Below are 57671 nucleotides of genomic sequence, written 5' to 3' on the forward strand. Positions count from 1 at the left end.
CGGATTCGAGACGGGCGGCGAGATCGGACATGACGGACACGAAAGCAGGCACGAAAGCGGGCATGGAGCGGATGCGCTGCGGCACGCGACGCATCGATTCGCCCATTATACGGACGCCGCGCGCGAGGCCCAGCGCCGATCCGTCATTCGCATGAACCGGCCCTAGCCGTACAGCAGATGCTCGACGAGCTGGATCCAGTGGGCGACCGGAATCTGCGTGCCGCTCTGCAGGTGCGCGATGCAGCCGACGTTGCCGGAGACGATCATCTGCGGTTCGAGCGCCTGCAGCTTCAGCAGCTTCTGCTTGCGCAACCGGTACGACAGCGACGGCTGCGTCAGCGAATAGGTGCCGGCCGAGCCGCAACAGAGATGGCTGTCGGCCGGCAGCCGCACGTCGATGCCGAGCGTCTCGAGCAGGCGTTCGACCTTGCCGCGCGACTGCTGGCCGTGCTGCAGCGTGCACGGCGGGTGGTACGCGACCGTATGGATCGCGCGGCGCCGCGCAAGCGTCGCGAGCTCGGCCTCGAACGCGAGCAGCACGTCGGAGATGTCGCGCGTGAGCGACACGATGCGCTGTGCCTTCTCCGCGTAGGCCGGGTCGTCGCGCAGCAGGTGCGCGTATTCGAGCACCGTCGCGCCGCAGCCCGACGCGTTCATCACGATCGCCTCGACGCCCTGTTCGACATGGGGCCACCATGCGTCGATGTTGCGGCGTGCGTCGTCGAGCGCTTCGTCGTGATAGTTCAGGTGCAGGCGGATCGCGCCGCAGCAGCCCGCATCGGGCGCGACGACCGTTTCGATGCCGAGCGCGTCGAGCACACGCGCGGTCGCGATGTTGATGTTCGGCAGCATCGACGGCTGCACGCAGCCGCCCAGCATCAGCATCTTGCGCGTATGCGTGAGGTGCGGCCATTCGAGCAGCCGCGTGCGCGGCGGCACCTTGTCGCGCAGCCGCTTCGGCAGCAGCGGCCGCACGTGCTGGCCGAGCCGCATCACTGGCGAGAACAACGCCTCGTTCGGCACGAGGCTCGCGAGCAGGCGGCGCACGAGACGCTGCTGCACCGGGCGTTTCACCTGCGCCTCGACGTGCTTGCGGCCGATCTCCACGAGCCGGCCGTACTGGACGCCGGACGGGCAGGTCGTCTCGCAGCTGCGGCACGTGAGGCAGCGGTCGAGGTGCTGCTGCGTGCTGCGCGTGACGGGCGCGCCTTCGACCATCTGCTTGATCAGGTAGATCCGGCCGCGCGGGCCGTCGAGTTCGTCGCCGAGCAACTGGTAGGTCGGGCAGGTCGCGGTACAGAACCCGCAATGCACGCACTTGCGCAATATCGCGTCGGCCTCGTCGCCGTCGGGCGTATTGCGGATGAAATCGGCGAGGTTCGTTTGCATCGATCCCTCAGAGATCAGGGTAGAGCCGGCCGCGGTTGAAGATGCGCGCGGGATCGAACGCGGCCTTCAGCCCGCGGTGGATTTTCATCATCGGGGCGGGGAGCGGCGTGAACACGCCCGCGCTGCGGTCGTACGCGTCGCCCGCGCGGAACAGCGTCGCGTGGCCACCGGCCTGCTTGGCGCTCATCCGCACGGTCTGTGCATCGGCGTCGGTGATCCACCAGCGCTGCGCGCCACCCCATTCCATCAACTGGGTGCCCGGCAGGTGCATCGGTTCGGTGATCGACGGCAGTGCGAGGCGCCACAGCGCATAGCCGGGCGGGATGCCGTTGAAGAACGGGTCGGTATGCTCGCGCAGGCCGGCCCAGAAGCGCTCGGCCTCGACCGCGTCGACGACTTCGCCGCCGAGCTGCGTCTTCGCGGATTTCACGGCCGCCTCGGCGCCCGACAGGCGCAGCACGAGCGTGCCGTTGCGCCACCCGCTCGCGCTGACGGGCAGCGGATGGCCGCCCCATTCGTTGAGCTTGCGTACCGCGTCGGTCGCGGTCATCTCGAACTTCAGCGTGACTTCGGCGACGGGCATCGGCAGCACCTTGATCGACAGGTCGAGCATCAGCCCGAGCGTGCCGAGCGCGCCGGCCATCAACCGCGACACGTCGTAGCCGGCGACGTTCTTCACGACCTGCCCGCCGAAGCGCAGCATTTCGCCGCGGCCGTTCATCAGCGTGACGCCGAGCACGAAATCGCGCGGCGCGCCGCAGGTGGCACGCCGCGGGCCCGCGAGACCGGCCGCGACGCAGCCGCCGACGGTGGCCGCGCGGCCGAAGTGCGGCGGCTCGAACGGCAGCATCTGGCCGCACTCGGCGAGGACGGTTTCAAGCTGCGCGAGCGGCGTGCCCGCGCGGACCGTGACGACGAGTTCGGCCGGGTCGTACGATACGACGCCCTGAAACGCGCGCGTGTCGAGTATTTCGCCCTCGAGCGCCTGGCCGTACCAGTCCTTGGTGCCGCCGCCGCGAATCCGCAGCGGCCGGCCGTCGGCGCTGGCGGCGCGGACGCGCTCGGCCCATCCGGCGACGATGTCGTCCTCTTCCATGTTCTGTTGCTGCCTCGACTTGTTGTTCGGTCGATTGTACCGGGGTGGCGCGAATCCACATCGCGACTATCCCTAAGCCCCGTATCGCAGACCGCATGCCGGCGCCGCCGCGCGAACGTGGCCGTCCGCCGCGACCCGGCCGCCGGCCCGGGCCGGCGCACCGCGCGCGATGCTCAGAAACGCGGCAGGTCGGGGTGCGGCAGCAGCCCGCCGCGCACGTGCTGGCGACCGTACTCGGCGCAGCGCGCACGGGTCGGGATGCCCTTGTCCGGGTTCAGCAGCCCGGCCGGATCGAACGCGCGCTTGACCGCGAAGAACGCATCGCGCTCCTGCGGCGAGAACTGTACGCACATCGAATTGAGCTTCTCGATGCCGACGCCGTGCTCGCCCGTCACGCTGCCACCGAATTCCACGCAGCATTCGAGGATTTCCGCGCCGAACTGCTCGGCGCGGTGCAACTCGTCCGGATCGTTCGCGTTGTAGAGGATCAGCGGATGCATGTTGCCGTCGCCCGCGTGGAACACGTTGATGCAGCGCAGCCCGTAGCGCGTTTCGAGCTGCTCGATGCGCGCGAGCAGCGGGCCGATCGCACGGCGCGGCACGGTGCCGTCCATGCAGTAATAGTCGGCGGAAATCCGGCCGGCGGCCGGGAACGCGTTCTTCCGGCCCGACCAGAAGCGCAGCCGCTCGTGTTCGTTGCGCGATACCTGGATGCGCGTCGCGCCATGCTCGCGCAGCACGGCCGTCATCCGCACGATCTCTTCGGCGACTTCTTCCGGCGTGCCGTCCGATTCGCACAGCAGGATCGCTTTCGCGTCGAGGTCGTAGCCCGCGTGCGTGAACGCCTCGACGGCCTGCGTGGCCGGCTTGTCCATCATTTCGAGCCCGGCCGGGATGATTCCGGACGCGATGATCGCCGCGACGGCCTCGCCGCCCTTGACGACGTCGTCGAAGCTCGCCATCACGAGCTGGGCCGTTTGCGGCTTCGGGATCAGCCTCACCGTGACCTCGGTGACGATCGCGAACATCCCTTCGCTGCCGATCATCACGGCGAGCAGGTCGAGGCCCGGCATGTCGAGTGCGAGCGAGCCGAACTCGACGATCTCGCCGTCGATCGTCACCGCGCGCACGCGCATCACGTTGTGTACGGTCAGCCCGTATTTCAGGCAGTGCACGCCGCCGGAATTTTCCGCGACGTTGCCGCCGATCGTGCACGCGATCTGCGACGACGGATCGGGCGCGTAATACAGGCCGTACGGCGCGGCGGCTTCCGAGATCGCGAGGTTGCGCACGCCGGGTTGCACGGTCGCCGTGCGCGCGTAAGGATCGACTTCGACGATGCGCGTGAAGCGCGCAAGCGACAGCACGACGCCGAGCGCGATCGGCAGCGCGCCGCCCGACAGGCTCGTGCCCGCGCCACGCGGCACGATCGGCACTTCCATGCGGCGGCAGATCTGCACGATCCGCTGCACCTGCGACTCCGTTTCGGGCAGCGCGACCGCGAGCGGCAGGCGGCGGTACGCGGACAGGCCGTCGCATTCGTACGGTGCCGTGTCTTCGTCGCGGTACAGCAGGCAGTGCGTCGGCAACACGGCCATCAGCGCCTGCACGACTTCGCGCTGGCGCTGCGCGCGTGCCGCGCTCGACAGTTCGACGGGAGCGTTCATGGGGTCTCCTGCAGCAGGCGGCGCGGTGTCGCGACGCCGTCTCAGCACGTGAAAATCTTGCCCGGATTCATCAGGTTGCGCGGATCGAGCGCGAGCTTGATCGCACGCATCGTGTCGATCGCGTTGTCGCCGTGCTCCTTCGGCAGGAAGCGCATCTTGTGCAGCCCGACGCCGTGCTCGCCCGTACAGGTGCCGCCGAGGCGCAGCGCGCGCTCGACGATCCGGTCGTTGATGTGCTCGGCTTCGGCGATTTCCTCCGGCTTGTCGGGATCGATCAGGATCGCGACGTGGAAATTGCCGTCGCCGACGTGGCCGACGATCGGGCAGGGCAGCGACGACGCGCGCAGGTCGACTTCGGTTTCCTCGACGCACGCGGCGAGCTGCGAGATCGGCACGCAGACATCGGTCGTCACCGCGCGGCAACCGGGTTTCAACTGCAGCATCGCGAAATACGCGTTGTGGCGGGCGGCCCAGAGGCGGCTGCGGTCTTCGGGGCGGGTTGCCCATTCGAAGCCCTGGCCGTTGTTCTGGCCGGCGAGCGCCTGCACGAGCTCGGCCTGTTCCTTCACGCCGGCCTCGGTGCCGTGGAATTCGAAGAACAGCGTCGGCGCTTCGGTGAGCGTCAGGTTCGAATGGCGGTTGATCGAGCGCACGGCGAGCGCATCGACGAATTCGACGCGCGCGATCGGCACGCCGATCTGGATCGTCTCGATCACGGTGCGCACGGCGTCGCCCATCGACGGGAACGTGCAGGTCGCGGCCGACACGGCCTCGGGCAGCGGATGCAGGCGCAGCGTGATCTCGGTGATCACGCCGAGCGTGCCTTCGGAGCCGACGAACAGGCGCGTGAGGTCGTAGCCGGCCGACGACTTGCGGGCGCGCGAGCCGGTTTTCACCACGCGGCCGTCGGCGAGCACGGCGGTCAGGCCGAGCACGTTTTCGCGCATCGTGCCGTAGCGCACGGCGTTGGTGCCCGACGCGCGCGTTGCGGTCATCCCGCCGATGCTGGCGTCGGCGCCCGGGTCGATCGGGAAGAACAGGCCGGTGTCGCGCAGCGCTTCGTTGAGCGCCTTGCGCGTGATGCCCGGCTCGACCGTCACGGTCAGGTCTTCGGCGTTGATCGACAGCACGCGGTTCATTTCCGACAGGTCGAGCGATACGCCGCCGCGCACCGCGAGCAGGTGGCCTTCGAGCGACGAGCCGGCACCGTACGGGATCAGCGGTACGCTGTACAGCGCGCACAGCGACACGACTTCGCGCACGTCGTCCGTGCTGTGCGCGAACACGACGGCGTCGGGCAGTTGCGGGTCGAACGGCGATTCGTCGCGGCCGTGGTGGGCGCGGACGGCGTCGGCGGTCGACACGCGCTCGCCGAAGGCGGCGCGCAGCGCATCGAGCATGGCAGGGGGAAGGGGACGGCGCGTGGCGGCCGGCGGGGCGGGGTGATTCACGAATGTCTCCTGACGACTGCTTGTCAAACTTTCGGCCCATTCTACGCTGGAACGCCTGCTGCGGCCCCCGCCGCGGGCTGCGATAATCGCGTTCCACGGCAACCCGTGGCCGCACGGCGGCCGCGCACCAGAGGACATTCGCATGGGCAACCGCTTGAGCAAGATCGCCACGCGCACCGGCGACGATGGCACCACCGGCCTCGGCGACGGACGGCGCATCGGCAAGGACGATGTGCGGATCGCCGCGATCGGCGACGTCGACGAACTGAATTCGAACCTCGGCGTGCTGCTCGCCGAGCCGCTGCCCGACGACGTGCGCACGGCGCTCGTCACGATCCAGCACGACCTGTTCGACCTCGGCGGCGAGCTGTGCATCCCCGGCCACACGGTGATCGACGACACGCACCTCGCGCGCCTCGACCGCTGGCTCGCCGAGTACAACGGGACGCTGCCGCCGCTGAAGGAGTTCATCCTGCCGGCCGGCTCCCGCGCGGCGTCGCTCGCGCACGTGTGCCGGACGGTGTGCCGCCGCGCGGAGCGCTCGATCGTCGCGCTCGGGCGCAACGACGCGCTCAATGATGCACCGCGGCGTTACGTGAACCGGCTGTCGGACCTGCTGTTCGTGCTGGCGCGCGTGCTGAACCGCACCGACGGCGGGGCGGACGTGCTGTGGGAGCGTGGCCGCGTCCGCTGACGCCACGCAAGGATTTCCGCACTGCGACAATTTGCCCGAGGGACGGGCCATTTTAAAGATGTATCGTATCTACATGTTTAACGGAGAACGAACATGACCCCCATTACCGCTGACCAGATGGCTCGCGTGAAGGCCACTGCCCCTGTCCTCGCCGTGCACGGTGCGACGATCACGAAGCATTTCTACCAGCGCATGTTCGCGCGCCATCCGGAACTGAAGAACCTGTTCAACCAGACGCACCAGAAGACCGGCAGCCAGCCGGAGACGCTCGCGAAGGCCGTCTATGCGTATGCGGCGAACATCGACAACCTCGGCGCGCTGGGCGGCGCCGTGTCGCACATCGCGCACAAGCACGCGAGCCTGAACATCCGCCCCGAGCATTACCCGATCGTCGGCGAGAACCTGCTCGCGTCGATCGTCGAGGTGCTCGGCGATGCAGTCGACGCCGACACGCTCGAAGCATGGCGCGTCGCGTACGGCCAGCTCGCGCAGATCCTGATCGGCGCCGAGGCCGACCTGTATGCAGGCGCCGCATGGAGCGGGTTCCGCCCGTTCAAGGTCGAGCGCAAGGTGCGCGAGAGCGACGAGATCACGTCGTTCTACCTGACGCCGGCGGACGGCGGCGCGGCACCGACGTTCGAACCGGGCCAGTACATCACGGTGAAGCGCTTCGTCGGCGACCTCGGCGTCGACCAGCCGCGCCAGTACAGCCTGTCCGACGCGCCGAACGGCAAGTGGCTGCGCATCTCGGTGAAGCGCGAAGCCGGCAAACCGGAAGTCATTCCGGCCGGCAAGGTGTCGACGCTGATGCACGACGGCGTCGAGGAGGGTGCGATCGTCGAGGTGACCGCGCCGATGGGCGAATTCTCGCTGAAGCGTGGCGTCGAGACGCCGGTCGTGCTGATCTCGGGCGGCGTCGGCATCACGCCGATGATGTCGATGGTGTCGACGCTGGTCGCGGAAGGCAGCAAGCGCGACGTGCGGTTCGTCCATGCATGCCGTTCGGGCGCGGTGCACGCGTTCCGCGACTGGCTGAACGATACGGTGCGGGCGAATGCGAACGTGAAGCGCACGGTGCTGTACGAACAGGTCGGCCCGAACGATCGCGTCGGCGTCGATTACGACCTCGAAGGCCGTCTCACGCCGGAGCGTGTGAAGGAATTCGCGCTGGTGCCGGATGCCGACTACTACATCTGCGGCCCGATCGCGTTCATGAAGGCGCAGCGTGACGCGCTGATCGCACTCGGTGTGGCGTCGGAGCGCGTGAACACCGAGATCTTCGGTTCGGGCGCGCTCGAGTGATGCTCGCACGCAGGATCGGCGGTTCATGAAAAAAGCCCGGCGCGAGCCGGGCTTTGATTTTGTGGCAGGCAGCGCGTCAGGCTCGCAGCATCAGCGTGGCGTGATAGCGCCACACCTTGGGATCGGCGCTGACGAGCGGCATGCCTTCATGGAGAGCCTGCGCGACCATCACGCGGTCGAACGGATCGGCATGATCCGGAAAATCGGGCAGTGCGGCGACCCCATCGACGTGATCGCTGCTGATCGGCAATTCCGCAAAACCCGCGAGCCGGAACGCCGAACGCGCATCGCGCGGATGGACGGGCAGATTGCCTTTGCGATACTTGATCGCGATTTCCCAGATGGACGCGGCGCTGACGTACAGCGTGTTTTCGGGATGTTCGATCAATGCGGCCGCGGTCGCCGAAAGGTGAGGCGCACCTTCGGCTGCCCAGAGCGCGATGTGCGTATCGAGCAGCAGCTTCACGGTGCGAGCCCGTGTTCCGAGCTGGCATCGAAGTCGGCGGCGATCGATTCATCGCCGGCATTGAATGCCTCGACGGTTGTCGGGATGTTCAGCCCGGCAAGCAACTGACGGGCTGCGCCGATCCGCTTTGGCGCAGCATAAGGAACGATCCGGGCAACCGGATGACCATTTCGGGCGATCACGACTTCGGATTCGCGCCCCAGTTCAAGCGCTTCAACGAGGCTTGAGAGCCGCGACTTGGCGTCGTGCATGTTGACGGTCGGCATGGTCACCCTTCCTGGTTAGCTAAATGATGTTAGCTAGTCTAGCAGAGCGAAACGACGACCGCAGGCTGGCCGCATGGCCAGCCCGCCGTCAGGCGGGGCCATGCGGCCAGCCTGTCTCAGTGCGCGATCAGTTCCCGCTGCCGCGCGTGACGCGGCGTGCCTTGACCGACTCCGCGAGGCCTTCGAGCACCTTCACGCTGTCGTCCCACGCGATGCACGCGTCGGTGATGCTCTGGCCGTAGGTCAGTTCGCAGCCTTCCTTCAGGTCCTGGCGGCCCTCGACGAGGTGCGACTCGATCATCACGCCGACGATGCGGGCGTCGCCGGCCGCGACCTGGCGGCCGATGTCCGCGCACACGGGGATCTGGTTCTCGTGCTTCTTCGAGCTGTTCGCGTGGCTCGCGTCGATCATCAGGCGCGCGGCGAGGCCGGCCTTGCCGATGTCCGCGCAGGCGGCGTTCACGCTGTCCGCGTCGTAGTTCGGCGTCTTGCCGCCGCGCAGGATCACGTGGCAGTCCTCGTTGCCGGCCGTCGACACGATCGCCGAATGGCCGCCCTTCGTCACCGACAGGAAATGGTGCGGCTGCGACGCGGCCTTGATCGCGTCGACCGCGATCTTCACGTTGCCGTCGGTGCCGTTCTTGAAGCCGACCGGGCACGACAGCCCCGACGCGAGTTCGCGGTGCACCTGCGACTCGGTGGTGCGTGCGCCGATCGCGCCCCACGAGATCAGGTCGGCGATGTACTGCGGGCTGATCATGTCGAGGTATTCGGTCGCGGCCGGCAGCCCCATCTCGTTGATCTGAAGCAGCAGCTCGCGCGCGGTGCGCAGGCCTTCGTTGATCTTGAAGCTGTTGTCGAGGTGCGGATCGTTGATGAGGCCCTTCCAGCCGACCGTCGTGCGCGGCTTTTCGAAGTACACGCGCATCACGATTTCCAGTTCGCCCTTGAAGCGCTCGCGCTCCTTCGCCAGCCGCCCCGCGTACTCGATCGCCGCCTTCGTGTCGTGGATCGAGCACGGCCCGATCACGACGATCAGCCGGTCGTCCATCCCGTGCAGGATGCGGTGCATCGACTGGCGCGAGTTGTAGATCAGCTCGGACGCGGCTTCGGAGCACGCGAATTCGCGGATCAGGTGGGCGGGCGGCGTGAGTTCCTTGAGTTCACGAATGCGGACGTCGTCGGTGTTGTGCGGGGGCATGCTGTTTCTCCTTGGTTCCGGGCGCCGTTCGGTCAGTGCGAGTGCGCGTGCGGCAGATTCATCAATTCAAGCGATTCAGTGGTTTCGGTCGGGGCCGCGGGACCGCTGCGGCGGCGACCGGGTGGCGAAGGGCGAAAAAAAACCGCCGGGTTCGCCGGCGGTTTTTTCGGGAATTTCGGTTGCGCTTTACGCGCCATCAACCCTCTCGATCCGCCAGCGGTCTGAGATACCAAAAAAAGTAAAAGTAAAACTTGGCGGACATGACGGAGATTCGGTTCGTCAAAAAAGTTGATTCGGAATTTATACCCCGTCGCCGGGCGGCTGGCAACCGGGAAACGTCGAAAATGCGGACATTCCGCGCGTTTTCTTCAAAATGCGCGGAATGTCTGCGCCGCGATGCGGTTATGCCGTACCGCCGACCGTCATCCTGTCGATCCGCAGGGTCGGCTGGCCGACGCCGACCGGCACGCTCTGGCCTTCCTTGCCGCACACGCCGACACCCGAATCGAGCGACATGTCGTTGCCGATCATGCTCACATCCTTCAGCGATTCGGGGCCGCTGCCGATCAGCGTCGCGCCCTTCACCGGGTAGGTAATCTTGCCGTTCTCGATCATGTACGCCTCGGACGCCGAGAACACGAACTTGCCGTTCGTGATGTCGACCTGGCCGCCGCCGAAGTTCACCGCGTACAGGCCGTGCTTCACCGACGCGATGATTTCCTGCGGATCCTTGTCGCCGTTCAGCATGTACGTGTTGGTCATGCGCGGCATCGGCAGCGCTGCGTACGACTCGCGCCGCGCGTTGCCCGTGACCGGCATCTTCATCAGGCGCGCGTTCAGCGTGTCCTGGATGTAGCCCTTCAGGATGCCGTCCTCGATCAGCGTCGTGCACTGCGTCGGGTTGCCTTCGTCGTCGATGTTCAGCGAGCCGCGGCGGTTCGGCAGCGTGCCGTCGTCGACGACGGTCACGCCCTTCGCGGCGACCCGCTCGCCGATCCGGCCCGCGAATGCCGACGAACCCTTGCGGTTGAAGTCGCCCTCGAGACCGTGGCCGATCGCCTCGTGCAGCAGCACGCCCGGCCAGCCCGGCCCGAGCACCACCGTCATCGCGCCGGCCGGCGCAGGGCGGGCGTCGAGGTTGACGAGCGCCGCATGCACGGCGTCGTCGACGTAGCGCGACAGCACTTCGTCGGTGAAGTAGCCGTAGTCGAAGCGGCCGCCGCCGCCGCCGGAGCCGATCTCGCGGCGGCCGTTCTGCTCGGCGATCACCGTGACCGACACGCGCACGAGCGGGCGGATGTCGGCCGCGAGCGCGCCGTCGCTGCGTGCGACCAGCACGACGTCGTATTCGCCGGCGAGGCCTGCCATCACCTGCGTGATGCGCGGGTCGCGGCCGCGCGCCATCTGTTCGATGCGCTCGAGCAGCTTGACCTTGGCCGTCGCGTCGAGCGACGCGAGCGGATCGGACGGCAGGTACAGGTCGCGGCCCGAGATGCCCTTCAGCGACGTGGCCGCCTTGATCTTCTGGCGGCCGCCGCCGGCCGCCGCGATCGCCTTGGTGGCCGCTGCTGCTTGTGCGATCGCTTCCGGCGACAGGTCGTCCGAGTACGCGAACGCGGTGCGGTCGCCCGCGACCGCGCGCACGCCGACGCCCTGGTCGATGCTGAAGCTGCCCGATTTGACGATGCCTTCCTCGAGGCTCCACGCTTCGCTGCGGGTCGCCTGGAAGTACAGGTCCGCGTAGTCGACGCGATGCGTGAAGATGTCGGCGATCGTGCGCGTGAGCAGGCTTTCGTCGAGGCCATACGGCGTGAGCAGGATGTCCTTCGCCAGCGCGAGGTTGCGGATGCCGGGTTCGATGATGTTCATGCGGATATCGGGGTTTCTCAAAAAGTTGTCGGGTGCTTCTGGGCAGATGGGTTGGCCGTGCGGCGTTTCAAGCGGCGCGGTGGATTCAGGTCAGCACGCGGTGCCGCCACGCGGGCAGGCTCTGGCGCACGTCGGCGATGCGCTGCGGATCGATCGCGCCGAGCACGACGCTGGCGCCCACGTCGCGAACCGCGACGATCTCGCCCCACGGGTCGATCAGCATGCTGTGGCCCCAGGTGCGCCGGCCGTTCTCGTGCTTGCCGCCTTGCGCGGCCGCGAGCACGTAGCATTGATTCTCGACGGCCCGCGCGCGCAGCAGCATTTCCCAGTGCGCGCGGCCGGTCGTATACGTAAACGCCGACGGTACGACGATCAGCGCGCAGTCGCCCATCCTGCGATACAGCTCCGGAAAGCGGAGATCGTAACAGACCGACAGGCCGACCCGCCCGAACGGTGCATCGAACGCGACGACCGTATCGCCCGCGCGGATCGTGCGGGCCTCGTCGAACGACTCGTCGCCTTTTTCGAAGTTGAACAGGTGGATCTTGTCGTAGCGCGCGGCTTCGTTGCCGGACGGATCGAACACGAGCGTCGTGTTCAGCACGCGATCGGGCTCCGGCGCCTTCAGCGGCAGCGTGCCGCCGATCACCCAGATGCCGTGGCGACGCGCGGCGTCCGCGAGGAAGTGCTGGATCGGGCCGTCCCGGTAGGGCTCGGCGAGCGCGAGCTTGTCGGTGTCGCGGTGCCCCATGAAGCAGAAATACTCGGGCAGCAGCACGAGCTGCGCGCCTTCGCCGGCGGCTTCCGCGATCAGGCGGCGCGCTTCGGCGAGATTGCGCGTGACGTCCGGCGTGCTCACCATCTGCAGCGCGGCGACCTGGAAGGACGTGGCGGAACGGGTAGGGTCGGTCATCGCTGGATCGGTTGCATCATAAATGGGGTGCGGCCCGGCACCGTGCGCGATTCGGCGCGCGGCTCAATGGTTCGCCGCATCGGCCGGACCGTGATTCATCTTACCCTGATCGCCTTGCACCCGCTCGATGTGCGGGTGCGCCCACGAGCCGGTGATCGCGTAGTCGAGCGCGAACGCGCGCGACAGCGTCTCCGACAGCGCATAGTTCGCGGCCAGCACGCCGACGCCGAGCAGCGGGTTGATGATGGCCGCCCCGATCGCGGCCGCGCCCGCGCTGATTTTCGGCGCGACGTGCGCATGCAGGTCCTGCGTCTCGGTGCCGAGATCGACCGCGCCGCGCACGGTGACGTTCGCGGGCCCCGTCATCATCGAAAAGTCGTCGGTGCGGGCAATCCCGTTCGAGATCTGGCCGGTACCGGTGATCTTGTCGAACGGCAGCCCCTTGCCGATCACGTCGCGGAAATTCAGCGTCAGGAAGCGCGCGAGGCTCTGCAGGCTCAGCACGCCGAGGAGTTTCGCCGCACCCGGATCGACCTTCAGGATCTGGCCGTGTTCGAGATCGAGCGCAATCTGGCCGCCGAGCGACGGGAAGTCGAGTGCGGTCGGGCCGCCGCGCCAGCCGACCTTGCCCGTGACCGTGCCATGGCCGTCCGCCAGCGTGCGGGGCAGGCCGACGCGGTCGAGCAGCGCGCCCGCGTTGTCGATGTCGAGCTTGAAGTCGAATACGGTGCGGCGCGGCGCGTCGTTTTCGTCGGCGCCGCGGGCAAGCGCGCGGCGCGACGTGCGCCAGTTGCCGGTCGCCGTCAGCTTCGCGGCCGGGTTCGACAGCTCCAGCTTGTCGAGCTGCCAGACCGGCGTGCCGGCTTCGTCGATATTGCGCGCGTTGACGACGAGGCGGCCGATGTCGTGGTTGCGCGCGACGACCTGGTCGACGATCAGGTCGATCGACGGCATCGGGCGGTCGGTCGGCGTCGGCAGGTTCATCGCGCGGCCGACGAGATCGTGCTGCGCGCTGTCCGGAACCACGAGCTTCGCGAGCCGCGCGTTCAGCACGCCCGCGCCGTTGTGGCCGCCGCCCGGCGCCCACGACAGGTAGCCCGACACCTGGTTCGACGCGATGTTCGCCTGCCAGAGCTCGTCGATGTGCGACGCGCCGACGATCACGTTTTCCCAGTTGCGCTTGAGCAGCTTCAGTGTGCCGAAGTGGAACGCGAAGCGCTTCGGCACGAAGCTCGCGAAATCGACGCGCGGCGCGGCCTGCGGCTCCGGCGCGCGCGGCGTGTCGGGCTTCAGCGTATGGGCCAGCGCGAGCCACGCATCGGCGTCCAGTTCGTTGACGTCGACGGCCGCGCTCACGCCGTCCTGCGGCATGTCGGGCATCCGGTGGATGCCCATCGCACCGCGCACCGCGCGCAGCGGCTGGCCGCGCGTCGCGTCGAGCAGGTAGGTCGCGGACACGGGGCCGAGCGTCAGGTCGGCGTGTTCGAGGCGCTTGCCGTCCGCCTGCGGCGCCGGCTGCAGCGTGAAGCTGAACGGCATCGGCGTGCCGGCTGCCTTCGCGAACGGCGCCGGGAACTGCAGTGCGACGCCGGTGAGGTCGGAGTGCGCGCTGATGTCGGGCAGGCGGCCCGGCGCACCGCGCACGGCGACCGTGTAGGGCGCGTCGCCGACCACGTGCTCGAGCAGCGCGGCGGCCGGGCCGTGCAGGTTCAGGCCGCGCGCGGCGTCGAGTGCGAGCCGGCCATCCACGTCCACCGTGTACGGGCCGTGCGACTGGAAATTGCCGTTCGCGCGCACCGGGCCGCCGAGGAAGCGTCCCGACAGGTCGTGCAGCGACGCGCCGGCCTCGGTGAACCGGACGCTGCCGCGCAGCGCCGACAGCGGCGGCACGCCGCTGGCCGTCAGCGTATTGCCGCCGAACGCGAGCGCGCCTTCGACGTGCGTGTGCGGATGCGCGACGTGCTGCGGAATCGTGATCTTGAGCGCGAGCGACGCGGGCCCCTGCGCATCGATCCGCTGGCCGATATGGTTGCTCATCGTGCCGAGCGAGCTGTTGTCCGCGTAGTCGATCAGGTCGGCGAGCGGGCCCTGCGCATGGCCGTCGATGATCAGCGGCGAGTGGGTCGGATTGCCGAGATCGTCGATGCGGCCCGCGACCTTCGTCAGCGCGACGCGCTTGTAGTGCGCGCGGTGGATGTCGAAGCGCAGCTTGTTCTGCGCCAGCTCGAACACGCCGTCGATCCCGTCGAGCGCCGGCCAGACGCTCGGCGTGCCGTTCGCGAGCTTGCGCGGCGGGTATGGCGTCGGCTCGAAACGGCCGCCGGTGAACGGCGCGACGATGTGGAACACGCCGGCATCCGGCTCGTGTTCGAACGGGAATTTTTCGAGCGGGCCGCGCGCGACGATCGACGCGCCTTTGGTCACCTGGCCGTCCTGCAGCGCGTGGCCGAGATAGTCGCGCAGGTGTTCGGACATCCCGGTCGGCAGGTAGCGCGGAATGCGCGCCACCGACGCGCGGGCGAAATCGGCGCGCAGGTCGAGCGAGCCGCGGCCGTGGCCGGGGTTCGTGTACGAGCCGGACACCGCGATTTCGGCATCGGGGTTCGAGACGAGCAGGTCGGGCAGCGTCACGTCGACGCGCGCGTGCTTGTCGCCCGCCGCCGGCGTGATCACCCATCGGGCGTTGCCGCGCAACCGGTCGAACGTCAGGCGCGGCTCGTCGAATTCGCCGGGTACCGTGACGGCCGCGTTGACCGTATCGAAATGCGCGCTGCCGCCTGTCTCGTTCGCATCGACGCGGCCCCACAGATTCTCGATGCCTGGCCAGCCGGCCCGCGGGTGGCCGCGCGGCGACAGGCCGGGCGGCGGTTCCTGCGCGGCGAAGCTGATGCCCTGGAGATCGCCGAGGAAACGGTAGCGGACGATCGGTGCGGCGCCCGTACGCCGCTCCTCGTCGGCGAGGTCGGCCCGCGCGGGCTTCGCGCGTTCGACCTCGATGTGATAGTTCGACACCATCCCGCGCGGGTCGATCTTGATCAGCTCGTTGCGCAGGCGTGCCGGCAGCGGCAGACCGCGGATGAACTCGCTGAGGATGCCGAGATCGACGCGATCGCCGACGACGCTCAGCAACTGTCCCTGGCTGGCGGTCGGCACGCGGTAGCGGGCCGTCAGCGTCGACAGCGCGAGCGAGCGGGCGAGCGGCGTGCCGTCCGGCAGCGGCGGCTGCCCGAGCTCCGCGTTGAAGCGCGTCAGGTGCAGCGTGTAGTCGTGGCCGGCATCGAGCTGCATGTCCCAGCCGAAGCCGACCGTCGGCACGTCGAGCCGCGGCTGCGTCGGGCGCACGCGCAGCGCGACGTCCGCGCCTTGCAGGTCGCCGCCCGCCGAATGCAGGTGGCCGTCGCTGAAGGTCGCCCAGATCGCGTTGTCGATCCGGCCCGCGTGGATCGTGAGCGGCATGTCGAGGTAGCGCGCCAGCGTCTGCAGGTCGACGGGGCCCGTCGACAGGTACGCGTCGCCCGTCCAGTTCGACGGCTTGCCGACCGGCGCGAGCGGCTTGTGCCTGAAGCGCGCGCGGAAATCGAGCGGGCCGAGCAGCAGCGTGCCGTTCGCGGGCGCCTGCAGCGCGGCCTTGTGCACGCGGCCGTCGTTGAGCACCGCGAGCCGGATGCCCGACAGCACGAGCTCCGGCGCGTCATGCTGCGCGTCGCGCCAGCGCAGCGTGCCGCCGCGCAGCACGATCGCCTCCTGCTTCAGCAGCCACGTGCCGAACGTGTCGTTGCCGCCGTGGGTGGTCGCCACGCCGACGCCCGCGATGCTCAGCGAGCCGTCGGCCGCACGCGCGACGACGAGGTCGGGCTGGTCGACGATCAGGCTCGACAGCGCGGGCGACAGCCGCAGCAGCGACATCCACGACAGCGCGGCCGTCGCATGCGGCACCGACAGCGCGACCTTGCCGTCGTGGCCGCGGATCGTCAGGTTCGTGAGTTCGACGCCCGGCTGCATGCCGGACCAGTTCGGGGAAAGCTTGCCGATCGAAAGCTGCGCGTGGAGCTTGTCGGACACCGCGCGCTCGATGCGCGGGCGGAATTCGTCGATGCGGGGCAGCAGGACGTAGCGCAGCCCGAGGAACGCGCCGGACGCGACGAAGTAGGTGCCGATCCCGACTGCCAGCGTCACCCTGAACACGCGACGCAAGACCGGATGATCGTGCTTCGGAGGTCCCGCTTCGGGCGCAGCTACGGCGGATTCCTGACGGTCGGACATGCGGCGGACGGGCGGCGATATGGTAGTTTTGCAGACTGACGTTGAAATGTATCACACGGGTTCGTGCCGGCGGCCGTTGCGGCAGCGCGGCACGGGCTTTCCGGCGCGCGGTTTCGCGACGGGCGCACGCGCGTCCCGCGATGCCGCGCCGAGTTCATGGGCCGGTCGGGGGCGGGGGCGCGCATGCGCTTCCCGTGCCGGCCGGCCGTTCCGCCAGGCCCGCTTCTCGATGACCGACGCTTCCGCCCTGATCTGCACGTCCTATTCCCGTTACCTGGCCCGCGCGGCGGCCGCGCGCCCCGCGCTGGCCGACCAGGTCGCCGCGTGGGCCGCCGCGCCGCTCGGCCGCGCGCAGCTCGACGCGCGCCTCACCGAACTGTTGGCAACGCCGGCCGGCACCGCCGCGCCGACCGAGGAGCAACTGAAGCGCGCGCTGCGGCAGTTGCGTGCGGAGGCATTCGGCGCGGTCGCGGAGCGCGACCTGCGCGGGCTGGCGGACGTCGCCGAGGTGACGGGCGCGATGACCGATCTCGCCGAAGTGGCCGTGCAGCGCTCGCTCGCGCTGCTGTCGGCCGAGCTCGAGGCGCTGTACGGCGAGCCGCGCGGCGCCGACGGCCAGCGCGTCGTGCTCGGTGTGGTCGGGATGGGCAAGCTCGGCGGCCGCGAACTGAACGTGTCGTCGGACATCGACCTGATCTTCGTCTACGAGGACGACGGCGAGACGACCGGCGGCGCGCGCGCGCCGCTGTCCACGCAGGAATACTTCACGCGGCTCGGCCGGCGCCTGATCGGCGTGCTGTCCGAGGTCACGGCCGACGGCTACGTGTTTCGCGTCGACATGCGGCTGCGCCCGAACGGCGATTCGGGGCCGCTCGTCTGCAGCCTCGGCATGCTCGAGGAATATTTCTACGTGCAGGGGCGCGAGTGGGAGCGCTATGCCTGGATCAAGGGGCGGCTCGTGTCGGAAGGCGACAGCGACGCGGCGCGGCGGCTGGAGTCGCAGCTCGAGTCGATCGTCAAGCCGTTCGTGTACCGCCGCTATCTCGATTTCGGCGTGATCGGCGCGATCCGCTCGCTGCACCAGCAGATCCGGCAGGAAGCTGCGCGCCGCGCGTCGATGCGGCCCGACAAGGCTGACGACATCAAGCTCGGGCGCGGCGGGATCCGCGAGATCGAATTCAGCGCGCAGGTGTTCCAGCTGATCCGTGGCGGTCAGGATGCGGAATTCCGCGTGCGGCCGACGCTCGCGGTGCTGCGCCATGCGCAGGCGCGCGGGCTGATCGGCGAGGACGTGCGCGCAGGCCTGACCGACGCCTACAACTTCCTGCGCACGCTCGAGCACCGGCTGCAGTACCGCAACGACGCGCAGACGCACGCGATGCCGGTCGAGCCGGACGAACGCGCGGCGCTGGCCGCGTCGCTGGGCTTTGCCGACTATGCGGCGCTGATGGCGGTACTGGATGGCCACCGCACGTTCGTCGAAGCGCAGTTCGACCAGATTTTTGCCGACAAGGCGAGCGGCGCGCCCAGCGCGAGCGGCGACGACTCGGCGGCCGCGTGGATCTGGAGCGGCGCGCTGGCCGACGACGGCGAGGACGACGCGCTGGTCGCCCGTCTCGACGGCCTCGGCTTTACCGATCCGGCCGCCGTGCTCACCCGGCTGCGCGCGATCTGGCAGTCGTCGCGTTACACGGGCCTGGCGGAGAAGAGCCGGCAGCGCTTCGACAGCGTCGCGCAGCGGGCGCTCGAGGCCGCACCGAACATCGACGCCGCGCGCCGCGACGACACGATCGTGCGCCTGTTCGACCTGCTCGAGACGGTCAGCCGGCGCGGCGTCTACCTCGCGCTGCTGACCGAATATCCGGCCGCGCTCGACCGCGTGCTGTCGGTGCTCGGTGCGACGCGCTGGGGCGGCGGCTACCTGATCCGCCACCCGCAACTGCTCGACGAGCTGCTCGACGACGAGGCGATCGCGAGCCCGTTCGACTGGCCCGCGTTCAAGGACGCACTGCGCGCGCGCCTTGCCGCGGCCGACGGCCCCGAGCAGCAGATGGACCTGCTGCGGCACGCGCAGCACGCGGAAGTGTTCCGGATCCTGCTGATCGATCTGGCCGGGCAACTGTCGGTCGAGCACGTGAGCGACCGGCTGTCCGAACTGGCCGATGCGGTGCTCGACGTGACGATCGAAGTCGTCTGGTCGCAGCTCGCGAAGCGCCATCGCGACGTGCCGAAGTTCGCGGTGATCGCGTACGGCAAGCTGGGCGGCAAGGAGCTCGGCTACGCATCGGATCTCGACCTGATCTTCCTGTATGACGATGCGGACGATCGTTCGGCAGATGTCTATACGACCTTCACGCGGCGGCTCATCACGTGGCTCACCACGGCGACCGGCGCGGGCGCGCTGTTCGACATCGACTTGCGGCTGCGGCCGAACGGCGAGGCCGGGCTGCTCGTTACCGATCTCGACGCGTTCCGCCGCTACCAGCTGCGCGAGGGCGATGCCGCGAATACCGCGTGGGTCTGGGAGCATCAGGCGCTGACGCGCGCCCGCTACAGCGCGGGCGACGCGCAGATCGGCGCGGACTTCGAGGCGATCCGCCAGCAGGTGCTGACGACGCCGCGCGACGGCGGCGTACTCGCGAAGGAAATCGTCGACATGCGCGGCAAGGTGTTTGCCGGCCACCCGAACCAGACCGAGCTGTTCGACCTGAAGCACGATCGCGGCGGGATGGTCGACATCGAGTTCATCGTCCAGTACTGGGTGCTGCTGCACGCGTCGAGCGACGCCGAGCTGATCCGCAACACCGGCAATATCGCGCTGCTGCGCGAGGTCGCGCGCTTCGGGCTGATGGGCGAGGACGAGGCCGAGCGCGTCGGGGCGGCGTACCGCAAGTACCGGAAGCTGCAGCACAAGCTGCGGCTCGACGGGATGGAGAAGGCGCGGGTCGATCCGGCCGTGGTGGCCGACGAGCGGGCGGCCGTGACGGCGCTGTGGAACCGCGTGTTCGGGGCGGTTGAAACGGATAGTTGAAACGACCGTTCGATGCGGTGCGGCAGGGCGGACACGGTTGTGCCGCCGTGCCAAAAAAAGACCGGCGCGAGCGCCGGTCTTTTTGCATTCGATGAACGGATAACGGATGGCCGGCGTCAGGCCGCGAGCATTTCCTTCGCGTGCTTGCGCGTCGTGGCCGTGATCTCGAGCCCGCCGAGCATGCGCGCGACTTCCTCGATCCGGTTGGCGCGGTCGAGTGCAATGACCGTCGATACCGTGCCGCCGCGCTCGTCGGCGCCCTTCGCGACCTGGAAGTGGTGATCGCCGCGCGCGGCGACCTGAGGCAGGTGCGTCACGCACAGCACCTGGCGATCGCGCCCGAGCTGGTGCAGCAGGCGGCCGACCACTTCGGCGACGCCGCCGCCGATCCCCGTATCGACTTCGTCGAAGATCAGGGTCGGCGTCGGGCTGGCTGCGCTGGCGATCACCGCGAGCGCGAGGCTGATCCGCGCAAGTTCGCCGCCCGATGCAACCTTCGCGAGCGGCCGCAGCGGCACGCCGGGGTGCCCGGCGACCCGGAATTCGACCTGCTCGAGCCCGTGCGGGCCGCCATCGGCGAGCGGGATGAGCGCGACTTCGAAGCTTCCGCCCGCCATCGACAGTTCCTGCATGCCGGCCGTGACGGCCGTGCCGAGCGTCTTGGCGGCCTGTGCGCGCGCCTTGGACAGATGTCTGGCGTCGGCGAGATAGCCTTCCCGCGCCTTGGCCTGCACCGCTTCGAGTGCGCCGAGATCGGCCGCCGCATCCAGTGCGGCGAGCTGCGCGCGGCGTGCCGCGTGTTCTTCGTGCAGCGTGTCGGGCGGCAAGCGGAATTTGCGGGCGGTCGAGTGCAGTGCATCGAGGCGGGCTTCGACCTGCGCGAGCCGTTCGGGGTCGAGATCGACGCGCTGCGCATAGTGCGACAGCGAATAGACGGCTTCCTGCAACTGGATCTCGGCCGGTTCGAGCGACGCGAGCGCATCGCCGAGCGTGGTGTCGTAGTCGGCGAGGCTGCGCAGCTTCGACACGATCGCGCCGAGTTGCGCGAGCATCGCGTCGTCGGACTCGGACAGCGCGTTGAGCGCGCCGCGCACGCCTTCGATCAGGTTCGCCGAATGCGACAGACGCTTGTGCTCGTTGCTGACTTCGTCCCATTCGCCGGGCTGCGGCGCGAGCTTGTCGAGCTCGGCGAGCTGCCAGGCGAGCTTTTCGCGTTCGAGCTGCAGCTCGCGCTCGTGCGCTTTTGCTGCGTCGATCGCCTGCGTCGCGTCGCGCCACACGCGCCATGCGCGCGCGACGTTCGCCGCATCCGCGACGAGCCCCGCGTGGGTATCGAACAGCTCGCGCTGCGCGTCGGGCCGCATCAGCAGCTGGTGTGCATGCTGGCCGTGGATGTCGACGAGCATTTCGCCGAGTTCGCGCAGTTGCGCGAGCGTCGCGCTGGTGCCGTTGATGAACGCGCGCGACCGGCCGTTCGCATCGATCACGCGGCGCAGCATCACGGTGTCCTCGGTGTCGAACGCGTGTTCGTCGAGCCAGCGCGCGACGCGGTCGTGCGGCGTGAATTCGGCGGTGATGTCGGCGCGGCCGCAGCCGGTGCGGACGACGCTTGCATCGGAACGTTCGCCGAGCGCGAGGGCGAGGGCGTCGATCAGGATCGATTTACCGGCGCCGGTCTCGCCGGAAAAGACGGAAAAGCCGCTGTCGAATTCGAGATCGAGCGCGGCGACGATGACGAAGTCGCGGATCGAGAGGTGGCGGAGCATGGTGTCGGGCGGGGTGGCGTCAGGACGCCTTGTCGTCTTCGTTCGAGGCGTGTTCGTTCCAGTGCAGCTTCTTGCGCAGCGTCGCGTAGTAGCTGTAGCCGATCGGGTGCAGGAACGGCACCGTGTGCTTCGAGCGGCGCACCTCGATCGTGTCGTTCAGTTCGAGCGCGGTGAACGACTGCATGTCGAAGTTCACGTTGACGTCACGCCCGCCGACGATCTGGATCGCGATTTTCGAATCGTCGGGCAGCACGATCGGCCGGTTCGACAGCGCGTGCGGCGCGATCGGCACGAGCACGATGCCTTGCAGTTGCGGATGGAGGATCGGGCCGGCCGACGACAGTGCGTAAGCGGTCGAGCCGGTCGGGGTGGCGACGATCAGGCCGTCCGAACGCTGGTTGTACATGTAGCGGCCGTCGACCGATGCGCGCAGCTCGACCATCCCGGAGAAGCCACTGCGGTTCACGACGACGTCGTTGAAAGCGATCGCATGGTAGATCGGTTCGCCGTCGCGCATGATCCGGGCCTCGAGCAGCGCGCGCTCCTCGCGCTCGAACTTGCCCGACAGGATCACCGGGACGAGCGCCTGCATGTCGGCCGCCGCGATATCGGTGATGAAGCCGAGCCGCCCGTGGTTGATCCCGATCAGCGGTGTCTTGTACGGCGCGAGCTGACGGCCGATGCCGAGCATCGTCCCGTCGCCGCCGAGCACGACCGCCACGTCGGCGCGTGCCCCGATTTCGGCCGGGGTCAGCGCCGGGTAGCCGGTGATGCCGATCTCGCGCGCGGTCTCGGCTTCGAAGACGACCTCGAAGCCCCGCTTGGCGATGCAGGCGGCCAGCGTGGCGAGCGGCTCGGCGATGTTCGGCGTGTTGCTCCGGCCGACGAGCGCGACAGTGTTGAACTGATTACCGGTTTTCATGCCGGCATTACACCATAGCTCGTTGACGAAAAGAACCGGCTGTGCGCAGGCGGGGCCGGATCGGGCCGGCCCGCGCATCGGTGGCCGCGCCACTCGCCGCGGTCGCGCGGTTGCGCTAAAATTTTCCACCATGCTAGATCCTCGCGCACGAACCCTCCTGAAAACCCTGATCGAACGGTATATCGCCGACGGTCAGCCAGTCGGATCGCGCACGTTGTCCCGTTACTCCGGGCTCGAGCTGAGCCCGGCGACGATCCGCAACGTGATGTCCGACCTGGAGGAGCTCGGCCTCGTGTCGAGCCCGCACACATCGGCCGGCCGCGTGCCGACGCCGCGTGGCTACCGGCTGTTCGTCGACACGATGCTGACGGTCGAGGCGCCGATCGACGCCGAAGCCGTCGCGCGGCAGGTGCAGAACACGCTGCAGGCCGGCGAGCCGCAGCAGCGCGTCGTGGCGGCCGCCGCGAGCGTGCTGTCGAACCTGTCGCAGTTCGCGGGCGTCGTGCTGACGCCGCGCCGCAGCCACGTGTTCAAGCAGATTGAGTTCATGCGCCTGTCGGACAAGCGCATCCTGCTGATCATCGTCACGCCCGAGGGCGACGTGCAGAACCGGATGCTCGCGACGCCGCGCGATTACTCGCCGTCGCAACTGACCGAGGCGTCCAACTACATCAATGCGCATTTCGCCGGACTGTCGTTCGACGAGGTGCGCCGCCGCCTGCGCGACGAGATCGACCAGTTGCGCGGCGACATGACCACGCTGATGCATGCGGCCGTGACGGCCAGCACCGAGGTGCCCGACACCGAGGACACCGTGCTGATTTCCGGCGAGCGCAACCTGCTCGAAGTGGCGGATCTTTCCTCCGACATGGCGCGGCTGCGCAAGCTGTTCGACGTATTCGACCAAAAGACGGGCCTCCTGCAACTGCTCGACGTGTCGAGCCACGCCCAGGGCGTGCAGATCTTCATCGGCGGCGAATCGACGCTCGTGCCGATCGAGGAAATGAGCGTCGTTACCGCGCCTTACGAGGTGAACGGGCAGATCGTCGGCACGCTCGGCGTGATCGGCCCGACCCGCATGGCGTACAACCGCGTGATACCGATCGTCGACATCACCGCGCGCCTGCTGTCGCTCACGCTGAGCCAGCAGTAGCCTGCCTTCGCCAGCCCGATCCCGCCCCGTCATCGTGCCTCGGCGCCGCGTAAGTAGACAGTCGGCCGAACGGCCAGCCGACCGGCGCGGGGCGGCCCGCTATAATTGAGAGCCGTCCGGTCCCGTGCCCCGAGCACGTAATTGCCCATGCGTTTCGATCTTGAGCCGCCTTCGAGCATCGCGGCTGCCCATCGCATCGGCGTGCTGCTGATCAATCTCGGCACGCCTGACGCGCCCACGCCGCGCGCGGTGCGGCGCTACCTGGCCGAATTCCTGTCGGATCCGCGGGTCGTCGAGATTCCGCAGGCCGTCTGGCAGGTGCTGCTGCGCACGCTGATCCTGCCGCTGCGCGGCCGCGCGTCCGCGAAGAAATACGCGGCCGTCTGGATGCCCGAGGGCTCGCCACTGCGCGTGCACACCGAGCGCCAGACCGACGGCGTGCGGCACTTGCTTGCGTCGAACGGTTATCAGGTGCAGGTCGACTACGCGATGCGCTACGGCAGCCCGAACATTTCGCACGCGCTCGCGCAGTTCAAGCGCGCGGGCGTCGAGCGCGTGCTGCTGATGCCGATGTATCCGCAATACTCGGCGTCGACCACCGCCACCGCATTCGACGCCGCATTCAACGCGCTCGCGCGCATGCGCAACCAGCCGGAGGTGCGCACGGTGCGGCACTACGCCGACCATCCGGCCTATATCCATGCGCTGGCCGAGCAGGTGCGCCAGTACTGGGCGCAGCACGGCCGGCCCGACTTCGCGGCTGGCGACAAGCTCGTGCTGAGCTTTCACGGCGTGCCGAAGCGCACGCTCGACCTCGGCGACCCCTATCACGACCAGTGCCAGCAGACGGGCGCGCTGCTGATGGCCGCGCTCGGGCTGTCGACGACCGAATGCCGCATCACGTTCCAGTCGCGTTTCGGCAAGGCCGAATGGCTGCAGCCTTACACCGCGCCGACGCTGCGCGAGTTCGGCGAGGCCGGCGTTCGGCGGGCGGACGTGTTCTGTCCCGGTTTCACGGCCGACTGTCTGGAGACGATCGAGGAGATCGGCATGGAAGTGCGCGACGAGTTCCTCGCCGGCGGCGGCAAGGCGTTCCACCGCATTCCGTGCCTGAACGGCGCGCCCGCGTGGATCGGCGCGCTCGGCGAGATCGTTGCCGAGAATCTGCAGGGCTGGCCGGTCAGGGCCGCGCAGCCCGAAACGGTGAGTTGAGATGAAACGACCCCCACGCTCACTTCGTTCACTGCCCCCCGAGGGGGCGGTCAGCCTCCTTGGGGCGGCCCGGCGGAGGCTGCGATGAATTACAAGATTTCGACCGAACCGGGCGCGAAGCTGCGCATCGACAAATGGCTGTGGGCCGCCCGGTTCTTCAAGACGCGCTCGCTCGCGACCGATGCGGTCGACAAGGGGCACGTGAAGATCGGCGGCGCGGCCGTCAAGCCGGCCAAGGACGTGCGCGTGGGCGACGAGGTCGAGATTGCGATCGACGGCATCGTCTGGCACATTGCCGTGCTTGGCGTGTGCGACGTGCGCGGGCCGGCGAGCGTTGCGCAGACGCTTTACGCGGAAACGGAAGCGGGGCGGGCCGCGCGGCTCGCCGAACTGGAGCGGCGCCGTACGTATCGCGAGCCGGCGGCCGAATTGCACGGCCGGCCGACGAAGCGCGACCGGCGCATCATCGACAGATTTTCTGGTGGGAGCTGAACATCTGGTCGAACGTCGCCCGCGCGCTCCCGTATTCGGTCGTGCGGTCGGTGACGGCTCCCGACAGGCAGATGGTGGTGGTGCCGGCAATGAGTACCAGCGCGACCACCGATATCGCAAAGGTCAGTTTCACGGTACTCCCCTCGAGAAGACGGGTGAAAACGGCGCCAGGTGGATGTCAGGCGGCGGTCAGCTAGGGGTAAACACGCTTTTCCGACGCTTGAGTGGAGTGTAGTGCAGCGGGCCTGTGCCAAGCTAGTACTTGCCAGGTAAGCGTTGTTACAGCCCGTTTCGCCCGATCTGACGGACTATGCGGGCGACGCACCGGTGCGACGCGCGGTTGTTTCGCGGCATTGGAGAATGCCGGCGAATAACCCTCTTGAAATCGTAGTTTTCACCCTTATTTGCACCAGCAATGTGCGGTGCCGCCGGGTATACGGTCCGGCGGTTGCCGATTTGGCTTCAACCTCTAATCGACTTTCAGCGACATGGAAAACACGCAAGAGAACCCGGCTACCCAATCGGCCGAAGATATCGGCAGCGAGAAGCAGGCGGCGCAAGGCGCTGCTCCCGCCGCCGAAGCAGCCGACGCGGCGCTCGCGGAGGCTCAAGCCAAGGTCGCCGAGCTGCAGGAGAGCTTCCTGCGGGCGAAGGCCGAGACCGAGAACGTTCGCCGCCGCGCGCAGGACGACGTCTCGAAGGCGCACAAGTTTGCGATCGAGAGCTTCGCGGAGCACCTGCTGCCCGTGCTGGACAGCCTGGAAGCAGCCGTCAACGATACGTCGGGCGACGTCGCGAAGGTCCGCGAAGGCGTCGAACTGACGCTGCGCCAGCTGACGAGCGCGCTCGAGAAGGGCCGTGTCGTCGCGCTGAACCCGGTCGGCGAGAAGTTCGATCCGCACCAGCATCAGGCGATTTCGATGGTGCCGGCCGAGCAGGAGCCGAACACCGTCGTCGCGGTGCTGCAAAAGGGCTACACGATCGCCGACCGCGTGCTGCGTCCGGCGCTCGTCACCGTCGCCCAGCCGAAGTAAGGCCGTCGCGATGGTGCCCGCCGGCGTCGATCCGGCCGCATTCGACGCGTTCGACATGCAGGCGCTGGACGCCGGCACGTTCGACGCGGCGATCGACGGCGCGGGCGACGCGCTCGCGGTGGTGTTCTTCTGGGGCGTCGACTGCTTCAACTGCGAGATCGCGAAGAAGGCGATGCTCGCCCAGCCCGACGCGATCCGCGCACTGGGCTTGAAGTGGTTCCATTGCAACGTGTACGAACACCACCAGCTGGGGCGCCGCTTCGGACTGCACGGCGTGCCGACGTGGTTCTTCTTCCACCGCGGCAAGCGGCTTGGCCGCGCGACGGGCTGGCATGGCCTCGCGCAGTTCCAGGCCGCCGTGTCGGCGGCGCGCGCGAAGATCGCCGCGGCGACGGGCCATCCGGCGGGCGGCGATCCGCTAGCCGGCGGCGATTGAAAAAATTTAATATCCGCATCGCTCGTCGGGTCTTGAAAACGGATCGGACGGACGCATTTCGGGAACAGAGTTGAATTCTGGCGCGCGAAACTGCCCCAAAACGCGGGGTTTCGCGCAGCAAACAAGCATTTCTGGAGATTAGGAAAAAATGGGAAAGATCATCGGTATTGACCTCGGCACCACGAACTCGTGCGTCGCCATCATGGAAGGCAACCAGGTCAAGGTCATCGAGAACTCGGAAGGCACGCGCACCACGCCGTCGATCATCGCCTACATGGACGACAACGAAGTGCTGGTCGGCGCGCCGGCCAAGCGTCAGTCGGTGACCAACCCGAAGAACACGCTGTTCGCAGTGAAGCGCCTGATCGGCCGCCGCTTCGAAGAGAAGGAAGTCCAGAAGGACATCGGCCTGATGCCGTACAGCATCGTCAAGGCCGACAACGGCGATGCATGGGTCGAAGCGCACGGCGAAAAGCTCGCGCCGCCGCAGGTTTCGGCGGAAGTGCTGCGCAAGATGAAGAAGACGGCCGAAGACTACCTCGGCGAGCCGGTCACGGAAGCCGTGATCACGGTGCCGGCGTACTTCAACGACAGCCAGCGCCAGGCAACCAAGGACGCCGGCCGCATCGCGGGCCTCGAAGTCAAGCGGATCATCAACGAGCCGACCGCAGCCGCGCTCGCGTTCGGCCTCGACAAGGTCGAAAAGGGTGACCGCAAGATCGCCGTGTATGACCTCGGCGGCGGTACGTTCGACGTGTCGATCATCGAAATCGCGGACGTCGACGGCGAAATGCAGTTCGAAGTGCTGTCGACCAACGGCGACACGTTCCTCGGCGGCGAAGACTTCGACCAGCGCATCATCGATTACATCATCGGCGAGTTCAAGAAGGAGCAGGGCGTCGATCTGTCGAAGGACGTGCTCGCGCTGCAGCGCCTGAAGGAAGCCGCTGAAAAGGCGAAGATCGAGCTGTCGTCGGGCCAGCAAACCGAAATCAACCTGCCGTACATCACGGCGGACGCATCGGGCCCGAAGCACTTGAACCTGAAGATCACCCGCGCGAAGCTGGAAGCGCTGGTGGAAGACCTCGTCGAGCGCACGATCGAACCGTGCCGTATCGCGATCAAGGACGCAGGCGTCAAGGTGTCGGACATCGACGACGTGATCCTGGTCGGCGGTCAGACCCGTATGCCGAAGGTGCTGGAGAAGGTGAAGGAGTTCTTCGGCAAGGATCCGCGCCGTGACGTGAACCCGGACGAAGCCGTCGCGGTTGGCGCGGCGATCCAGGGCCAGGTGCTGTCGGGCGACCGCAAGGACGTGCTGCTGCTCGACGTGACCCCGCTGTCGCTCGGCATCGAGACGCTCGGCGGCGTGATGACGAAGATGATCAACAAGAACACGACGATCCCGACGAAACACGCTCAGGTGTACTCGACGGCGGACGACAACCAGGGCGCCGTGACGATCAAGGTGTTCCAGGGCGAACGCGAAATGGCAGCCGGCAACAAGCTGCTCGGCGAGTTCAACCTCGAAGGCATCCCGCCGGCACCGCGCGGCGTGCCGCAGATCGAAGTGTCCTTCGACATCGACGCGAACGGCATCCTGCACGTCGGCGCGAAGGACAAGGCGACCGGCAAGGAAAACAAGATCACGATCAAGGCGAACTCGGGCCTGACCGACGCTGAAATCGACCAGATGATCAAGGACGCGGAAGCGAACGCAGCGGAAGATCACAAGCTGCGCGAGCTGGCCGATTCGCGCAACCAGGGCGATGCACTCGTCCACAGCACGAAGAAGGCGCTGACCGAGTACGGCGACAAGCTGGACGCGGGCGAGAAGGAAGCGATCGAAGCGTCGCTGAAGTCGCTCGAGGAAGTGCTGAAGGACGCATCGGCCGACAAGGCTGCGATCGACGCGAAGGTCGAGGAACTCGGCAAGGTTTCGCAGAAGCTCGGCGAAAAGATGTACGCCGACATGCAGGCCCAGCAAGCAGGTGCGGCCGGCGCAGCGGGTGCAGCGGAAGGCGCGGCCCACGCGGGTGGTGCGCAACAGGCTGCCGACGATGTCGTCGACGCCGAGTTCAAGGAAGTGAAGAAGGACTAAGCCGGGTTGCCCCGGTGCCGCACGCCGCGCGCGCAACCCGCGCGCGGCGCGGCCGACGGGTTGGCTGACAAGCGGTCTGTCTTTCCTTCCGGATGGCCGGATCGACTCCACGCCTGGCGGGCTTCGCGGCCCTCCGGGCACATTTGTTTTTTGGCGGGCGCTGCGTGACCGTCCCGAACGGGCCGGAGCCAGACGCGTCGAGAGACTTTACTGCGAGCGAAAGGAGCCGCCGCGTGCATGAGGCGCGGACGGCACAGTGAATCGATATGGCGAAACGGGATTACTACGAGGTTCTTGGCGTCGCAAAGAATGCGAGCGACGACGAAATCAAGAAGGCGTATCGCAAGCTTGCGATGAAGTATCACCCTGACCGCAATCCGGACAACAAGGATGCGGAAGAGCATTTCAAGGAGGTGAAGGAAGCCTATGAAATGCTGTCGGACGGCCAGAAGCGGGCAGCGTACGACCAGTACGGCCACGCGGGCGTCGATCCGAACATGGGCGGTGCGGGCGCACAGGGCTTCGGCGGCTTCGCGGACGCGTTCGGCGACATCTTCGGCGACATCTTCGGCCAGGCCGCGGGCGGCGCTGCGCGCGGCGGCCGTGGCGGCCCGCAGGTGTATCGCGGCGCCGACCTGCGCTACAGCATGGAAATCACGCTCGAACAGGCCGCACACGGCTACGACACGCAGATCCGCGTGCCGAGCTGGGTGTCGTGCGAGGTCTGCCACGGGTCGGGCGCGAAGCCCGGCACGAAGCCGGAAACCTGCCCGACCTGTCACGGCCAGGGCACGGTGCGCATGTCGCAGGGCTTCTTCAGCATCCAGCAGACCTGTCCGAAGTGCCATGGCACGGGCACCTACATCCCCGAGCCGTGCGTGCATTGCCACGGGTCGGGCAAGGTGAAGGAAACCAAGACGCTCGAAGTGAAGATCCCGGCCGGGATCGACGACGGGATGCGGATCCGCTCGGCCGGCAACGGCGAGCCGGGCATCAACGGCGGGCCGCCGGGCGACCTGTACGTCGAGATCCACATCAAGCCGCACTCGGTGTTCGAGCGCGACGGCGACGATCTCCACTGCCAGATGCCGATCCCGTTCACGACCGCCGCACTTGGCGGCGAGATCGAGGTGCCGACGCTGGCCGGCCGTGCGTCGTTCCCAGTGCCGGAAGGCACGCAGTCGGGCAAGACGTTCCGCCTGCGCGGCAAGGGCATCAAGGGGCTGCGTTCGAGCATCGCGGGCGATCTGTACGTTCACGTGCAGGTCGAGACGCCGGTGAAGCTGACCGACAACCAGCGCGACCTGCTCAAGCAGTTCGAGAAGTCGCTGGCCGAGGGCGGCGCGCGTCACAGCCCGCAGAGCAAGAGCTGGTTCGATCGTGTGAAGAGCTTCTTCGAGTAACTCGAGTAACAGCATGACTGAAGGCAACGAGAGCGCGTCGTTCGCGCTCTTGGACGATTGCGACTCGACCGCGTCCGCGCGGTCGAGTCGTTTGTATTCGGGATTCGTGCGCGAACGCGTGTGCACGGATCCGGCTCGCCTCGACGAGGTCGATGCGGCGGTGGCGCAGGATCTGCGCGACGGGCTGCATGCGGTCGTCGTCGGCGATTACGAATTCGGACGCAACCTGCAACGAGCGCAGCCGGGCCATGCCCCGCTGCGCTTTTTGCTGTATGCGCGCTGCGAGCGCCTGTCGCGCGACGAAGTCGACGCGTGGCTCGCGCAGCAGGACGGCGGCGCAACGCCGTCGATCGCGGGCGTCGCGCATGTCGAAAAGAGCGTGTCGCGCGATGCGTTCGACGCGGCGATCGCCGCGGTGCACGACGCGCTGCGCGCGGGCGATTCGTATCAGGTCAACTACACGTACCGGCTGAACTTCGACGTGTTCGGCACGCCGCTTGCGCTGTACCGGCGGTTGCGGGCGCGCCAGCCGGTGCGCTACGGCGTGCTGATCGCGTTGCCCGACGGACCATGGGTCGTGTCGTGTTCGCCCGAGCTGTTCGTCGAGAAGCACGGCGACGTGCTGGGCGCGCGGCCGATGAAGGGCACGGCACCGCGTTCGGCCGACCCTCGCGACGATGCGGCGGCGGCCGCGTTCCTCGCGAACGATCCGAAGAACCGCGCGGAAAACGTGATGATCGTCGACCTGCTGCGCAACGACGTGTCGCGGATCGCGCGCACCGGGACGGTCCGCGTGCCGGCGCTGTTCTCCGTCGAGCCGTATGCGTCGGTGTGGCAGATGACGTCGACGGTCGAGGCCGGTTGGCGCGACGGGACGACGTTCGCGCAGATGCTGCGTGCGCTGTTTCCGTGCGGATCGATCACGGGCGCGCCGAAGTACAAGACGATGCAGTTGATCGATGCGATCGAGTCGACGCCTCGGGGGCTCTACACGGGCGCGATCGGCTGGCTCGACGCTGCGAAGCAAGGCGCCGATTCCGATGAGCCGGGCGATCGCCTGGCCGGTTGTGGCGATTTCTGCCTGTCGGTGGCGATCCGTACGCTGACGCTCGACGCAGCCGGCGAAGGTGCAGTCGATGCCGACGCACGCAATCCGGCAACGGCAACCGCCGGCCGGCGCCGCGGCACGATGGGCGTCGGCGCGGGCATCGTGCTCGACAGCGTCGCGGCCGACGAATATGCGGAGTGCGAATTGAAAGCGCGATTCCTGACGGATGCCGATCCCGGCTTCCAGCTGTTCGAAACGACTGCCGCCACGCGTGCGGACGGCATCCGGCATCTCGATCGCCATCTCGCGCGGCTGCAGCGTAGCGCGGATGCGTTCGGTTTCCACTTCGACGCCGATGCATTGCGTCGCGAGATCGACGCGCGCTGCGCGGCGCTCGACGGCGACGGCGCTTACCGGATGAAGCTCGCGCTGGCGAAAGACGGCACGGTCGAGATCGTCTCGGCACCGCTCAAGCCGCTGCCGGCGGGGCCGGTCGGCGTGCTGCTGGCGTCCGCGCACGGCTTCGCACCGACCCGTGCGAGCGATGCGCTGCTGCTGCACAAGACCACACGCCGCGCCGAATTCGATCGCGCATGGCAGGCGGCGGAGGCTCTTGGCGGGTTCGACATGCTGTTCGTCAACGAGCGCGGCGAGGTGACGGAAGGCGGGCGCTCGAACCTGTTCGTGAAGCTCGACGGCCAGTGGGTGACGCCGCCGCTCGAGTCTGGCGTGCTGCCGGGCGTGATGCGCGGCGTGCTGCTCGACGATCGCGCGTTCGGTGCGACGGAGCGGGTCGTGACCGGCGACGATCTCGCGCGTGCGGACGCGCTGCTGCTGACCAACGCGCTGCGCGGCGCGCTCGACGCGGTATTGAAGTAACCGGCTGATAATCGATCGTTGTCGGCAGTGCAGAAAAGAAAAAGCGCGGCGCCCCGCAAAGGGCGCCGCGCTTTTTTCATCACGGGGCCGGCGAACGCATCGCTGGCCCCGTGAAGGACGTCAGAACGAGTGCTCGGGGCCGGGGAACGAACCGTCCTTTACCGCGCGCACGTACGCTTCGACGGCCGCCTGGATGTTCGGCTCGCCCTGCATGAAATCCTTCACGAAGCGCGGCCGCTTGCCGGGGAACACGCCGAGCATGTCGTGCAGCACGAGCACCTGGCCCGAGCAGTCGGCGCCGGCGCCGATGCCGATCGTCGGCACGCGCAGCATGTGTGTGACTTCGGAGCCGATCAGCGTCGGCACCGCTTCGAGCAGGACGACCTGCGCACCGGCTGCTTCGACCGCGCGCGCGTCGCGCAGCAGTTGCGCGGCACCGGCTTCGGTCTTGCCCTGCACCTTGAAGCCGCCGAACGCGTGCACCGATTGCGGCGTAAGGCCCACGTGCGCGCACACGGGCACCGCGCGCTCGACGAGGAAGCGGATCGTCTCGGCGAGCCATTCGCCGCCTTCGAGCTTGACCATCTGCGCACCGGCGCGCATCAGCTTGACGGAGCTCGCGAACGCCTCGGCCGGCGTGCCGTACGTGCCGAACGGCAGGTCGGCCATGATCAGCGCGCGCGGCTGCGCACGGGCGACACAGGCGGTGTGATACGCGATGTCGTCGAGCGACACGGGCAGCGTGGTCGTATGGCCCTGCAGTACGTTGCCGAGCGAATCGCCGATCAGCAGCACGTCGACGCCCGAACGGTCGAGCAGTGCGGAAAAGCTCGCGTCGTAGCAGGTGAGCATCGCGATCTTCTCGCCGGCGTCGCGCATTGCCTGCAGCTTGGGCACCGTGACGGCAGGCCGGCTCGATTCCTGGAGATAGGTCATGGGAAATCCGGTTCGAATGGGTAAGGAACGACAGGCGAGGACGCGTCAGCGCGTCGTCTCGCCCTTGACGAAGAACTCCTTGCGGCCGCGCATCGTCTCGATGCGCTCGACCAGCAGCGCGAGATCTTCGGGGGAGTCCAGCGGGTTCAGGTGTTCTGCGGCGACCGTCAGCACCGGCGTGCGGTCGTAGTGGTAGAAGAATTCGTTGTACGCGTCGACGAGCGAGCGCAGGTACGCATCGCTGATCTGCAGCTCCATCGGCAGCCCGCGCTTCTGGATCCGCGAGAACAGCACTTCAGGGCTCGCCTGCAGATAGACGACGAGGTCGGGCGACGGCGCCTGCGGCACGTCGACGTGCGTCGCGACCGAGCGGTAGAGCTGCCATTCGTCGTCCGGCAGGTTCAGCCGCGCGAAGATGTCGTTCTTCTGCGGCATGAAATCGGCGACGACCGGGCGGCCCGTTTCGAGCGCGCCGATCAACTCGCGCGCCTGCTGCGCGCGCTGCAGCGCGAACGACAGCTGCACGGGCAGCGCGTAGCGCGCGGTGTCGCGATAGAAGCGTTCGAGGAACGGGTTGTCCTGCGGGCGCTCGAGCAGCGTCTGCATCGACCAGCGTTCGGCGAGCAGGCGCGCGAGCGTCGTCTTGCCGACGCCGATCGGGCCTTCGATCACGAGATAGCGGTGCGGGGCGCGCAGGTCGGGCGCGGTGACGGTGAGGGGAGTCGGGGTCATCGGCAGCGGTTCTTGTCGGCGTCTTCGCTGGCAGCCAGCGCCTTCTGCATCAGGCACTGGCAGGTCTGCACCTTCTCGACGCGCTGGTCCGCGACGGCGGCGAGGAAGGCATCGGCACGGCCGCGCGCGGGGATGTCGAGTGCCGGCTCGATTTCGACGAGCGGCACGAGCGCGAACGCACGGTCGGTGAGACGCGGGTGCGGGACGATCAGGTCGGGCTCGTCGATCGAGTCGGCGCCGAACAGCAGGATGTCGAGATCGAGCGTGCGCGGCGCGTTGCGATACGGACGCTCGCGGCCGAAGTGATGTTCGATCTTCTGGCAAAGCGCGAGCAGCTCGCGGGCCGACAGCGTCGTGTCGAGCTTGACGACGCAGTTGTAGTAGTCGTCGCCGCCCGCTTCGAAGGGCGCCGTGCGATACAGGCTCGATTTGCCGAGGATCGAGATGGTGCGCTGCTGTGCGAGGCACACCACCGCGTCCTTCAGGGTCTGGCGCGCATCGCCGAGATTCGCCCCCAGTCCGATATATGCAACCGTCATGGCATCACTTCCTACGTCGTTCGCCGGCGAGCGCGTCAGTCGTCGGAACCGCCCGAGGTGTCCGGTGCCTGCTCGGCGGCACCTTCACCCGGCTTGCGGTTGCGCACACCGCCGCGGCGGCGCCGCTTGCGGGGCGATTTTTCCTTCGAGCCGCCTTGCGTGAGCAATGCCTCGCGAGCGGCCGCGTCGCCTTCGATGAAATCCGTCCACCACTGTCCGACTTCCGCATCGAGCTCGCCGGATTCGCAGCGTAACAGGAGGAAATCATACCCCGCTCTAAACCTTTGGTGTTCCAGCAGCCGCATCGCGCTGCGGCCCGAGCGTTTCTCGAGGCGCAACTGCAGGCCCCAGATCTCGCGCATGTCGGCCGAATAACGCTTGTGGATCGCGAGCTTCTCGGTCTGCATGTCGAGCACGTCATCCATCGCGCGATGGAGCGCCGGCACCGGGATTTCGCCTTCGGCCGTGTATTGCTCGAAGCGCTGGCGCATGTCGTGCCACAGCAGCGTCGCGAACAGGAAGCCCGGTGAGACCGGCTTGCCGGCGCGCACGCGTGCATCGGTGTTGTTCAGCGCGAGCGTGATGAACTTCTCGCCCTGCGGCTGTTCGAGCACGACGTCGAGGAGCGGCAGCAGCCCGTGGTGCAGGCCTTCCTTGCGCAGCTGCTTCAGGCACGCGAGTGCGTGGCCCGACAGCAGCAGCTTCAGCATTTCGTCGAACAGGCGCGCGGCCGGCACGTTGTTGATCAGGTCGGCGAGCGCGTTGATCGGCTCGCGCGTATGCGGCTCGATCTCGAAACCGAGCTTCGCCGCGAAGCGCACGACGCGCAGCATCCGCACCGGATCCTCGCGGAAGCGCGTGGCCGGGTCGCCGATCATCCGCAACAGGCGGGCGCGCATGTCGGCCATCCCGTCGTGGTAGTCGAGCACCGTCTGCGTCGACGGGTCGTAGTACATCGCGTTGATCGTGAAGTCGCGGCGCGCGGCATCTTCGTGCTGCTCGCCCCACACGTTGTCGCGCAGCACGCGGCCGCTCGCGTCGACTGCGTGCGTGCGGCGATCGAGTTCGTCGCGCTTCAGGCGCTTCGGCGGCTCCGAGGCGGCCGCCTCGGGCGGCGCATCGACCAGCGCGCGGAACGTCGACACTTCGATCAACTCCTGGCCGAACTGCACGTGGACGATCTGGAAGCGGCGGCCGATCAGGCGTGCGCGGCGGAACAGGCGCTGCACTTCGGTCGGCGTTGCGTCGGTCGCGACGTCGAAGTCCTTCGGCGCGATGCCGAGCAGCAGGTCGCGTACCGCACCGCCGACGATGAATGCACGGAAGCCTGCCTGCTGCAGCGTGTCGGTCACGCGCACGGCATTCTTCGAGATCAGCGCCGGGTTGATGCCGTGCACGCTGGCCGGCACGACGGTCGGTTCATGGTTGCTGCGCGGTTTCTTCGCGCCGCCTCGGGCGCCTTTCGACGCGCGCGGGGCAGCAGGGGCCGCTTCGTCGGCCGGGGCCGGTGCGGGAGACGTTTGCTCGGCTTCGTCCTGACCGAGCAGCTTGCGGATGAATTTTTTGATCACGACGTTCAGAAGAGATCGAGGATGCGCCAGCCGCGGTTGCTTGCATGCGCACGCAGCGTGTCGTCAGGGTTGGTCGCGATCGGGTCGGTGACTTTCTCGAGCAACGGAATGTCGTTGTGCGAGTCGCTGTAGAAATAGGTGTGCGCGAAGTCGCTCCATTGCTTGCCGAGCGACGCGAGCCACGCTTCGGTTCGCACGATCTTGCCTTCGCGATAGCTCGGCGTGCCGGTCGGCCGGCCCGTGTACGGCGAATCGGGATGCCCGTCGGTCGTTTCGGCCTCGCAGGCGATCAGCGTGTCGACGCCGAACGCGGTGGCGATCGGGCGCGTGATGAATTCGTTGGTCGCCGTCACGACGCAGCACAGGTCGCCCGCATCGAGGTGCTTGCGCACGAGCTCGAGCGCGGCGGGTGTCATGGCGGGGCGGATCACCTCGTGCATGTACTGTTCGTGCCATTCGGCGAGCTGCGCGCGCGAATACTTCGCGAGCGGCGTGAGCATCGCCGTGAGGTACGCGTGGATGTCGAGCTTGCCGGCCTTGTAGTCGGCGAAGAACTGATCGTTCTGACGCGAGAAGCTTTCCGCGTCGACGATACCGAGCTTCACCATGAAGCGGCCCCATTCGTGGTCGCTATCGGTCGGGATCAGCGTGTGATCGAGGTCAAAGAGTGCCAGATTAGTCATGGAAGCGCATTTTACTCGAAGCGGTTCGGGCCCGTGCCCGGTGGTGTGATGTCGTCGCCGGGACGCGCCAGCATGCGGCGCAGCAAAGGCAGCGTGACGGCGCGTTTTTGCTCGAGCGAAAAGCGGTCGAGCGCGTCGAGCAGCGCCATCAGGCTCGGCATGTCGCGGCGGAAATGGGTCAGCAGGTAGGCGGCGATATCGTCGGTGAGCGCGATCCCGCGCTCCTTCGCCGCGAGCTTGAGCACGGCGATCTTGCCGGCGTCGGACGGCGGCGACAGGTGGAACACGAGCCCCCAGCCGAGGCGCGTGCGGAGATCCTCGCGCACGTCGAGCGCGAGCGGCGCCGCGGGGCCTGCCGCGACGAACGCGCTCGACGGGTGCGCGCGCACTTCGTTGAACAGGTTGAACAGCGCGACCTGCTGCGCGTCGCTCATCCGGTCGCAGTCGTCGATCGCGTAGATGCCGATGCGCGGGTCGAACGTGAACGCGCCGAGCGGGCTTTGCGGCGTCAGGTAGCGCGCATAGCCATACGACGCGTCGCTCACGAGCGCCTGCAGCAGATGGGTGCGGCCGCAGCCGGGCTCGCCCCAGATGTAGAACGATCGATCCGGCACGGGGCCCGCCGCGAGCGCGAGGTCGAGCTTCTGCAGGCGCGAGATGAGCTCGTCGTTCTCCTCGTTCATGATGAAGTTGTCGAACGTGGCGGGCGGCGGCGTGCCGAGATCGAGCGTCAGTTGACGGGACACAACAGTCACAATGCGGGTCGGTTGAAAATACGCGTGCCGTACGCCGGGCACGCGCCGGGAACTGCGCCTTCACGGGCTTCACGCGCGCCCGCACGCACGGCGCCATGCCGGTTTCGGCGCGGTTCGCTCGGCGATGAAAACGGGGACGTGTTGACCAAGATGCAATCCCTGACGATTCGGTGCTGGGAATTCCGGCCAACCGGCCGGCTTCGGGTAAAATCGCATTTTACCGACCTTCTCGCATTCCCCCATGAATCCTCCGAAATCCGCTCCTGACGCTCAGGGTCTGTCCTATCGCGACGCAGGTGTCGACATCGACGCGGGCGACGCGCTCATCGACAAGATCAAGCCTTTTGCGAAGAAAACCCTGCGCGACGGCGTGCTCGGCGGCATCGGCGGGTTCGGCGCGCTGTTCGAAGTGCCGAAGAAGTACAAGGAGCCCGTGCTCGTGTCGGGCACCGACGGCGTGGGCACCAAGCTCAAGCTGGCGTTTCATCTGAACAAACACGACACCGTCGGCCAGGATCTCGTCGCGATGAGCGTGAACGACATCCTCGTGCAGGGCGCCGAGCCGCTGTTCTTCCTCGACTACTTCGCGTGCGGCAAGCTCGACGTCGACACCGCTGCAACGGTCGTCAAGGGCATTGCACAGGGTTGCGAACTGTCGGGCTGCGCGCTGATCGGCGGTGAAACGGCCGAAATGCCGGGCATGTACCCGGACGGCGAATACGACCTGGCCGGCTTCGCGGTCGGCGCGGTCGAGAAGAGCAAGATCATCGACGGCAGCACGATCGCCGAAGGCGACGTGGTGCTGGGCCTCGCATCGAGCGGCATCCACTCGAACGGCTTCTCGCTCGTGCGCAAGATCATCGAGCGTGCGAACCCCGACCTGTCGGCCGATTTCCACGGCCGCTCGCTGGCCGACGCGCTGATGGCGCCGACGCGCATCTACGTGAAGCCGCTGCTCGCGCTGATGCAGAAGCTGTCGGTGAAGGGCATGGCGCACATCACGGGCGGCGGTCTCGTCGAGAACATTCCGCGCGTGCTGCGCGAAGGCCTCACCGCCGAGCTCGACCAGAACGCGTGGCCGCTGCCGCCGCTGTTCAAGTGGCTCCAGGAGCACGGCGGTGTCGCCGATGCGGAAATGCACCGCGTGTTCAACTGCGGCATTGGCATGGCCGTGATCGTCTCGGCGGCCGATGCCGACGCAGCGATCGCCGACCTGACCGCCGCCGGCGAACAGGTGTGGAAGATCGGCACCGTGCGTGCGACCCGCGAAGGCGAGGCGCAGACGGTCGTGGTCTGACGCACTGCCTGCAGCAGATGCAGCAAGGAAAGCCGCCCGGAGTCGATCCGGGCGGCTTTTTTTTCGGACTTCGCGTGGAATACGGACGCGCGCCGACGAAGGAGGGAATGACGATGACCGAGGACGAACACGCGATCCGCGCGCTCGTGGACAACTGGTTCGTGTCGAGCCGGCGCGGTGACCTGGCGACCGTGCTCGACCTGATCGCCGACGACGCGATCTTCATGGTGGCCGGCAAGCCGCCGTTCGACAAGGCGGCGTTTGCGGCCGCGTCGCGTGACGCGAACGCCGGGGGCGGGCCCGCGCCGAAGATCGACGGCCGGTACCGGATCGACGAGCTGCGCGTATTGGGCGACTGGGCGTACCTGCGCAATTTCATCGAGATCGAGGCGACCCCGCCGGGCGGCGAGACGATCCGCCGCTCGGGCCATACGCTGACGATCTTCCGCAAGGCCGACGGCCGCTGGCAGCTTGTGCGTGACGCGAATCTCGTGACGCTCGCGCATTGAGCGCGACGGCGGGCGTGACGGTGCCCGCCGATGCTCATGCGGATGGCCGCGTCGCACCCGCTGGCCGCGCACCGGCCAGCAACGGCGGGACGAGCAGATAGAGCAGCGCCGCCGCGGCCCAGACGAGCCCCGGCCACGTCGCGCGTGTCGCCGCATAGGTTGCGGTGACGACCAACGGGCCCGCGACGCCGATCAGGCTCGCCACGCTCGCGAGCGCGCCTTGCAGTTCGCCCTGGCGCGCATCGTCGACCTGCCGCGCGAGCATCGCCTGCAACGCCGGCAGCGTCATGCCGCCCGCCGCGAACAGCGGCAGCAGCGCGAACGGCACCCACGCGGCGGTCGCGAACGCGATCGCCGCGAGGCCGAGCGCGTCGCCCGCGAGGCCCAGTGCGAGCGCGCGGCGTTCGCCGAGCCGCGCGATCAGCGGCCCGATCGCGAATGCCTGCGCGAGTGCGTGACACGCACCGTAGCCCGCGAGCGACAGCCCCGCGATCGGCGTCGACCAGCCGAAATGTTCCTGGCCGTACAGGATCCATAGCGTCGCGGGTGCCTGCGACACCAGCGCCACGATCACGTAAATGCCGATCAGCGGTACGAGCGCCGGTGAGCCGCTCAGCCTGCGCAGGCTGGCGAACGGGTTGAGCGCGCCGACCGCATGGCCTTCGCGGGCCGAACGCGGCCGCGATTCCGGCAGCGCGCGCCAGACGAGCGCGAGATTGAGCGCATTGAGCACGGCGGCCGCGACGAACGGCGCGCGCACCTGCAGCGCGCCGAGCAGGCCGCCGATCAACGGGCCCGCGATGAAGCCGATGCCCATCATCGCGCCGAGCTGGCCGAAGCGTCGTGCGCGGTCGGGTTCGGTGGTGACGTCGGTCATGTACGCAGTCGCGACCGCGACGTTCGCGCCGGTGATGCCCGCGATCAGCCGCCCGACGTAAAGCCAGGCGAGCGTCGGCGCGAGCGCCATCAGCAGGTAGTCGAGCGCCGCGCCCGCGAGCGACACGAGCAGGACGGGCCGGCGGCCGAAGCGGTCGCTCAGCGCGCCGAGCAGCGGGGCGCACAGGAACTGCGCGAACGCGTACAGCGCGAGCAGGATCCCGTAGTGGGTGTCGGTGCTGCCTGCGTCGGCGAGCGAGCGCAGCAGCCCGGGCAGGATCGGCATCACGATCCCGACGCCGATCGCGTCGAGCAGGACCGTGGCCAGGATGGCAATCAGGGACGGATTCAAGAGTGTGACTCTATCGGTGATAGAGTAGCGATTATTCCACAGCTTTCCCTATCGGTGATAGAGACGAAGGGCACGGGGGCGCGGCTGACGCGCGACACGGTACTGCGCGCGGCGCTCGAACTGCTCGACGAAGTCGGGATAGACGGGCTGTCGACACGGAAGCTCGCCGAGCGGCTCGGCGTGCAGTCGCCGACGCTTTACTGGCATTTTCGGAACAAGGCCGAACTGCTCGACGCGATGGCCGAGGCGATCATGCTCGAGCGTCACGATGGGTCGCTGCCGCGGCCGGGCGACGCGTGGGATACGTGGCTGGTCGACAACGCGCGCAGTTTCCGTCACGCGCTGCTGGCGTATCGCGACGGCGCGCGCCTGCATGCCGGCACGCGGCCGCGCGCGCTGCATTTCAGCTCGATCGAACGCAAGGTCGCGCTGCTCGGCGACGCGGGTTTCACGCCGGACGAAGCGGTCGACGTGATGTATGCGCTGGGCCGCTTCGTGGTGGGCTGGGTGCTGGAGGAGCAGGCGGACCCGGGCGGCAACGCCGATGCGCCGCTGCCGGATGCGGCCGAGTATCCGCTGCTCGCGAAGGGCTGGGCCGCGCTGCGCGAGCGCAGCGGCGACGAGGCGTTCGAGCGTGGGGTCGCGTGGATCGTCGATGGTGCCCGCGCGCGCCTGGCAGCGCGCGAGCGCGGCTGACGCGGTCAGCCCGGCGTGCTGCCGTCGAGCACGCGTTCGAGCGCGTCGAGTGCGCGGGCCGTCGCGTCCGGCGCGATGCAGTCGACGACGATCCGCTCCGGCATCGCGCGCAGCCAGGTGATCTGGCGCTTGCAGAGCTGGCGCGTCGCGAAGATGCCCTTGTCGCGCATTGTCCGGTAGTCGGTGTCGCCGTCGAGGAACTCCCACGCCTGCCGGTAGCCGACACAGCGCATCGACGGCAGGTCGGGATGGAGATCTTCGCGACGGCGCAGCCGCTCGACTTCGTCGATGAAGCCCGCGTCGAGCATCGCGTCGAAGCGCTGCGCGATCCGTGCGTGCAGTACCGCGCGATCGGACGGTTCGAGCGCGACCGGCACGAAGCGGTAAGCGGCGGCCGCATCGTCGGTGCGCCGCGGCGCGGCGAGCAGCACCGACATCGGCTGCCCGCTCAGCATGAACACTTCGAGCGCCCGCTGGATCCGTTGCGAATCGTTCGGCGCGAGCCGCGCGGCCGTATCGGGATCGACTTGCGCGAGCCGCGCGTGCAGTGCGGGCCAGCCGTCGCGCTCGGCTTCGGCATCGAGGGTCGCGCGCACGTCCGGATCGGCGCCCGGCAGGTCGTTGAGCCCCTGCGTCAGCGCCTTGTAGTACAGCATCGTGCCGCCCGCGAGCAGCGGCGTGCGGCCGCGCGCGGCGATCTCGCCGATCAGGCGCAGCGTGTCCGCGCGGAAACTCGCGGCCGAATACGCGTCGGCCGGATCGATGATGTCGATCAGGTGGTGCGGCACGCTTGCGCGCTCGTCGCGCGACGGCTTCGCGGTGCCGATATCCATGTCGCGGTAGACGAGCGCCGAATCGACGCTGACGATCTCGATCGGGCGGCGCGCGGCGAGCGCCAGCGCCGCGGCCGTCTTGCCCGAAGCGGTGGGGCCGAGCAGGCAGGCGATCGTCGTCGGGCCGGAGTGCGGTGCCGCGCTCATTGGCCGCGCATGAAGAGGCGGTCGAGATCGTTCAGCGTGAGCTGATACCACGTCGGCCGGCCGTGATTGCACTGGTCCGCGCGTTCGGTCGCCTCCATCTGTCGCAACAGCGCGTTCATCTCGTCGAGCGTCAGGCGCCGGTTCGCGCGCACTGCGTGGTGGCAGGCGAGCGTGCCGAGCAGTTCGTGCTGACGCTCGGTGAGCACACGCGAGCCGCCGAACGCATGCAGGTCGGCGAGCACCGCGCGCGCGAGCGACTGCAGGTCGGCATCCTTCAGCAGTGCCGGGACCGCGCGGATCGCGAGCGTCGTCGGCGACAGCACCGCCAGGTCGAAGCCGAGCGATTCGAGCGTGTCGCGTTCTTCCTCGACCGTGCCGATCTCGATCGGCGTGGCCGTCATCGATACCGGCAGCAACAGCGCCTGCACGGCGACCGAGCGGTCGGCAAGCGCGTTCTTGAACTGTTCGTACAGGATCCGCTCGTGGGCCGCGTGCATGTCGACGATCACGAGGCCGTGCGCGTTCTGCGCGAGCACGTAAATGCCGTGGATCTGGCCGAGCGCGAAGCCGAGCGGCTGCTCGTCGTGCGCGGTGGCGGCGATCGGCGAGGCGGTGAAGCCCGGCAAGGGCGCGACGGGTGCGCCGGCCGAATCGCGTGCGATGGTCGTTGTGCCGTCCGGCGTGCCGGCGCCCGTATCCTTGCGGCCGAACAACGCGTCGTAAAGCGCGAGCGGCTGCGCGACTGGCAGCGTGCCCTGAGTCATCCGTGCCTGGCGCATCCAGGTGTTTCCGGTCGATGAGGACGACGGCGACGAGAAGCCGCTGCCGCCGCTGCCGCCGGTCGCGTGGCCCTGGCTCTGCCCGAGCGGCGTATCCAGGAACGACGACGGCCCGCGCGGTGCCGGTTCGAGATGCGCGGCATGGCCGCCCGCCGTGGTTTCCGGCGACGCACCCGCGTGGCGCGCGAGCGCGCGCTGGACCGCATGGAACACGTACTGGTGGATCGAGCGCGAATCGCGGAAGCGCACCTCGATCTTCGACGGGTGCACGTTGACATCGACGGCTTCGGGCGGCAGGTCGAGGAACAGCACGTACGACGGGTAGCGGTCGCCGTGCAGCACGTCCTCGTAGGCCGCACGCACCGCGTGCGTCAGCAGCTTGTCGCGCACGAAGCGGCCGTTGACGAAGAAATATTGCTGGTCGGCGCGCCCGCGGCTCGCGGTCGGCAGGCCTGCGCAGCCGTAGACCGCCAGCGGGCCGGCCTGCTCGTCGAGCGGCAGGTGCGCGGTTGCGAAGCTGTCGCCGAGGATCTTCGCGACGCGCTGCGCGGGCTCGGTCGCATTCCAGTGCTCGACCGCCTTGCCGTTGTGCAGCACCGAGATCGCGACGTCCGGCCGCGCGAGTGCCGCACGGCGGATCATTTCCAGGCAGTGGCCGAACTCGGTCTGCTCGCTCTTCAGGAACTTGCGCCGCGCGGGCGTGTTGAAGTACAGCTCGCGGACCTCGATCGTCGTGCCGGTCGCACCGGCGGCGGGCGACAGCACGCCCGTCTGCGCATCGATCTTCATCGCATGCGCGGCATCGGCCGTCCGGCTCGTGATCGACATCTCGGCGACCGATGCGATCGACGCGAGCGCTTCGCCGCGGAACCCGAGCGTGGCGACCGCCTCGAGCTCCTCGAGCGAGCGGATCTTGCTGGTGGCATGGCGCATCAGCGCGAGCGCGAGCTCGTCCGGCGGAATGCCGCAGCCGTCGTCGGTGATTGAGATGCGCTTGACGCCGCCTTCTTCCAGCACGATGCGCAGCGTCGTGGCGCCGGCGTCCATCGCGTTCTCGAGCAGCTCCTTGACGACCGACGCCGGGCGTTCGACGACCTCGCCGGCGGCGATCTGGCTGATCAGCTGGTCGGGCAGGGGCTGGATCGCGCGCAGCGGGCGCGGAGCGGGGGCGGGCGCGGCGCCCGCGGCCGTTTCGGTGATATCGGACATGGCCGAATTATAGCGAGGCGGCGAATGCGTGCCGGGGCGACCGGCGGTTACGTTTTTTCACGGAGCCTTAAGGTAGTTTCGGTATCATGGGTTCGGTACACGCACCGCCTTGACCGGCGGGCGCGTCAGCCTTTTTCGGCCGTTCCGGCCCTTTCGCCATCGAGGAATCGCATTTGGATACGCTGCTTCATTTCGTCAACCTGGTCCTGCATATCGACGCCTTCCTCGGCGATTTCATCCGGCAGTACGGCGCATGGGTCTATCTCATGCTGTTCCTGATCGTGTTCTGCGAGACGGGGCTCGTCGTGTTCCCGTTCCTGCCCGGCGATTCGCTGCTGTTCATCGGCGGCGCGTTCGCGGCGACGGGTGAAATGAACGTTGGCGCGCTGATCGTGCTGCTGCTCGTCGCAGCGGTCACCGGCAACACCGTGAACTACCTGATCGGCCGCTGGGTTGGCCCGAAGGTGTTCAATACCCATATCCCGGTGCTCGAGCGCTTCCTCGATCGCGCCGCGCTGCAGAAAACCCACTCGTTCTACGACAAGCACGGCGGCAAGACGATCGTGCTCGCGCGCTTCATCCCGGTCGTGCGGACGTTCGCGCCGTTCGTTGCGGGCGCGTCGTCGATGAGCGTCGCGCGCTTCCAGTTGTTCAACGTGATCGGTGCGCTGGTGTGGGTGCTGCTGCTTGTGCTGCTCGGCTATTTCTTCGGCAATATCCCGTTCATCCGCCAGTATCTGAACGTGATCGTGCTGGCCGGGATCGGTGCGGCGGTCGTCCCGGTCGCGCTCGGCGCGGTCTGGAAGCTCGTGCGCGGGCGGCAGTCGGATAACGCGCAGAAGACGGGCGGGCGTTGAGCGGAAGCTTCGTTTTCAGGGCAATAAAAAAAGCGTGGCGGGTGCCACGCTTTTTTTCGTCCGGTGCCGCCGTTACGCGTTGCGATGCGAGATCGGGGTTTCGGGCGTCGGGTATTGCGCGTCGCGGAACGTCTCGAGGATCACGCGGTTGGTGTCGCAGTACACCTGCCAGTAGTTTTCCGGTTGCGTGGACGGGCGCACGAACAGCAGCGGACCTTCCGGCGTGAACTGCAGCACGCCGACGTCCGGTGCCGGAGTGGTCAGCACGTTCGGGATCTGCTGGATCGACGTCTTCAGGCGGTTGATCGCGTCGACCGCATCGACACCGTTCGCGATCTTCGCGGTCAGGTCGACACGACGGTACGACGTCGCGCTGTAGTTCGCGATGTTGTCCGAGAAGATCTTGTTGTTGCCGACGATCGTCACGATGTTGTCGGGCGTGATGATCGTCGTGCCGAACAGGCCGAGTTCCTTCACGGTGCCCGTGACGCCGCCGGCATTGATCACGTCGCCGATCTTGAACGGACGCAGCACCTGCATGAACACGCCTGCGGCGAAATGCGCGAGCAGGCCGCCCCAGGCGGTACCGATCGCGAGGCCGAGGCCGGCGAGCAGGGCGGCGAACGAAGTCGTCTGCACGCCGAAGATCTGCAGGATCGCGAGGATCAGCAGGATCGTCAGCAGCACGCCGACGACGGAGGTCAGGTAGTCGGTCAGGGTCGGGTCGACCTTGCCGCTACGGCGCACGACCTTGCCGAGCAGGCGGGTACCGATGCGGATTGCCCAGCGGCCGACGAACCACAACACGATCGCGGCGAGGAGGTTGAGGCCGAAGTCGAGGCCGCGGGTCATCAGGAATTGCTGGGCTGTGGCGAGATCGATCATGCGTTCTCCGAAGTCGAGGGTAGAAAGGGCGGCGCATGCACCGGGTGGGTGGCGCTTTTATAACCTGACCTGTGACGGGCGGGCAACCTGCCTGACATTGCTTGACGTAATGAAAAACGGGCAGGACGCGTGTGCGTGCTGCCCGTTGCGGGTGCCGGTCGTGGCCTGTGGTGGCGCTTGACCGGGAAGGTGGGTTGCTTACGACGCTGCGCGGCCGTAGGTGTCTTCGAAACGGACGATGTCGTCCTCACCGAGATACGCACCCGACTGGACTTCGATCAGTTCGAGCGGGATCTTGCCCGGATTCGTCAGCCGGTGGGTCGCGCCGAGCGGGATGTAGGTCGACTGGTTCTCGGTCAGCATGAGTTCCTTGTCGCCGTTCGTGACCATCGCCGTGCCCTTCACGACAATCCAGTGCTCGGCACGATGGTGGTGCATCTGCAGGCTCAGCTGCGCGCCGGGGTTCACGATGATGCGCTTGACCTGGAATCGGTCGCCCTGGTCGATGCCCTCGTAGGCGCCCCACGGGCGGACGACGCGGCGATGCGTAACCGATTCGTGACGACCGGAGGCATTCAGCCACTCGACGATTTTCTTGACGTCCTGCGCTTTGTCGCGATGCGCGACCAGCACGGCGTCGGCGGTTTCCACGATGACGATGTCGTCGAGGCCGATAGCGGCAACCATCCGGTGTTCCGCGCGGATGTACGAGTTCTTCACCGCGTCGGTGAAGATGTCGCCGATGAGCGCATTGCCCTGCTCGTCGGCGTCAGCAATTTCCGCAAGCGCGCTCCACGAGCCGATATCGTTCCAGCCGAGGTCCGCTGCCGCGACGACTGCGGCGCGTTCGGTCTTTTCCATGACCGCATAGTCGATCGAGACGTTGGGGCAGGCTGCGAACACGTCCGCGTCCAGACGGACAAAGTCGTTGTCCCGCTTGGCGGATTCGAAGGCGAGTTCAGCCTGACGGGCGATCTCCGGTGCATGGCGATGCAATTCTTCCATGTACGTGGACGCCTTCAGCATGAACATGCCGCTGTTCCAGTAGTAATTGCCGTCGCTCAGGAAGCGCTCGGCCGTCGGCGTGTCGGGCTTCTCGACAAACGCGTCGACCTTGTAAACCTGCTTGCCGTCGGCGACGGCCGGGCCGCGGCGGATATAGCCGAAGCCGGTGTGCGCTTCCGTCGGCGTGATGCCGAACGTGACGAGGCGCTGATCTGCTGCGATGGCCGCTGCCTCACCGGCTGCAGCGATGAATGCCGGCTCGTTGAGGATGACGTGGTCCGACGGCAGCACCAGCAGCAGTGCGTTGGGCGATTCGCGCATGGCGAGCAGCGCCGCGATTGCGATGGCGGGCGCGGTGTTGCGGCCGACCGGCTCGAGCACGATCGACGATGGCGTAATGTTGACCTGGCGAAGTTGTTCCGCGACCAGGAAGCGTTGTTCGTTGTTGGTGACGACGATGGGCGCCGCGGCACTGGGAATGTGCTGAAGGCGGATCGCCGTCTGCTGGACGAGCGTCTGGTCGCCCGTCAGCTTCAGGTATTGCTTCGGATAGCCGCCACGCGACATGGGCCACAGGCGGGTGCCACTGCCGCCACACAGGATTACCGGATAAATGTTCATAGAGAGATGTCAGGCAGTGCAAGATCGAACAATTGATTCGCATTCTGCCACGCCGGGCTGTGCGAACGCTTTGTAGGCATCGTATTTTTACGTAATTTTTCCTTCAAATCCTTCATTCTCGTGACCGCAGTGTGACGTTGAAGCAAATACACAAGCTTTCAACGAAACAATATTTTCCATGTGCGGGCCGCTTGCTTTCATGCAGGCCCAAGTGATTTGTCATTTTGGCAAGGTGCCTGAATGCAATGGTGCCTTTGCAGCGGCTACTGACTTACCTGGAAAACCCAGTGGCATGTCCAGCCTTTAGTGGCCGACCGCCCGGGGCATGCCAGTGTACGGCCCGACGGTGTTCAGCCGGGATTTCTCGATGATCGACTGAACCATCCAGGCAGTATTTTCCGGAAGGAACGAACAATGAGTTTTTCAGTATCCGAGTCCCCCTCGGTTCAACGTCGATTGGTCTACTTGCCATGAACCGAGCGAAATGTCCGTTGTGGCGTCGTGTTCGGTTGCGTTCGCAATTCAAAACTTTTCCGACATTGCCATGCGAGGTACCACAGGCCGTTTCTGCTCCAGCGGATGGCTTTACGCAACAGCCGCAGGCGGTCGCCTTCTATTTTTTCCAGAGGCCGGGACGCTGTACTTGCAAGCTGCCGCACGATTGCCTCCGGCGTGGTGAATAGTCGGAGCGACCAGTCCCAGTAAAGCGGATACCGGAGCAGCACCCCGGCCGTCAGCATGTCAAGCGTCAGCTCGCGGGTGCGCCACGGTTGCTCGAGCGCATCGTGTGTCAACCCCCAGCCGGAATAGAAAGGAAGTCCATACGTATGGACGCGCTTTCCGCGAATCAGGGCCTCAAAGCCGGATAGCGACGAGAGCGTATGCACTTCGTCAGCGATCTCGATCAGGGAAATGAGGTCGGAGTCGCGATCTACGGCATTGGCGAGCGACGCCGCGTCGATCAGGCCGCGTCGATTGCCCGAGAGGACATCGGGATGCGGCTTATAGACGATGAACGCGTCCGGGCAGCGCAGGCGTACTTCGTGCAGCAGATCCTCGGCAGTCGAGATGTGCTGCGTGCCAAGGCGGACAGCCGCGTCGTCGGCGACCTGGCCGGGCACCAGCACGATGCGCTGGTCGCGCGGGGCGCTCCACGTGGGGCGGCGACGACCGAGGTTGTATTTGGTGACGCCCAGGTTGGCGATGTCGTGACGCAGCTGGCGCGCGCGGGACAGTTCGGCGTCGGTGAAGTCCGCGGTGTTGAGTATGGCGGTCAGATCGCTCGGACGGGTCGCGTCGAAGTAGATGCCGCGCCGGTCGATGATCTGGCTGCACGGCGCAATGTGATCGGAGCCGAGGCCTGTCGAGTGAAAAAATCCGTCTTCGAGTCGGATCATGGGTGTGTCTTTCGGCAGCCCGGTTGCGCTACGTCCGCCCCATACAACCGCGTGTTCATCCTTGCGCGTCTGCTCCGGCCTGTCGATCCAGCGCAGGGAGGCGCCACCGGCTGTCAGGTATGGCGTGGCGTAGGGTCGCTTCCACCATTGGAAACGGATGCCGGCGAGGCGCGGGAAGTCGGCGAGGCGCAGTATCGCCGCACGATGAGCTTCGATCGTGGCGAGAAGCGCGTCGAGCGTGCCTGGATTGCGCGTGACCGGATCGACGTGGCGCGCGAGGCGCAGGAATACGGTGGCGAAGAGGGTGTCCAGCGACGCCTGCGTGTTTCTCGCCGGTTGGGGGACATGGTCGTGAGTCAGGCCCCACCCCGCGTAGTACGGGGTTCCGAACACATGCAACGGAATGCCGTGAAGCAAGGCCTGCAGGCCTTCCCCGGCGGAAACCGTGTAGACGTGATCGAAGTGTGCGATGGATGCACAGAGGGATCCGCTTGCATCGAGTTGCCGAAGCGTCTTTGCCGGCAGGGAAACATGCGAAGAGAGGTATTCGCCAACGCGTTGGACGCCGTTACGGGCGAGCCAGATTTCCGAGTCGGGATGTTCGCGATGAGCGGCGTCCACCATATCGGTGAACTGCGTGATTCGCCCGGATTTCGAGCGGCTCAAGCTGTCCGGCAGCGGCTCGTCGATCAGGAGCACGCGCGTGGTACCGGTGCGTTCGAGCAGATCGGGGTGAGCGCGCGGCGCAAGGTTGGGCGGATCGAACACGCATGCGTCGCGGAAACGCTCCATCAACGTGCGTACATCCTGAGGGGCGTCTTCGGCCAGAGCGGCGTCGATGCAGGCGATCCAGGCCTGCGGGGTTTGCTCGGCAAGCGGCGCGGCGAACCACGACAAATCGGGACCGGCGCGACGAGGCATGATGCCGTTCGACCAGAGATGCAGGTGCGAGCTGGCGGGGCCGAACGGTGCGACGCTCATTGAGAAAACGTTTCCAGAAATCGATCCACCTGCTCGAAATGCTGATGCCACGTCGGTGCCTGGAAGTGAGCGATACGAGCCAGTTGAGCGGTGCGCTCGGCACTGTCGCTTTGCGAATAGGCGCGAATCCGTGCAATCCAGCCGGGACCGTCGAGCGGGTCCAGATAATCCGGGATGTCGTCCGCGATCTCGTGAAATACGCCGAGATCGCTGGCCAATACCGGAACGCCCAACGTAAGCGCCTCGACAAGCGGCATGCCGTAACCCTCGACGAACGACGGGAAGAGCAGCGCACGCGCGTGTTGCAACCAGGCGCGCAGACGTGTGTCGCTGCAACTCGATTCTTCGATGACGACACTTTTGATCGCATCGCAGCGCTCGAGCATGTCCACGACGTTCTCGCATTCCCAGCCGCGGCGCCCGATGACGACGAGCTTGGGTGCACGTTCACCGAGCGTTTCGACGAGCCGGCGCCAGACATGCAGCATGAACCAGTGATTCTTGCGTGGTTCGATCGTACCGAGCATCACGAAGTACGGCTCATCGAGCGGAGGCGGCGCGTTGTCGCGGGAGGTAATGCCTGGTGCGAGCCGGGCCACGACGCTGGGGGGCAGGGGAAGAGCGGCGCGATTGGCCTCGGTCTCGAGCGCGCCCAGCGTGTCCTGGGAGTTTGCGATCAGGCCGTCGGCGTGACGTAGTGCAGTATGGATACGTTGGCGATGCGCCGAGTCGACGCCGGGGCGGCAGTATTCTGCGTGAGTGAGCGGGATCAGGTCATGCACCATGAACACCGACCGGATATTGCGCTGTCGCATTGCACGGTGGTAGCGGAGGCGCTCCATGCCACTGTGACTCGTATGCAACAGAACCGCATTGTCGAATCGCTCGCGGCGCGGCGCCAGGAGGCCACGCATGACGAGCGTTCGAATCGTGGTGCGGGTGGGTGTCGGACCGAGCAGCAGATCGAAAGCTCGTTCAGAGTCTGCTCGGGAGAGCACTTTCGAATAGCCGAGTTCACTCAAAATCGCGCGGGCACGAGGTCGATAATGCTCGACATATGCGAGGCCGACGCGATCGACGCCAGTTGGCAACAAGCCGTCTGCAAGGCGCGACAGCAATCTGGAAATATCAAGACAGATATTCAACACGGCGGAGTGTAATGTCTTTGTGAGCGACCTGATTGCAGGCCGGGCCGTTCGAATCCCGCCATTCTACGAATTCTGACTAGGAAACGCAAAATTAATCTACCTCGTGAGACAATCCGGGTCGCTATTTGAATGACGTGAACGGACCTCCAAAAATATGTCAAGTGTATATCGCAGTGCGTGGGCGACGCTTATTGCCGGTGGTGTGATAGGACTAAGCGCCTGTTCGAGTATCCCGACTTCGGGGCCGAGCCGCTCGCAGATCAGCGATGCCGGTGCGCAGAATAGTCCCCAGGGAATCCAGATCGTTGACTTGACGGAGCAAGTCGCTCGCCGGCTCTACGCTGAACGTAGCAACGCAGATTTTGCGTCGGTATTGGGTGACGATACGTCATTTCAGCAGCAACTTGGCGTGGGTGACGTCGTCGAGGTGTCGATCTGGGAGGCGCCGCCGGCGACCCTGTTCGGGGGCAGCACGACTGACCTGGCCACCGGGAGCGTGCCAACCGGCGCGCGCGTGACCAAGCTGCCGGTTCAGGTCATCGATGGTGATGGGAACATCAACATCCCGTTCGTCGGAGCGGTTAAGGCACGAGGTCGTTCGCCGAGCGAATTGCAGGCCTATATCGCCGGTCGTCTGAAACCGATTGCGCACGACCCTCAAGTTCTGGTTCAACTGGCTCGCAACGAAACATCCTACGTCACGGTTGTGGGGGATGTGGTCAGCAGTACCCGTATGCAGCTCAGCGCGCGACGGGAGCGGGTCCTTGACGCGCTTGCATCTGCGGGCGGTGCCAAGCAGCCTGTCGACAAGGTGTTGATCCAGGTCACGCGCGGTCAGTCGGTGGCGTCGGAGCCCTTGCAATCGATCATCCGCAATCCCCGCCAGAACGTGCATCTCCGGGCCGGGGATGTGGTGACTGCGCTCTACGAGCCTTACAGTCTCACGGCCTTTGGGGCAACCGGCAAGAACGCCGAAATCAACTTTGAGGGTCAGGGCATAACCCTGGCGCAGGCGATGGCGCGGGCGGGAGGCTTGCAAGATTCTCGTGCCGACGCCCAGGGTGTATTCGTTTTCCGGCTGGAGGATCAGCGGGCGCTCAACTGGCCGACCGAGCCGGTTCGGACGACTGTTGACGGAAAGGTTCCTGTCATTTATCGCGTTAACTTGAAGGATCCGAATTCCTTCTTTGTGGCGCAAAGCTTCATGATGAACAACAAGGATCTTCTCTACGTCTCGAATGCACCGATCACGGAGCTTCAAAAGGTGCTGAATCTGGTGTTCTCTGTCGCGTATCCGATTGTGTCCGGCGTTCAGACGTTCAAGTAAGCAGGTGTGGTAGGTTGCCGGAAATTGGCTGAAAAGCAGAAAATATTTATCAAAGATCTATCGCGGACTGTTTATGAATTTTTTGCAGCGTATTAATCGATTGTTTCTCTTTACGGTAGTGGTGCCTACCGGAATTTCGTTGATCTACTTCGGACTGGTTGCAAGCGACCAGTACACATCGGTCAGTAGTTTCCTGATCCGTAGCCCGTCGACCTCCAGCGTACCGATGCTCGGGGGATTGCTGAAAAGTGTTGGAGGCGCTTCTCGGTCGGCCGAAGATTCGTATACGGTACAGAATTACATTCTGTCGCGTGATGCGATGGCACTGCTGAATCAGGAGCAGCACATCAAATCGGCATTTCAGAACAAGTCGATCGATTTTTTCAATCGCTTCGCTGGATTGAGCTGGAATGATAGCGTCGAAGAATTCTATCGATACTATACCGAGAAAATTGTCGATGTTCAGGTTGATGCAAATGCTTCCATTGTGACGCTCAATACCCATGCCTTTGATGCGAAGCTGGCTTGGAATATGAATAAGCGTCTGCTAGATCTGAGCGAGCAAATTGTCAATCAGATGAATGAGCGAGCTCGCCTTGATTTGATTAGCTCGGCGCAACGCGATGTAGACGCCGCGAAAGAAAAAGATCGTATTGCTGCACTCGCATTGGCAAATTACCGGAATACAGCTGGCGTGATTGATCCGGAACGTCAATCGTCGATTCCGTTGCAGCAAGTAGGCAAGCTCCAGGATCAGTTGATCACGACCCGTGTGCAAATTGCCGAAATGGAACGGCTATCGCCAGCCAACCCCGGTCTGCCTAATTTGCGGGAACGCGCAGTTCTGTTGCAAAAGGCCATTGATCAAGTGAGCCAACATGTCACCAGTGAGTCCGGACATTCACTCGCCAGTAAGGCAGCAGAGTTCCAACGACTGACGCTGGAGAAAGAGTTTGCTGATAAAATCCTCGCGAGCGCAATCAGTTCGCTCGAGCAGGCGCGAACCGAGGCCGAACGTAAGCAACTCTACCTCGAACGGATCGCCTCTCCCAACTTGCCCGATTACGCGATGTCGCCACGCCGTGGCCGAAGTATTCTCGCGACCTTCCTGCTTGGTGTGGTCTTGTGGGGTGTGCTGACCATTGTGATTGGTGGGGTGAAAGAGCATTATGACCGCTGAATACCGCCCGCCTACGTTCTGGGCTCAATTGCAGATCCAGCGCCGTGTAATCTGGGCGCTGGTAATGCGCGAAATGATTACTCGCTTCGGACGAGAGGGTCTAGGAGTATTGTGGCTGATGGCTGAGCCTGCGATGTTTATCGTCGGGGTGATGCTTATTTTCAGTCATACAGAGAAAATGACTGGGTACTCGGTGGCTGAGTATTTGGCCGTGAGCTATCCGACAATTTTATTTTGGAGAAACACGACGGCTCGCCTGCTAAAGGCCATCGAATTCAATCGCGCGCTCTTGCATCACAAGCCGATTCGTCCTATGGACATTCTTTATTCGCGCATTGTTCTCGAATTTGCAGGTGGGACAGCATCATTTCTTGTTCTGTATACAGTGTTGGTGATAATCGGTATTTGTCATCTCCCTGCAGATTTGTTGGCGATGCTCGTTGGATACTTTCTGGTGATGTGGTTCTCGTTTTGTTTTGTTATAACGATGGCGGCGTTGTCGGAATTGAGCGAAAGCATCGAACGAGTGTCACACGTGATCTTGTATCTGATGCTGCCGTTTACCGGGGTGTTTGTGCCGACATATCTCCTTCCGCCGCATATCGGAGAGATGATGATCTATTTTCCCTTGGTTGACGCGGTGGAATATTTTCATCATGGATATTACGGGGCGCGTATGCCTACGATGTATAACTTGGGATACACATTCTTCGTACTGTCGTTTTTCACGCTATTTGCTTTGTCGATAGCACATGTCGCAATTCGGCGTGTGCAGTTGCACTAGGAGTGGCCCGTGATCGAATTGCGTAATGTCAGCAAGCGCTATCCCATACATCATGGTCGCGCGGAGCGAGAGGTGCTAAAAGGCATCAATTTTCGCGTTCAATCTGGAGAGAAATGGGGAATTCTCGGGCGCAATGGGGCAGGGAAGTCCACATTGATTCGGATCATTAGCGGTTCAGATCGACCGCACTCGGGTGAGATCACCAAATCGATGTCGGTCTCATGGCCTTTGGCCTTTGGGGGTACATTCCAGGGGAGTTTGACGGGCAAGGACAATGTCCGCCTGATTTCGCGTGTCTACGATGTCGATTATCGAAAAACGCTTGACCTGGTCGAAGATTTTGCTGAGTTGGGCGGGTATCTCAACGAACCAGTCAAGTCGTACTCGTCGGGTATGGCTTCGCGCCTAGCGTTTGCCATTTCGATGTCGATTGAGTTCGATTGTTTTTTGATCGACGAGGGCATGTCCGTCGGGGATCATCGCTTCCATCAGAAATGTAATGTCGAGCTGTTTGAGAAGCGAGCTGATCGCGCCATGATCATCGTCGCACACCAAACCGATTTGATCCGGAATCACTGTGATAGGGCCGCAGTTCTGGATAACGGTGTGCTGAAGATTTGCGATTCGGTAGACGAAGCAATCCAGATTTACGAAGCATTATAATTTTACTGGAGAGGGTTTTGATGGCTGGCAGTTATATTTATCCGCCGATTCCGCATGCCGTGGAAAAGAAGGCGAGACATGCACTAATAATATTGCCGTTTTTCGGCCATGATGCAGCGAGCCTCATTTTCAGTGAATTATCTCGCACTTTGTATAATCTTGGGTACGTCGTTCATGCGTTGACATATAACGATGCAAGTTATCGCCCGGGAAATCATTACTGGCATCACGTATATTGCCTGAAGAATCAATCTGTCGAACTCGGGAAAATGCCGGATGGTGTTACTCCCGATTTTTCGAATGGCATTGATGATTGGGCCGGAGAGGAGCTGCCGCTGTTCGTCGAGCAACTTGATGCGTGGTTCAATTTCGATATTTGCGTTTGTAATTACATTTTCTTGTCTCGTGCCTTTTTGGGTTTGACGGAGCGCACGAAGAAGATTTTGTGTACGCACGACGTATTTACTCATAGAAACAAGAAGCTTGCTGATCGTGGCGTGACTCGCCTTGATTTCTCTGTTACGCCGGAGGAAGAGGCAAAGGCGCTGAATCGGGCGGATTATATCATTGCGCTGCAACCGGACGAGGCTAAGTTCTTCGGTAGCTTGGTGCAGCCGGAAAAGAAGGTCGATACGGTTTATTATTTGCCGCCAAAGCGCTATCTGAATTCGAGGCCGGCGGATAAAAAGCTTGTCGTTGGATATATTGGTTCGAGTCATGCTCCGAACGTCGTCGCAATATTGGAGCTGATTTCGCATATCGATTTTTCGCTGCCAGTCCAACTGAAGATTGCGGGGTCGATATGTGCATCACTCAAAAAAGAAACCTTACCTCCGGGTGTTGAAATCGTCGGTCGCGTCGAGAATCTCGCCGATTTTTATCGAGATTGTGATCTGTTTGTCAATCCGGATACTCTTGTTTCGGGGATAAAGGTCAAGTGTATCGAGGCATTCTCGTTCGGGGTGCCATTTGTATGTACGAAGCACGCAAGCACTGGTGTGCCAGTGACTGCGCCGTATCACCAAGCTGACTCCATAAAAAGCGTGGCGATTCAAATCGGCATGGTGATCAAGAACAGATCCATGCTCGATGGCATGCGAAAAGAAAGCCGAGTTGTATTTGATAATTTGCTTCAAAAGTTGACGATTGCGAAATATATCGACCAGATCGCAGATTTGCGACCTGCGATTTCAGTCGTGATGCCAACTTTCAAGGTCGAAAAATACTTTGAACAGTGTCTCGCGAGTGTAACTAACCAGACGCTTCGGAACATCGAGATTATTCCTGTTGATGACGGGAGTCCGGATCGATGTGGCGAAATCATGGACAGATTTGCATCCGAGGATTTCCGTGTCAAGCCCATCCATCAACCCAATAAGGGTTATGGGGCGGCGGTGAATGCCGGATTGATGAAGGCGCGCGGAGAATACATCGCGATCGTCGAAACCGACGACTGGATCGAGCCTGACATGCTCGAAACTCTTTACGATACGGCAAAGACGTCTGATGCCAATATCGTTAAAGGTAGTTTCGCGAAGCATCATGATGGCAAGGCGCCTGCCGCACATAATTTCCGGCATCTCGTTCAGCCAGGTCAGAGTTCGGTGAAACCTACTGAATCTCTCGAATTGATGATCTATGAGTCATCGATTTGGTCGGCGATTTACAAGAAAAGTTTTCTGGACAAGCATGATATAAAGATGCTTGAGACCAGTGGTGCCGCATTTCAGGACGTTGTCTGGAAGTTTGTTACGTATGCCAGCACTGATGAAGTGATTCTGGTTGATCGGCCTTTTTATAATTATCGAGTATTTGCCACGGGATCATCCAGTGCGGCAAATGGAAAAGAGAAGGCGCATTTTGTAAATTACGCGAAAATCAAGAGCGAACTCGAGCGCATGGGTTTGTTCGATAAGTTCTCGCATTTCTATTACGTCCATCAATTTTTCGATTTCGTTTTTCATTCGAATCGTCTGAAGGGTGAGGCGCTGCTTAGTTTCTATGCAAGTGCTAAGGAGACGATCGATGAAGCAATTTCAAAGGGATGCAATCCAGATTCATTGAACTTGCATCCGGATTTGAATGACTACTACCAGAAATCAGTTTTACCGATCATTCGTGTCATAACAAGTCCGTCACTGACGGAGATTTTGACCGCTGTTGCGGTAAATGACTCAAAGTCAGCTGAGAACGGGCCCGGTACTTCTGGCACTGTGCGTGTCGATGAGGGAGGGGCTTCGCTGTATCGCGGTGGCGCGGATGCATCCGCTTTAAGCGTCAAGTTTACGGAATTTCTCAATTTGGATCCGAATTTTCTTGTCGAAGTCGAGTATCTTTCGGGGAGGCGCGAGCTTATCCCGGTGGTGAAGCCGGCCTATGATGATGGAGATTTGCGTAATTTGATGAAACTCCATGATGCTGATTTTGTGCGAGCTGCATACTGGATGTTGCTACGCCGGACAGTAGATTCGGAAGGATTGAGGCATTACACGGATTTGATACGGACTGGCATTGCCAAGCTTGAAGTCCTTGATAGGTTGCGCTTGTCGAGCGAAGCCAAGACGAATCAAATCTCATTTGATGCGCTGGATCGGTGTCTGCACAGCTACAGAATCTGGCGTATGCCCTTGCTACGCTTGGTTGCCAAATTTCTTCCTGCTCAGAAAGGAATCGGCGAAAAGGCACACGTCAGAGTTATCGAAAATTCTATGTATCTGATTAATAAGGGGCTGTATTCCTGATCTGTTGTCGGCCGTCGACAAAGTCGGTGGGCCGATTTTTTTGATTTCGGATGTGGCTCATAAAAAGGAATTAAAGATGAAAAAAATCTGTATCGTTGGCGCGGGGTTTTCCGG

General features: G+C 65.3%; 49 protein-coding genes (2 of these 49 only partly in view). 22 read left to right on the forward strand and 27 right to left on the reverse strand.

From position 1 onward, the window contains the following. The 5 genes from ACN8ZM_RS03535 to ACN8ZM_RS03555 form a co-directional block, all read right to left on the reverse strand. Positions 1 to 31 carry the 5' end (the start) of a YggS family pyridoxal phosphate-dependent enzyme gene (locus ACN8ZM_RS03535; protein WP_089450656.1) on the reverse strand. Its footprint begins 668 nt before the window's first position, so the window shows 31 of its 699 coding nt (coding positions 1-31); its start codon is at positions 29 to 31; its stop codon lies off the left edge, out of view. Between the two features lie 131 nt (positions 32 to 162). Next, positions 163 to 1389, reverse strand: a complete 1227-nt coding sequence (gene glcF / locus ACN8ZM_RS03540) for a glycolate oxidase subunit GlcF (protein WP_043189583.1) — start codon at positions 1387 to 1389, stop codon at positions 163 to 165. A 7-nt stretch (positions 1390 to 1396) separates the two neighbouring features. Continuing rightward, positions 1397 to 2485 (reverse strand): glycolate oxidase subunit GlcE, encoded by a 1089-nt coding sequence (gene glcE / locus ACN8ZM_RS03545; protein ID WP_043189580.1) that lies wholly within the window; start codon positions 2483 to 2485, stop codon positions 1397 to 1399. Between the two features lie 173 nt (positions 2486 to 2658). Beyond that, entirely contained in the window at positions 2659 to 4152 is a 1494-nt protein-coding gene (locus ACN8ZM_RS03550) for an FAD-linked oxidase C-terminal domain-containing protein (RefSeq protein WP_043189578.1), read from the reverse strand. A 41-nt stretch (positions 4153 to 4193) separates the two neighbouring features. Further along, positions 4194 to 5603 (reverse strand): FAD-binding oxidoreductase, encoded by a 1410-nt coding sequence (locus tag ACN8ZM_RS03555; protein ID WP_043189575.1) that lies wholly within the window; start codon positions 5601 to 5603, stop codon positions 4194 to 4196. A gap of 142 nt (positions 5604 to 5745) precedes the next feature. Between ACN8ZM_RS03555 and ACN8ZM_RS03560 the strand changes: the two genes are divergently transcribed. Next, positions 5746 to 6297, forward strand: a complete 552-nt coding sequence (locus ACN8ZM_RS03560; RefSeq protein WP_089449935.1) for a cob(I)yrinic acid a,c-diamide adenosyltransferase — start codon at positions 5746 to 5748, stop codon at positions 6295 to 6297. A gap of 93 nt (positions 6298 to 6390) precedes the next feature. After that, positions 6391 to 7599, forward strand: a complete 1209-nt coding sequence (gene hmpA / locus ACN8ZM_RS03565; protein ID WP_043189571.1) for an NO-inducible flavohemoprotein — start codon at positions 6391 to 6393, stop codon at positions 7597 to 7599. 76 nt (positions 7600 to 7675) lie between these two features. Here hmpA and ACN8ZM_RS03570 read toward each other — a convergent pair whose 3' ends face one another. From ACN8ZM_RS03570 to aroG, 3 genes are all read right to left on the reverse strand, one after another. Beyond that, positions 7676 to 8065 carry a type II toxin-antitoxin system VapC family toxin gene (locus ACN8ZM_RS03570; protein WP_089449936.1) on the reverse strand — a complete coding sequence of 130 codons (390 nt, stop codon included), beginning with the start codon at positions 8063 to 8065 and terminating at the stop codon, positions 7676 to 7678. Further along, the gene (locus ACN8ZM_RS03575) at positions 8062 to 8331 is read right to left on the reverse strand and encodes a type II toxin-antitoxin system Phd/YefM family antitoxin (protein ID WP_089449937.1); all 270 of its coding nucleotides are present in this window, start codon (positions 8329 to 8331) and stop codon (positions 8062 to 8064) included. The genes ACN8ZM_RS03570 and ACN8ZM_RS03575 overlap by 4 nt, the downstream gene beginning before the upstream one ends. 127 nt (positions 8332 to 8458) lie before the next feature. After that, positions 8459 to 9532, reverse strand: a complete 1074-nt coding sequence (aroG, locus tag ACN8ZM_RS03580; protein ID WP_043189562.1) for a 3-deoxy-7-phosphoheptulonate synthase AroG — start codon at positions 9530 to 9532, stop codon at positions 8459 to 8461. Between aroG and ACN8ZM_RS03585 the strand changes: the two genes are divergently transcribed. Beyond that, positions 9531 to 9824: a hypothetical protein gene (locus ACN8ZM_RS03585; RefSeq protein WP_179258664.1), complete on the forward strand. Its 294-nt coding sequence runs from the start codon at positions 9531 to 9533 to the stop codon at positions 9822 to 9824. The two genes, aroG and ACN8ZM_RS03585, sit on opposite strands and share 2 nt — an antisense overlap. A gap of 110 nt (positions 9825 to 9934) precedes the next feature. Here the strand turns inward: ACN8ZM_RS03585 and tldD are convergent, their stop codons facing one another. From tldD to ACN8ZM_RS03600, 3 genes are all read right to left on the reverse strand, one after another. Beyond that, positions 9935 to 11401 carry a metalloprotease TldD gene (gene tldD / locus ACN8ZM_RS03590; RefSeq protein ID WP_043189560.1) on the reverse strand — a complete coding sequence of 489 codons (1467 nt, stop codon included), beginning with the start codon at positions 11399 to 11401 and terminating at the stop codon, positions 9935 to 9937. Positions 11402 to 11486: 85 nt separating this feature from the next. Further along, positions 11487 to 12314 (reverse strand): carbon-nitrogen hydrolase family protein, encoded by an 828-nt coding sequence (locus ACN8ZM_RS03595; RefSeq protein WP_420210557.1) that lies wholly within the window; start codon positions 12312 to 12314, stop codon positions 11487 to 11489. 63 nt (positions 12315 to 12377) lie between these two features. Continuing rightward, on the reverse strand, positions 12378 to 16577 hold the full coding sequence (locus ACN8ZM_RS03600) for a YhdP family protein (protein ID WP_420210558.1): 4200 nt from the start codon (positions 16575 to 16577) through the stop codon (positions 12378 to 12380). Positions 16578 to 16806: 229 nt separating this feature from the next. Between ACN8ZM_RS03600 and glnE the strand changes: the two genes are divergently transcribed. Next, on the forward strand, positions 16807 to 19608 hold the full coding sequence (glnE, locus tag ACN8ZM_RS03605; RefSeq protein ID WP_420210559.1) for a bifunctional [glutamate--ammonia ligase]-adenylyl-L-tyrosine phosphorylase/[glutamate--ammonia-ligase] adenylyltransferase: 2802 nt from the start codon (positions 16807 to 16809) through the stop codon (positions 19606 to 19608). A 116-nt stretch (positions 19609 to 19724) separates the two neighbouring features. Here the strand turns inward: glnE and recN are convergent, their stop codons facing one another. Both recN and ACN8ZM_RS03615 read right to left on the reverse strand, forming a co-directional pair. Further along, entirely contained in the window at positions 19725 to 21374 is a 1650-nt protein-coding gene (gene recN, locus ACN8ZM_RS03610; RefSeq protein WP_043189551.1) for a DNA repair protein RecN, read from the reverse strand. A 19-nt stretch (positions 21375 to 21393) separates the two neighbouring features. Further along, positions 21394 to 22296 (reverse strand): NAD kinase, encoded by a 903-nt coding sequence (locus ACN8ZM_RS03615; protein ID WP_043189549.1) that lies wholly within the window; start codon positions 22294 to 22296, stop codon positions 21394 to 21396. 130 nt (positions 22297 to 22426) lie between these two features. On the opposite strand from ACN8ZM_RS03615, the gene hrcA reads away from it, so the two are divergent. From hrcA to ACN8ZM_RS03630, 3 genes are all read left to right on the forward strand, one after another. Continuing rightward, entirely contained in the window at positions 22427 to 23449 is a 1023-nt protein-coding gene (gene hrcA / locus ACN8ZM_RS03620; RefSeq protein ID WP_011544637.1) for a heat-inducible transcriptional repressor HrcA, read from the forward strand. 147 nt (positions 23450 to 23596) lie between these two features. Further along, on the forward strand, positions 23597 to 24661 hold the full coding sequence (hemH, locus tag ACN8ZM_RS03625) for a ferrochelatase (RefSeq protein WP_089449941.1): 1065 nt from the start codon (positions 23597 to 23599) through the stop codon (positions 24659 to 24661). Between the two features lie 84 nt (positions 24662 to 24745). Next, the gene (locus ACN8ZM_RS03630; protein WP_043189537.1) at positions 24746 to 25153 is read left to right on the forward strand and encodes an RNA-binding S4 domain-containing protein; all 408 of its coding nucleotides are present in this window, start codon (positions 24746 to 24748) and stop codon (positions 25151 to 25153) included. On the opposite strand, the gene ACN8ZM_RS03635 is transcribed toward ACN8ZM_RS03630, so the two are convergent. Continuing rightward, complete coding sequence (locus tag ACN8ZM_RS03635; RefSeq protein ID WP_006476841.1) at positions 25125 to 25286, reverse strand: hypothetical protein; 162 nt, start codon at positions 25284 to 25286, stop codon at positions 25125 to 25127. The genes ACN8ZM_RS03630 and ACN8ZM_RS03635 overlap by 29 nt on opposite strands. Before the next feature lie 355 nt (positions 25287 to 25641). Between ACN8ZM_RS03635 and grpE the strand changes: the two genes are divergently transcribed. The 5 genes from grpE (at position 25642) to ACN8ZM_RS03660 (ending at position 32054) form a co-directional block, all read left to right on the forward strand. Continuing rightward, entirely contained in the window at positions 25642 to 26187 is a 546-nt protein-coding gene (gene grpE, locus ACN8ZM_RS03640; RefSeq protein WP_043189535.1) for a nucleotide exchange factor GrpE, read from the forward strand. A gap of 10 nt (positions 26188 to 26197) precedes the next feature. Next, positions 26198 to 26623 (forward strand): thioredoxin family protein, encoded by a 426-nt coding sequence (locus ACN8ZM_RS03645; protein WP_420210560.1) that lies wholly within the window; start codon positions 26198 to 26200, stop codon positions 26621 to 26623. Positions 26624 to 26771: 148 nt separating this feature from the next. Continuing rightward, positions 26772 to 28724 carry a molecular chaperone DnaK gene (dnaK, locus tag ACN8ZM_RS03650; RefSeq protein WP_043189532.1) on the forward strand — a complete coding sequence of 651 codons (1953 nt, stop codon included), beginning with the start codon at positions 26772 to 26774 and terminating at the stop codon, positions 28722 to 28724. 266 nt (positions 28725 to 28990) lie between these two features. Next, positions 28991 to 30127 carry a molecular chaperone DnaJ gene (gene dnaJ, locus ACN8ZM_RS03655; protein WP_043189531.1) on the forward strand — a complete coding sequence of 379 codons (1137 nt, stop codon included), beginning with the start codon at positions 28991 to 28993 and terminating at the stop codon, positions 30125 to 30127. A 13-nt stretch (positions 30128 to 30140) separates the two neighbouring features. Beyond that, positions 30141 to 32054, forward strand: a complete 1914-nt coding sequence (locus tag ACN8ZM_RS03660) for a chorismate-binding protein (RefSeq protein WP_420210561.1) — start codon at positions 30141 to 30143, stop codon at positions 32052 to 32054. 120 nt (positions 32055 to 32174) lie between these two features. Here ACN8ZM_RS03660 and panB read toward each other — a convergent pair whose 3' ends face one another. From panB to hda, 6 genes are read right to left on the reverse strand one after another with little or no spacing between them, the layout of a single operon-like run. Beyond that, complete coding sequence (gene panB, locus ACN8ZM_RS03665) at positions 32175 to 32990, reverse strand: 3-methyl-2-oxobutanoate hydroxymethyltransferase (protein WP_011351027.1); 816 nt, start codon at positions 32988 to 32990, stop codon at positions 32175 to 32177. Between the two features lie 45 nt (positions 32991 to 33035). Further along, positions 33036 to 33722: a deoxynucleoside kinase gene (locus tag ACN8ZM_RS03670; RefSeq protein WP_301770290.1), complete on the reverse strand. Its 687-nt coding sequence runs from the start codon at positions 33720 to 33722 to the stop codon at positions 33036 to 33038. After that, on the reverse strand, positions 33719 to 34261 hold the full coding sequence (gene folK / locus ACN8ZM_RS03675; protein WP_043189526.1) for a 2-amino-4-hydroxy-6-hydroxymethyldihydropteridine diphosphokinase: 543 nt from the start codon (positions 34259 to 34261) through the stop codon (positions 33719 to 33721). The genes ACN8ZM_RS03670 and folK overlap by 4 nt, the downstream gene beginning before the upstream one ends. Positions 34262 to 34296: 35 nt before the next feature. After that, positions 34297 to 35832: a polynucleotide adenylyltransferase PcnB gene (gene pcnB, locus ACN8ZM_RS03680; protein ID WP_420210562.1), complete on the reverse strand. Its 1536-nt coding sequence runs from the start codon at positions 35830 to 35832 to the stop codon at positions 34297 to 34299. 5 nt (positions 35833 to 35837) lie between these two features. Continuing rightward, complete coding sequence (locus ACN8ZM_RS03685; RefSeq protein ID WP_043189522.1) at positions 35838 to 36515, reverse strand: HAD family hydrolase; 678 nt, start codon at positions 36513 to 36515, stop codon at positions 35838 to 35840. An 11-nt stretch (positions 36516 to 36526) separates the two neighbouring features. Then, entirely contained in the window at positions 36527 to 37261 is a 735-nt protein-coding gene (hda, locus tag ACN8ZM_RS03690; RefSeq protein ID WP_043189520.1) for a DnaA regulatory inactivator Hda, read from the reverse strand. Between the two features lie 250 nt (positions 37262 to 37511). Here hda and purM point away from each other — a divergent pair, with 250 nt between their 5' ends. Both purM and ACN8ZM_RS03700 read left to right on the forward strand, forming a co-directional pair. Then, positions 37512 to 38567 carry a phosphoribosylformylglycinamidine cyclo-ligase gene (gene purM / locus ACN8ZM_RS03695; protein WP_006484927.1) on the forward strand — a complete coding sequence of 352 codons (1056 nt, stop codon included), beginning with the start codon at positions 37512 to 37514 and terminating at the stop codon, positions 38565 to 38567. 113 nt (positions 38568 to 38680) lie between these two features. Beyond that, positions 38681 to 39076 (forward strand): YybH family protein, encoded by a 396-nt coding sequence (locus ACN8ZM_RS03700; protein WP_205824284.1) that lies wholly within the window; start codon positions 38681 to 38683, stop codon positions 39074 to 39076. A 34-nt stretch (positions 39077 to 39110) separates the two neighbouring features. Here the strand turns inward: ACN8ZM_RS03700 and tet are convergent, their stop codons facing one another. Beyond that, entirely contained in the window at positions 39111 to 40304 is a 1194-nt protein-coding gene (tet, locus tag ACN8ZM_RS03705; RefSeq protein ID WP_420210563.1) for a Tet(A)/Tet(B)/Tet(C) family tetracycline efflux MFS transporter, read from the reverse strand. Positions 40305 to 40361: 57 nt separating this feature from the next. On the opposite strand from tet, the gene tetR reads away from it, so the two are divergent. Further along, a complete protein-coding gene (gene tetR, locus ACN8ZM_RS03710) occupies positions 40362 to 41000 on the forward strand; it encodes a tetracycline resistance transcriptional repressor TetR (RefSeq protein WP_420210974.1) in 639 nt (212 codons plus the stop codon). 5 nt (positions 41001 to 41005) lie between these two features. Here tetR and miaA read toward each other — a convergent pair whose 3' ends face one another. Both miaA and mutL read right to left on the reverse strand, forming a co-directional pair. After that, on the reverse strand, positions 41006 to 41980 hold the full coding sequence (gene miaA / locus ACN8ZM_RS03715) for a tRNA (adenosine(37)-N6)-dimethylallyltransferase MiaA (protein ID WP_420210564.1): 975 nt from the start codon (positions 41978 to 41980) through the stop codon (positions 41006 to 41008). Beyond that, the gene (mutL, locus tag ACN8ZM_RS03720) at positions 41977 to 43968 is read right to left on the reverse strand and encodes a DNA mismatch repair endonuclease MutL (protein ID WP_420210565.1); all 1992 of its coding nucleotides are present in this window, start codon (positions 43966 to 43968) and stop codon (positions 41977 to 41979) included. Before mutL ends, miaA begins: the two co-directional genes overlap by 4 nt. A gap of 173 nt (positions 43969 to 44141) precedes the next feature. On the opposite strand from mutL, the gene ACN8ZM_RS03725 reads away from it, so the two are divergent. Next, positions 44142 to 44825 (forward strand): DedA family protein, encoded by a 684-nt coding sequence (locus ACN8ZM_RS03725; RefSeq protein WP_043189505.1) that lies wholly within the window; start codon positions 44142 to 44144, stop codon positions 44823 to 44825. Positions 44826 to 44897: 72 nt separating this feature from the next. On the opposite strand, the gene ACN8ZM_RS03730 is transcribed toward ACN8ZM_RS03725, so the two are convergent. From ACN8ZM_RS03730 to ACN8ZM_RS03745, 4 genes are all read right to left on the reverse strand, one after another. Next, entirely contained in the window at positions 44898 to 45710 is an 813-nt protein-coding gene (locus ACN8ZM_RS03730) for a mechanosensitive ion channel family protein (protein WP_420210566.1), read from the reverse strand. 198 nt (positions 45711 to 45908) lie between these two features. Then, positions 45909 to 47336, reverse strand: coding sequence for a mannose-1-phosphate guanylyltransferase/mannose-6-phosphate isomerase (locus ACN8ZM_RS03735; protein ID WP_175024415.1), 1428 nt, complete (start codon positions 47334 to 47336; stop codon positions 45909 to 45911). 461 nt (positions 47337 to 47797) lie between these two features. Further along, the gene (locus tag ACN8ZM_RS03740) at positions 47798 to 49714 is read right to left on the reverse strand and encodes a capsular polysaccharide biosynthesis protein (RefSeq protein WP_420210567.1); all 1917 of its coding nucleotides are present in this window, start codon (positions 49712 to 49714) and stop codon (positions 47798 to 47800) included. After that, positions 49711 to 50862 (reverse strand): glycosyltransferase family 4 protein, encoded by a 1152-nt coding sequence (locus ACN8ZM_RS03745; protein ID WP_420210568.1) that lies wholly within the window; start codon positions 50860 to 50862, stop codon positions 49711 to 49713. The genes ACN8ZM_RS03740 and ACN8ZM_RS03745 overlap by 4 nt, the downstream gene beginning before the upstream one ends. Positions 50863 to 51016: 154 nt before the next feature. Between ACN8ZM_RS03745 and ACN8ZM_RS03750 the strand changes: the two genes are divergently transcribed. From ACN8ZM_RS03750 to glf, 6 genes are all read left to right on the forward strand, one after another. Then, positions 51017 to 52189, forward strand: coding sequence for a polysaccharide biosynthesis/export family protein (locus ACN8ZM_RS03750; protein WP_420210569.1), 1173 nt, complete (start codon positions 51017 to 51019; stop codon positions 52187 to 52189). Between the two features lie 73 nt (positions 52190 to 52262). Next, the gene (locus ACN8ZM_RS03755; RefSeq protein WP_420210570.1) at positions 52263 to 53369 is read left to right on the forward strand and encodes a hypothetical protein; all 1107 of its coding nucleotides are present in this window, start codon (positions 52263 to 52265) and stop codon (positions 53367 to 53369) included. Next, on the forward strand, positions 53359 to 54153 hold the full coding sequence (locus tag ACN8ZM_RS03760; RefSeq protein ID WP_124680602.1) for an ABC transporter permease: 795 nt from the start codon (positions 53359 to 53361) through the stop codon (positions 54151 to 54153). Before ACN8ZM_RS03755 ends, ACN8ZM_RS03760 begins: the two co-directional genes overlap by 11 nt. Before the next feature lie 9 nt (positions 54154 to 54162). Next, the gene (locus ACN8ZM_RS03765; protein WP_420210571.1) at positions 54163 to 54816 is read left to right on the forward strand and encodes an ABC transporter ATP-binding protein; all 654 of its coding nucleotides are present in this window, start codon (positions 54163 to 54165) and stop codon (positions 54814 to 54816) included. Positions 54817 to 54836: 20 nt separating this feature from the next. Next, a complete protein-coding gene (locus ACN8ZM_RS03770; RefSeq protein WP_420210572.1) occupies positions 54837 to 57557 on the forward strand; it encodes a glycosyltransferase in 2721 nt (906 codons plus the stop codon). A 76-nt stretch (positions 57558 to 57633) separates the two neighbouring features. Continuing rightward, a protein-coding gene (gene glf / locus ACN8ZM_RS03775; RefSeq protein ID WP_420210573.1) for a UDP-galactopyranose mutase crosses the window boundary here: on the forward strand, positions 57634 to 57671 show its beginning. The gene runs 1114 nt beyond the window's last position; 38 of the gene's 1152 nt are visible here — the first part of the coding sequence; it begins with the start codon at positions 57634 to 57636; its stop codon lies beyond the right edge, outside the window.

Origin of the sequence: Burkholderia aenigmatica, assembly GCF_048627025.1 — a bacterium.
GTDB classification, from domain to species: domain Bacteria; phylum Pseudomonadota; class Gammaproteobacteria; order Burkholderiales; family Burkholderiaceae; genus Burkholderia; species Burkholderia aenigmatica.

Bases quoted from the DNA above. Each gene is read 5' to 3' on its own strand.
- glcF (WP_043189583.1), bottom strand. From the start codon at position 1,389: ATGCAAACGAACCTCGCCGATTTCATCCGCAATACGCCCGACGGCGAC.
- glcE (WP_043189580.1), bottom strand. From the start codon at position 2,485: ATGGAAGAGGACGACATCGTCGCCGGATGGGCCGAGCGCGTCCGCGCC.
- ACN8ZM_RS03550 (WP_043189578.1), bottom strand. From the start codon at position 4,152: ATGAACGCTCCCGTCGAACTGTCGAGCGCGGCACGCGCGCAGCGCCAG.
- ACN8ZM_RS03560 (WP_089449935.1), top strand. From the start codon at position 5,746: ATGGGCAACCGCTTGAGCAAGATCGCCACGCGCACCGGCGACGATGGC.
- hmpA (WP_043189571.1), top strand. From the start codon at position 6,391: ATGACCCCCATTACCGCTGACCAGATGGCTCGCGTGAAGGCCACTGCC.
- ACN8ZM_RS03575 (WP_089449937.1), bottom strand. From the start codon at position 8,331: ATGCCGACCGTCAACATGCACGACGCCAAGTCGCGGCTCTCAAGCCTC.
- ACN8ZM_RS03585 (WP_179258664.1), top strand. From the start codon at position 9,531: ATGCTGTTTCTCCTTGGTTCCGGGCGCCGTTCGGTCAGTGCGAGTGCG.
- aroG (WP_043189562.1), bottom strand. From the start codon at position 9,532: ATGCCCCCGCACAACACCGACGACGTCCGCATTCGTGAACTCAAGGAA.
- tldD (WP_043189560.1), bottom strand. From the start codon at position 11,401: ATGAACATCATCGAACCCGGCATCCGCAACCTCGCGCTGGCGAAGGAC.
- ACN8ZM_RS03595 (WP_420210557.1), bottom strand. From the start codon at position 12,314: ATGACCGACCCTACCCGTTCCGCCACGTCCTTCCAGGTCGCCGCGCTG.
- ACN8ZM_RS03600 (WP_420210558.1), bottom strand. From the start codon at position 16,577: ATGTCCGACCGTCAGGAATCCGCCGTAGCTGCGCCCGAAGCGGGACCT.
- glnE (WP_420210559.1), top strand. From the start codon at position 16,807: ATGACCGACGCTTCCGCCCTGATCTGCACGTCCTATTCCCGTTACCTG.
- recN (WP_043189551.1), bottom strand. From the start codon at position 21,374: ATGCTCCGCCACCTCTCGATCCGCGACTTCGTCATCGTCGCCGCGCTC.
- ACN8ZM_RS03615 (WP_043189549.1), bottom strand. From the start codon at position 22,296: ATGAAAACCGGTAATCAGTTCAACACTGTCGCGCTCGTCGGCCGGAGC.
- hrcA (WP_011544637.1), top strand. From the start codon at position 22,427: ATGCTAGATCCTCGCGCACGAACCCTCCTGAAAACCCTGATCGAACGG.
- hemH (WP_089449941.1), top strand. From the start codon at position 23,597: ATGCGTTTCGATCTTGAGCCGCCTTCGAGCATCGCGGCTGCCCATCGC.
- ACN8ZM_RS03630 (WP_043189537.1), top strand. From the start codon at position 24,746: ATGAATTACAAGATTTCGACCGAACCGGGCGCGAAGCTGCGCATCGAC.
- grpE (WP_043189535.1), top strand. From the start codon at position 25,642: ATGGAAAACACGCAAGAGAACCCGGCTACCCAATCGGCCGAAGATATC.
- ACN8ZM_RS03645 (WP_420210560.1), top strand. From the start codon at position 26,198: ATGGTGCCCGCCGGCGTCGATCCGGCCGCATTCGACGCGTTCGACATG.
- dnaK (WP_043189532.1), top strand. From the start codon at position 26,772: ATGGGAAAGATCATCGGTATTGACCTCGGCACCACGAACTCGTGCGTC.
- dnaJ (WP_043189531.1), top strand. From the start codon at position 28,991: ATGGCGAAACGGGATTACTACGAGGTTCTTGGCGTCGCAAAGAATGCG.
- ACN8ZM_RS03660 (WP_420210561.1), top strand. From the start codon at position 30,141: ATGACTGAAGGCAACGAGAGCGCGTCGTTCGCGCTCTTGGACGATTGC.
- panB (WP_011351027.1), bottom strand. From the start codon at position 32,990: ATGACCTATCTCCAGGAATCGAGCCGGCCTGCCGTCACGGTGCCCAAG.
- ACN8ZM_RS03670 (WP_301770290.1), bottom strand. From the start codon at position 33,722: ATGACCCCGACTCCCCTCACCGTCACCGCGCCCGACCTGCGCGCCCCG.
- folK (WP_043189526.1), bottom strand. From the start codon at position 34,261: ATGACGGTTGCATATATCGGACTGGGGGCGAATCTCGGCGATGCGCGC.
- ACN8ZM_RS03685 (WP_043189522.1), bottom strand. From the start codon at position 36,515: ATGACTAATCTGGCACTCTTTGACCTCGATCACACGCTGATCCCGACC.
- purM (WP_006484927.1), top strand. From the start codon at position 37,512: ATGAATCCTCCGAAATCCGCTCCTGACGCTCAGGGTCTGTCCTATCGC.
- ACN8ZM_RS03700 (WP_205824284.1), top strand. From the start codon at position 38,681: ATGACCGAGGACGAACACGCGATCCGCGCGCTCGTGGACAACTGGTTC.
- miaA (WP_420210564.1), bottom strand. From the start codon at position 41,980: ATGAGCGCGGCACCGCACTCCGGCCCGACGACGATCGCCTGCCTGCTC.
- mutL (WP_420210565.1), bottom strand. From the start codon at position 43,968: ATGTCCGATATCACCGAAACGGCCGCGGGCGCCGCGCCCGCCCCCGCT.
- ACN8ZM_RS03730 (WP_420210566.1), bottom strand. From the start codon at position 45,710: ATGATCGATCTCGCCACAGCCCAGCAATTCCTGATGACCCGCGGCCTC.
- ACN8ZM_RS03735 (WP_175024415.1), bottom strand. From the start codon at position 47,336: ATGAACATTTATCCGGTAATCCTGTGTGGCGGCAGTGGCACCCGCCTG.
- ACN8ZM_RS03740 (WP_420210567.1), bottom strand. From the start codon at position 49,714: ATGAGCGTCGCACCGTTCGGCCCCGCCAGCTCGCACCTGCATCTCTGG.
- ACN8ZM_RS03750 (WP_420210569.1), top strand. From the start codon at position 51,017: ATGTCAAGTGTATATCGCAGTGCGTGGGCGACGCTTATTGCCGGTGGT.
- ACN8ZM_RS03755 (WP_420210570.1), top strand. From the start codon at position 52,263: ATGAATTTTTTGCAGCGTATTAATCGATTGTTTCTCTTTACGGTAGTG.
- ACN8ZM_RS03760 (WP_124680602.1), top strand. From the start codon at position 53,359: ATGACCGCTGAATACCGCCCGCCTACGTTCTGGGCTCAATTGCAGATC.
- ACN8ZM_RS03770 (WP_420210572.1), top strand. From the start codon at position 54,837: ATGGCTGGCAGTTATATTTATCCGCCGATTCCGCATGCCGTGGAAAAG.